Origin of the sequence: Providencia sp. M-27, assembly GCF_011077905.1 — a bacterium.
Lineage (GTDB): Bacteria > Pseudomonadota > Gammaproteobacteria > Enterobacterales > Enterobacteriaceae > Providencia > Providencia huaxiensis.
Map to the genome: position 1 here is coordinate 1 of NZ_JAALBT010000017.1, position 57,671 is coordinate 57,671.

General features: G+C 42.6%; 37 protein-coding genes and 5 pseudogenes (1 of these 42 running past the window's edge). 25 read left to right on the plus strand and 17 right to left on the minus strand.

Annotated features, from left to right (window positions below; genetic code table 11):
- Positions 1–37 precede the first annotated feature (37 nt).
- The 5 genes from G6Q48_RS18310 to G6Q48_RS18330 all read left to right on the plus strand — a co-directional run bounded on the left by G6Q48_RS18310 (position 38) and on the right by G6Q48_RS18330 (position 3,347).
- Positions 38–859 carry a DUF932 domain-containing protein gene (locus tag G6Q48_RS18310; RefSeq protein WP_163762071.1) on the plus strand — a complete coding sequence of 274 codons (822 nt, stop codon included), beginning with the start codon at positions 38–40 and terminating at the stop codon, positions 857–859.
- Positions 860–876: 17 nt separating this feature from the next.
- Positions 877–1,359 carry a JAB domain-containing protein gene (locus tag G6Q48_RS18315; protein ID WP_014656726.1) on the plus strand — a complete coding sequence of 161 codons (483 nt, stop codon included), beginning with the start codon at positions 877–879 and terminating at the stop codon, positions 1,357–1,359.
- An 8-nt stretch (positions 1,360–1,367) separates the two neighbouring features.
- Positions 1,368–1,589, plus strand: coding sequence for a DUF987 family protein (locus G6Q48_RS18320; RefSeq protein ID WP_036941096.1), 222 nt, complete (start codon positions 1,368–1,370; stop codon positions 1,587–1,589).
- A 696-nt stretch (positions 1,590–2,285) separates the two neighbouring features.
- Positions 2,286–3,014 (plus strand): hypothetical protein, encoded by a 729-nt coding sequence (locus tag G6Q48_RS18325; protein ID WP_166267882.1) that lies wholly within the window; start codon positions 2,286–2,288, stop codon positions 3,012–3,014.
- A 12-nt stretch (positions 3,015–3,026) separates the two neighbouring features.
- The gene (locus G6Q48_RS18330) at positions 3,027–3,347 is read left to right on the plus strand and encodes a hypothetical protein (RefSeq protein ID WP_164528586.1); all 321 of its coding nucleotides are present in this window, start codon (positions 3,027–3,029) and stop codon (positions 3,345–3,347) included.
- 44 nt (positions 3,348–3,391) lie between these two features.
- Here G6Q48_RS18330 and G6Q48_RS18335 read toward each other — a convergent pair whose 3' ends face one another.
- Both G6Q48_RS18335 and G6Q48_RS18340 read right to left on the minus strand, forming a co-directional pair.
- Positions 3,392–3,679, minus strand: a complete 288-nt coding sequence (locus G6Q48_RS18335; RefSeq protein ID WP_164528585.1) for a hypothetical protein — start codon at positions 3,677–3,679, stop codon at positions 3,392–3,394.
- Between the two features lie 653 nt (positions 3,680–4,332).
- Positions 4,333–4,905, minus strand: a complete 573-nt coding sequence (locus G6Q48_RS18340) for a cytochrome b/b6 domain-containing protein (protein WP_166267884.1) — start codon at positions 4,903–4,905, stop codon at positions 4,333–4,335.
- Positions 4,906–5,060: 155 nt separating this feature from the next.
- Here G6Q48_RS18340 and G6Q48_RS18345 point away from each other — a divergent pair.
- The 8 genes and pseudogenes from G6Q48_RS18345 to G6Q48_RS18380 all read left to right on the plus strand — a co-directional run.
- A pseudogene (locus G6Q48_RS18345) lies at positions 5,061–5,339 on the plus strand (tyrosine-type recombinase/integrase); the annotation flags it as partial.
- Positions 5,340–5,372: 33 nt separating this feature from the next.
- Positions 5,373–5,672, plus strand: a pseudogene (locus tag G6Q48_RS18350) (transposase); the annotation flags it as partial.
- Positions 5,673–5,895: 223 nt separating this feature from the next.
- Entirely contained in the window at positions 5,896–7,248 is a 1,353-nt protein-coding gene (locus G6Q48_RS18355) for an IS110 family transposase (protein WP_166267886.1), read from the plus strand.
- Positions 7,249–8,165, plus strand: a pseudogene (locus G6Q48_RS18360) (IS3 family transposase); the annotation flags it as partial.
- Between the two features lie 403 nt (positions 8,166–8,568).
- Complete coding sequence (locus G6Q48_RS18365; protein ID WP_166267887.1) at positions 8,569–9,153, plus strand: antirestriction protein ArdA; 585 nt, start codon at positions 8,569–8,571, stop codon at positions 9,151–9,153.
- A 436-nt stretch (positions 9,154–9,589) separates the two neighbouring features.
- Positions 9,590–10,518, plus strand: a pseudogene (locus G6Q48_RS18370) (transposase).
- Complete coding sequence (locus tag G6Q48_RS18375; RefSeq protein ID WP_237683227.1) at positions 10,515–10,811, plus strand: hypothetical protein; 297 nt, start codon at positions 10,515–10,517, stop codon at positions 10,809–10,811. The pseudogene G6Q48_RS18370 and the gene G6Q48_RS18375 overlap by 4 nt, the downstream one beginning before the upstream one ends.
- Positions 10,812–11,475: 664 nt before the next feature.
- Positions 11,476–12,717, plus strand: coding sequence for an integrase domain-containing protein (locus tag G6Q48_RS18380; protein ID WP_166267889.1), 1,242 nt, complete (start codon positions 11,476–11,478; stop codon positions 12,715–12,717).
- A 283-nt stretch (positions 12,718–13,000) separates the two neighbouring features.
- On the opposite strand, the gene G6Q48_RS18385 is transcribed toward G6Q48_RS18380, so the two are convergent.
- Positions 13,001–14,161, minus strand: coding sequence for a lysogenic conversion protein (locus G6Q48_RS18385; protein ID WP_166267891.1), 1,161 nt, complete (start codon positions 14,159–14,161; stop codon positions 13,001–13,003).
- Between the two features lie 376 nt (positions 14,162–14,537).
- Here G6Q48_RS18385 and G6Q48_RS18390 point away from each other — a divergent pair, with 376 nt between their 5' ends.
- The gene (locus G6Q48_RS18390) at positions 14,538–16,151 is read left to right on the plus strand and encodes a restriction endonuclease (RefSeq protein WP_102137487.1); all 1,614 of its coding nucleotides are present in this window, start codon (positions 14,538–14,540) and stop codon (positions 16,149–16,151) included.
- A gap of 162 nt (positions 16,152–16,313) precedes the next feature.
- Here G6Q48_RS18390 and G6Q48_RS18395 read toward each other — a convergent pair whose 3' ends face one another.
- On the minus strand, positions 16,314–17,189 hold the full coding sequence (locus tag G6Q48_RS18395; protein WP_166267894.1) for an AbaSI family restriction endonuclease: 876 nt from the start codon (positions 17,187–17,189) through the stop codon (positions 16,314–16,316).
- A 46-nt stretch (positions 17,190–17,235) separates the two neighbouring features.
- Positions 17,236–17,949 (minus strand): hypothetical protein, encoded by a 714-nt coding sequence (locus tag G6Q48_RS18400; RefSeq protein WP_166267896.1) that lies wholly within the window; start codon positions 17,947–17,949, stop codon positions 17,236–17,238.
- A 616-nt stretch (positions 17,950–18,565) separates the two neighbouring features.
- On the opposite strand from G6Q48_RS18400, the gene G6Q48_RS18405 reads away from it, so the two are divergent.
- From G6Q48_RS18405 to G6Q48_RS18415, 3 genes are all read left to right on the plus strand, one after another.
- Positions 18,566–20,206, plus strand: coding sequence for a ShlB/FhaC/HecB family hemolysin secretion/activation protein (locus G6Q48_RS18405; protein ID WP_231068397.1), 1,641 nt, complete (start codon positions 18,566–18,568; stop codon positions 20,204–20,206).
- 81 nt (positions 20,207–20,287) lie between these two features.
- The gene (locus G6Q48_RS18410) at positions 20,288–31,153 is read left to right on the plus strand and encodes a hemagglutinin repeat-containing protein (RefSeq protein WP_166267900.1); all 10,866 of its coding nucleotides are present in this window, start codon (positions 20,288–20,290) and stop codon (positions 31,151–31,153) included.
- A 2-nt stretch (positions 31,154–31,155) separates the two neighbouring features.
- A complete protein-coding gene (locus G6Q48_RS18415; protein ID WP_166267902.1) occupies positions 31,156–31,500 on the plus strand; it encodes a hypothetical protein in 345 nt (114 codons plus the stop codon).
- Between the two features lie 20 nt (positions 31,501–31,520).
- Here G6Q48_RS18415 and G6Q48_RS18420 read toward each other — a convergent pair whose 3' ends face one another.
- Positions 31,521–31,676 (minus strand): SymE family type I addiction module toxin, encoded by a 156-nt coding sequence (locus tag G6Q48_RS18420; RefSeq protein ID WP_166267904.1) that lies wholly within the window; start codon positions 31,674–31,676, stop codon positions 31,521–31,523.
- Positions 31,677–31,767: 91 nt separating this feature from the next.
- Here G6Q48_RS18420 and G6Q48_RS18425 point away from each other — a divergent pair.
- Positions 31,768–32,265 (plus strand): annotated as a pseudogene (locus G6Q48_RS18425) (hemagglutinin repeat-containing protein); the annotation flags it as partial.
- Positions 32,266–32,277: 12 nt separating this feature from the next.
- On the opposite strand, the gene G6Q48_RS18430 reads toward G6Q48_RS18425, so the two are convergent.
- From G6Q48_RS18430 to G6Q48_RS18440, 3 genes are all read right to left on the minus strand, one after another.
- The gene (locus G6Q48_RS18430) at positions 32,278–35,562 is read right to left on the minus strand and encodes a type I restriction endonuclease subunit R (protein WP_166267906.1); all 3,285 of its coding nucleotides are present in this window, start codon (positions 35,560–35,562) and stop codon (positions 32,278–32,280) included.
- A gap of 122 nt (positions 35,563–35,684) precedes the next feature.
- Positions 35,685–37,076: a restriction endonuclease subunit S gene (locus tag G6Q48_RS18435; protein WP_166267908.1), complete on the minus strand. Its 1,392-nt coding sequence runs from the start codon at positions 37,074–37,076 to the stop codon at positions 35,685–35,687.
- On the minus strand, positions 37,066–38,670 hold the full coding sequence (locus tag G6Q48_RS18440; protein ID WP_166267910.1) for a class I SAM-dependent DNA methyltransferase: 1,605 nt from the start codon (positions 38,668–38,670) through the stop codon (positions 37,066–37,068). The genes G6Q48_RS18435 and G6Q48_RS18440 overlap by 11 nt, the downstream gene beginning before the upstream one ends.
- A gap of 351 nt (positions 38,671–39,021) precedes the next feature.
- Between G6Q48_RS18440 and G6Q48_RS18445 the strand changes: the two genes are divergently transcribed.
- Positions 39,022–40,995, plus strand: coding sequence for a TonB-dependent receptor domain-containing protein (locus tag G6Q48_RS18445; protein ID WP_166267912.1), 1,974 nt, complete (start codon positions 39,022–39,024; stop codon positions 40,993–40,995).
- 14 nt (positions 40,996–41,009) lie between these two features.
- Positions 41,010–41,813, plus strand: coding sequence for a DUF4198 domain-containing protein (locus tag G6Q48_RS18450; protein ID WP_166267914.1), 804 nt, complete (start codon positions 41,010–41,012; stop codon positions 41,811–41,813).
- A gap of 220 nt (positions 41,814–42,033) precedes the next feature.
- Here the strand turns inward: G6Q48_RS18450 and G6Q48_RS18455 are convergent, their stop codons facing one another.
- The 8 genes from G6Q48_RS18455 to G6Q48_RS18490 form a co-directional block, all read right to left on the minus strand.
- Positions 42,034–43,665, minus strand: coding sequence for a sodium/sugar symporter (locus G6Q48_RS18455; RefSeq protein ID WP_166267916.1), 1,632 nt, complete (start codon positions 43,663–43,665; stop codon positions 42,034–42,036).
- 261 nt (positions 43,666–43,926) lie between these two features.
- Complete coding sequence (locus G6Q48_RS18460) at positions 43,927–44,931, minus strand: substrate-binding domain-containing protein (protein WP_166267918.1); 1,005 nt, start codon at positions 44,929–44,931, stop codon at positions 43,927–43,929.
- 153 nt (positions 44,932–45,084) lie between these two features.
- Positions 45,085–46,125, minus strand: a complete 1,041-nt coding sequence (galM, locus tag G6Q48_RS18465) for a galactose-1-epimerase (protein WP_166267920.1) — start codon at positions 46,123–46,125, stop codon at positions 45,085–45,087.
- Between the two features lie 34 nt (positions 46,126–46,159).
- Positions 46,160–47,314, minus strand: a complete 1,155-nt coding sequence (galK, locus tag G6Q48_RS18470; protein WP_166267922.1) for a galactokinase — start codon at positions 47,312–47,314, stop codon at positions 46,160–46,162.
- Positions 47,315–47,394: 80 nt separating this feature from the next.
- Positions 47,395–48,447: a UDP-glucose--hexose-1-phosphate uridylyltransferase gene (locus G6Q48_RS18475; protein WP_166267924.1), complete on the minus strand. Its 1,053-nt coding sequence runs from the start codon at positions 48,445–48,447 to the stop codon at positions 47,395–47,397.
- A gap of 12 nt (positions 48,448–48,459) precedes the next feature.
- A complete protein-coding gene (galE, locus tag G6Q48_RS18480) occupies positions 48,460–49,485 on the minus strand; it encodes a UDP-glucose 4-epimerase GalE (RefSeq protein WP_166267926.1) in 1,026 nt (341 codons plus the stop codon).
- Positions 49,486–49,795: 310 nt separating this feature from the next.
- A complete protein-coding gene (gene uhpC, locus G6Q48_RS18485; RefSeq protein WP_166267928.1) occupies positions 49,796–51,121 on the minus strand; it encodes an MFS transporter family glucose-6-phosphate receptor UhpC in 1,326 nt (441 codons plus the stop codon).
- Between the two features lie 184 nt (positions 51,122–51,305).
- Positions 51,306–51,935 (minus strand): NAD(P)H-binding protein, encoded by a 630-nt coding sequence (locus tag G6Q48_RS18490; protein ID WP_166267930.1) that lies wholly within the window; start codon positions 51,933–51,935, stop codon positions 51,306–51,308.
- 209 nt (positions 51,936–52,144) lie between these two features.
- On the opposite strand from G6Q48_RS18490, the gene hemP reads away from it, so the two are divergent.
- The 5 genes from hemP to G6Q48_RS18515 form a co-directional block, all read left to right on the plus strand.
- Positions 52,145–52,318 carry a hemin uptake protein HemP gene (gene hemP / locus G6Q48_RS22300; RefSeq protein ID WP_229597470.1) on the plus strand — a complete coding sequence of 58 codons (174 nt, stop codon included), beginning with the start codon at positions 52,145–52,147 and terminating at the stop codon, positions 52,316–52,318.
- Between the two features lie 430 nt (positions 52,319–52,748).
- Positions 52,749–54,767: a TonB-dependent hemoglobin/transferrin/lactoferrin family receptor gene (locus G6Q48_RS18500; RefSeq protein WP_166267932.1), complete on the plus strand. Its 2,019-nt coding sequence runs from the start codon at positions 52,749–52,751 to the stop codon at positions 54,765–54,767.
- A 25-nt stretch (positions 54,768–54,792) separates the two neighbouring features.
- Positions 54,793–55,842 carry a hemin-degrading factor gene (locus G6Q48_RS18505; RefSeq protein ID WP_166267934.1) on the plus strand — a complete coding sequence of 350 codons (1,050 nt, stop codon included), beginning with the start codon at positions 54,793–54,795 and terminating at the stop codon, positions 55,840–55,842.
- A 15-nt stretch (positions 55,843–55,857) separates the two neighbouring features.
- Positions 55,858–56,679: an ABC transporter substrate-binding protein gene (locus tag G6Q48_RS18510; protein ID WP_166267936.1), complete on the plus strand. Its 822-nt coding sequence runs from the start codon at positions 55,858–55,860 to the stop codon at positions 56,677–56,679.
- On the plus strand, positions 56,676–57,671 hold the 5' portion of the coding sequence (locus G6Q48_RS18515) for a FecCD family ABC transporter permease (RefSeq protein WP_102137459.1). Its footprint extends 6 nt past the window's final position; the window shows 996 of its 1,002 coding nt (coding positions 1–996); its start codon is at positions 56,676–56,678; its stop codon lies beyond the right edge, outside the window. The genes G6Q48_RS18510 and G6Q48_RS18515 overlap by 4 nt, the downstream gene beginning before the upstream one ends.

The window sequence follows — 57,671 nt, forward strand, 5'->3', positions numbered from 1 at the left end:
GAATGATTTATCAGTTTAATTATTGAGGAGAACCCCTATGTCTCGTTTAGCTTCCCGTTTTGGCAATGCTTGCTCTATTCGTCGTGACCGCCCGCTAACTACCGAAGAGCTGTATCGTACTGTACCCAGTGTTTTTGGTGAAAACAAACACGGATCCCGCAGTGAACGATATACCTATATCCCGACCATTACGTTACTGGAGAGTTTACAGAAAGAAGGTTTTCAGCCGTTCTTTGCTTGCCAAACGCGTGTACGTGATGCTAGTCGCCGAGAGCACACCAAGCATATGTTACGTCTACGTCGTGAAGGTCAAATCACCAGTCAGCAAGTGCCTGAGATTATCTTGCTCAATAGTCATGATGGCTCATCGAGTTATCAGATGTTACCGGGGATGTTCCGATTCGTTTGTCAGAATGGCTTAATTTGCGGACAAACCTTTGGTGAGGTGCGTGTACCGCACAAGGGCGATGTGGTGGAAAAAGTGATTGAAGGGGCTTATGAAGTGTTAGGGCTATTTGAACGCATGGATGAGCAACGTGATGCCATGCAGTCCCTATTATTACCGCCACCAGCCCAACACATCTTTGCTCAATCTGCTCTCACATATCGTTATGGTGAAGCGCATCAACCTGTGACCGAAGCGCAAGTATTACAGCCACGCCGTGTAGAAGATAAGAAGGACGATCTTTGGACGGTGTACCAACGTTTGCAAGAAAATTTAATTAAAGGGGGATTATCAGGCAGAAATGCGAAAGGTAAACGCGCTCGCACGCGTTCAGTGAATGGGATTGATGGTGATGTGAAGCTTAACCGAGCCTTGTGGGTGATGGCTGAAAATATGCTTCAACTAGCCTCGTAATGATGGAGATATTAACGATGGAGAGTATCAATACTTATACGAATACCTTAACACTGCTTCCTAATGAACAACGTACTATCAAACGTGCGTTGACCATACTGGATAAGTATCTGCGTGAACCGGGTATTGCTTTTACATCAACGCAAAATGTGAGGGATTGGTTACGGCTAAAAATGTCAGCATTAGAGCGTGAAGCGTTTATTGTGCTCTACTTGAATCAACAAAATCAGTTGATAAGCAGTGAAACCCTGTTTGCTGGCTCGATTAGCAGCACACAAGTTTATCCTCGTGAAGTCGTCAAACGAGCACTTCATTTTAATGCTGCTGCCGTTATCTTTGCACACAACCATCCGTCAGGCGATATCACGCCAAGCCAAGCGGATAAATCTATCACGCAACAATTAATAAAAGCATTGCAGCTAATTGAAGTACGAGTACTTGACCATCTGATCATCGGTGGTCAGCAAATCTTCTCTTTCGCTGAGCATGGCTTAGTATGAGGTGAACCATGAATATCATCCGTAAATCCGCAGCAATGAAGATCCATCAGCAACATTTAGGCTCTCGCCTTGCTCGTTATTGTGCAGGAAAGTATAAATGGGTTGGTAATAGCGAGCATTATATTGGTAAGGAGGTGCCAGATTGTCGTGGCGTGTTAGCTGTTTACGTTGAACGTCGCCAAGACAGAGATGGCCCTTATGCGTGTGTCATGTGTGTGACATTGAATTGAATTGAAAAGTTATTAGTACACAACCTCTCGATATGAGTCAACTCATTGCGGGTTCATTGCGTAACATTGATAACGTGGATGACTACATGGCAATGGGCGATCCGTTCCGTCTTCCAGCTATCTCAGTTCAATAATAAAAAATGATAACGAGATAGCAAAGTTGCCTTCACTATCTCGTTATTCTGAAGAACAAAGCGCGTAAAATATTACATTGCATCCAAAACAGACCAAGCCCGTGGGAAGGAAACCAAAATAAAATGGCATACTGGATGGCATACCGCTAAAACCTAAAAAGCAAAAACGCCATGCTAATCAATAGCATGGCGTTTAATTCGGAGGAGAGAACAATACATAGCATTCACTTCATTGATATTAAATGATTATTTTAATTCTAACTTTATAGATACCCCCAAATGTACCCCCTAATATTTTTGTCATGCCTGTTTTGAGGTGATTTTTAATCTCAATGTTAGCCCTACACTTTCCAGTAACATCATTGCATAAATATCATCAATGACTACTTCATTGCAGATAATGAAATACCATCCAGAAATAACCCTGCTTGTAATTTCCACACGACATCGTTAAATATAAAGCTAACCGATCACATGGATTTAATTGATCTAAATGACTTGACAGATCTAATTGATCTAATCATAATTAAATCATAATCACTACCACAGAAAGGTGCCATAAATGAATTTTGCTCTCGTTACAGATAAACAAAGCATCATACAAAATATAAAAATGTTTGATTCAAATCTAACAAACAGGACTTTGAATGGATTAGAAGGTCAGTTGGGTCGCTTTAAGTGTTGGTACGCATGGTATGACGAATATAGTTCAACATGGCGATTTGCCCCATCCAAGGTTATTGGGTACCGTTCGATGTCAATTGACAATTATCTTAATCATCATGCTGAGCTTGATGGGAAAGTAACAGAGCTACAGCTCTCAAAATATAGAGATGTTATCACTGATTCTCAATTTCAATTATTAGAAAGTTTGTTATATGAAAAAATAAGTCTATACCGAAAAAGACCTAGCGCAAATACAAAAATTTATATTATTAAGGATGACGAACCAATGAACAAAATAAAATATATTCCAGCTGATGTAAAAAACCTGAAATTTTATGAAGAGTATGACGGGATAACCGACAAAAAAATTTCCAATCCTATTATTTCCGATGGTAATTTGGAAATTAAATTCGATTTAACATACGATGGTAATAGTTATTCGTTAGTGTTAAAAAAAACAAATACTGATATCTATAAAGGGATTGCTATCCGTCTAGATAACAAGCTAGAAATTGATGTCTCTGCCTATGTCACCATAGATGATTATGGCATTGAAATTTATGGATTCAAATGGATTGAAGGTGGCAAGAACTATCCATTCCAAGTATCATTTGATGCAGAATAATGAGGATGCAAAATGCCCCATATTAGCATTCCCATTTCTGATGATGACAAACATAAACTATCAAAATTTAAAATAACTCCTGCTGAGTTATTACATTTAGCGATACAACAATATAATTCTGAAATTATTTACAACCCTGTCATTCAAAGTGAATTAAGCGATTATATTAGGCACAATATCAATGAAATGGCGCCTGAAGAAAAAGCAGAAATTTTTTACTCTCTTACAGGAAAGGACAGTACAAAGATAATTCAATTATTATTTAGAATTGGATACAATAAAGCTAGCTCGATTAAGCATAAATTGATAGATAAAAACCTCATAGATTATTAATCTATACCCCCTTGTTAATTAAAAGTAGATTGGCAACATATATGTTATTGCCAATCTATTCCTTTAACAATAAGTTGATAACCATTAAACCATTCATAGCGACCTGTAGCGGTTACTTTGTTTCCTTTCTGGCAGGTCATTAGTTCCAGCGCGTTAATATCGAATGCCACTATCTTTAATGGGTACGGGCTACGCTTGTCACTCTCAGCCTGAATAGTCATTGTGGCCATTACTTTACCTGTGGCTGTTTTGACTCGTTCAGGGGCTTTTATTACCATTCCTGATGTGGTGATCCTGATTGATTTTGCTTTTCTCATTTCTGGTTTATTCATCTTGATATCATCACAATATAAGCTAGTGGTTAAAATATAATGCTAGTGGCACTCTGGAAGATCGGATAATAATTCTAATTTCTAGGGGTGATCTAAACGTTAATTTATCCATGATGATACGGGATAATCCCGTATGTATCTATAAGTTATTGATTATGCTTAATTCCGTTAAATCGACGGAATCAAAATATAACTAATTGATAACGTTTAATTCTGTCACAAAACCAGATTAACGCTCATTGGTCATCGTTTCAGTGACCAATGGTAAGATGTGGTAACGCATTGTTTTTATTACTAACGGTCAATTTGATCGCCTGAAATCTTATAGTAACCTAGTGGTTAGTTTCCATTTGCTAAAGTGTGTTTTCACTGGAAACCATTGTGGAAACCTCACCGTAATCTCGCCGTTATCAGCTTAATCCTCCCCGTAACATCCCCGTCTAACCTTGCCGTTCAATCGCATTATACGAACCGTAATAGGACCGTTATTTTAGATTTGGTTATTCATATTCAGAGTAGATAAACTATTGATTTACTAGGTAACGCATATTTGCGTCACGGTAACTTATTAGCATCTACAGATTGCAACAAAATATCATTTAATGAATATGGGCGACTAATCACCCATATTGCCAATGAGGTATCAAGCAAACCTATTTATTTTTACTTTTTTTCCAAATTATAAAATGAATAATCCCTAAACCACCGTGACCATAAATATAAATCTCAATTAAAATTGTGAGTGATTTATGAATACTTCTAGCCTCTAAAGCAAGTGGAGACTGCTGTAACCATAGAAAAAACCATGCAATACCAGACAAAATAACAATTGATAAAGCACCTAACCCTAGCCCTTGAACTGTCGCGGCAAGCCCTTTAGGTGAGCTGTCTGGTAGCTTTTTAGCTAAAAGAGAGTTTATATCTTCTTTGATTTGCTTAAAATCCCCCCAGAGATAGGGATAAAAATATCTAAACCCTCTCTGGTGAAAACATAACACGACTAAAAAGAACGTTAAGAAAAAAAGCACAAAGCCTGAAACGATATGAATCCAAGTAAATAAATAAGTCTCTTCAAAAAACGGAATAACTACTGACTTAGTACCCGTCATCCAATTACTAACAATGATTTGCGATATCACTAAGAGTAGAATTAACATATGTAAAATTCTTATTCTTTTAGTCTGATAAAGACCAAAAAAATCCCAAATCGATTTAAATATGCCCACAATGCTTCACCTTTTTTATAATTATTCACACGAACACAGTTTAATTGCTTATAACTCACTTAGTTATGGCTTTAAGCCCTAACTGTAGAATATTTTATATGAAATACAGTTCACATCTACAAGTTAATTACAATTATCACTTTAAGATTGTTGTATTTATAGGCCAATACCAATTAGTTTTTCCGGGGCGTTGCAATATCAATCAACCCATGAGTGAAGTCAGTATCAATATGCTATTAAAGCGAATTGGGTATGACGGTAAAGCGACAAGGCATGGCTTTCGTCACACGATGAGTACGATCTTGCATGAAAAAGGATTTAATAGCGCATGTATTGAAACTCAATTGGCGCACAGGGATAAAAACTCCATTCGAGGAACCTATAACCATGCGCAATATTTGGAAAGAAGACGTGAAATGATGCAGTGGTATTGAAGTGGCATAGTTAATTTGGTCACTAAGTCAGAGGTGATATCATCACTTCATAAACAGACAGGTGACATTTATGGCAAAACGTATACGACGACTTTTTAGTGCTGATTTAAACTTGAAGCTGCTCAACTGGTACTTGACCAAAGCTACTCCGTAGTCGAGGCCGCCAACGCCATGAGCGTCGGTAAATCAACCATGGACAAATGGGTTCGGCAACTCAAGCTAGAACGCAAAGGGATTTCACCGAAAGCGTCCCCCATGACGCCAGAACAAGTCGAGATCCGTGAATTGAAAAAGAAAATTGCACGACTTGAAGAGCATAATGAGATATTAAAAAACTGCCTACATTTCGCGATATCCCCCATCTGACTAGAAACATAGAAAGATCTATACTCTAAATTAACCGGATAGTGGTCGTACGCCTTTTGGAGACATAAATCCCGTCAAAAAACCTGACCCAGGGAAATCTGCGGACCCGATGTTGGTGGCATAGACCCCGTTTAGGAAAGTGATTAATCCGAGTTCCCCATCCGGTATTCACAATTGAGCCGAGGTTACTATGTCAAAATTAAAACCAAAATCCCAATCACTTCCTGTCATCAATCCTAATGCGGCGGGGATTGATATCGGTGGCCGTTTTCATGTTATCGCCGTTCCTCCTGATCGCAGTGACAAATCCGTCCAAACGTTTAAAGCTTTTACTGGCGATATCCATAACATGGCACGTTGGTTAACTAAATGTAGAATAACGACCGTTGCTATGGAGTCGACCGGCGTATACTGGGTACCTGTGTATGAAATTTTGGAAGAACATGGTTTTGAGGTTGTCCTTTCCAATGCACGTGATACCCGAGCAGTACCCGGTAGGAAAACTGATGTGGGAGATGCACAATGGATCCAGCGCCTTCATGCATGTGGTTTGCTAAAAGCCAGTTTTAGGCCCGATGCTACAATAGCTGAACTTCGGACATATATGCGAGTCAGAGAACGTATGTTGGATTATGCGGCAGCGCATATTCAACATATGCAAAAAGCACTCACATTCATGAACGTTCAATTGCATATAGTCGTTTCTGATATCACAGGCGTAACGGGGATGAAGATTGTAAGAGCCATCGTTGCGGGCGAGCACGACCCAGCTATATTAGCAAAATTCAGAGATCCACGTTGTAAAGCAGACGAACAAACAATTTGTGCGGCCCTAAAAGGTAACTATCAGCCAGAACATCTATTTGCTCTACATCAGGCTGTTCTTATGTATGATGCCTATCAGTTACGAGTTGGTGAATGTGATGTACAAATTGAAGCTGTACTCGATAGGCTTTGCATAAATTCGAGCGAACCCGATGAGCCTATCCCCAAACCAAAGCACAGAGCAAAGCAGGCAAACGCAATGACATTTGATGTGCGAGAAAAGCTTTATCGTTTAATAGGGGCAGATCTCACGCAAATTCACGGCATAGGCCCTTTTCTTGCGTTACGACTGATATCTGAGTGCGGTACAGATATGAATAAATGGCCGACTGAAAAGCATTTTACCTCATGGTTAACATTATGCCCAGGCTCAAAAATTAGTGGTGGTAAGGTCATGTCTTCTCACTTCCGAAAGAGTAATAATCGAGTTGTCGCTCATCTCAGACTAGCAGCAACGACCGTTGGTCGCTCAGATACAGCCCTTGGTGCATTTTATCGAAGGCTCTCATCTAGGATTGGTAAAGCAAAAGCGGTAACTGCCACTGCAAGAAAGATAGCTATACTGTTTTACAATGCAATGAAATATGGCAAAAAGTATCAAGATCCTGGCGCTGAATATTACGAAGAGCGGTACAAAGAAAGGGTACTAAAAAATCTCAAACGCCAAGCCGAGAGAATGGGTATGACTTTACAGGCAAAAGAAGAATGTGTTTCTTAGGAAGGCTACAGCGCTGGTGATGTCGGATTCTCTGAACAATTCTCGCTGATCGAGAAACTCAGTCGGCGCTTTAGTATTAAACAACTGTGTAACGTGTTCAGTGTTCATCGCAGTAGCTATCAATATTGGCGTCATCGCTCAAAGGTACCATCAGCGGAGCAAATACGGCTTCGGGCGCTTGTTCGAGAAGCCCATGAAAGTAGTCGCGGTTCTGCTGGTGCTCGTACTATTGCTGACATTGTATCGAATACAAAACAGGTTCCTTTAACACGCTATCGCGCAACTAAGTTGATGAAATTACTCGGCTTAGTGAGTTGCCAAACGCCAAATCATCGATATAAAAAAGCGACTCAAGAGCACGTTGCAATACCAAATCATCTCGGGCGTCAATTTGCGGTCATGAAGCCAAACCAAGTTTGGTTGGGTGATATGACCTATATTTGGTCAGGTAACCGCTGGATGTATCTTGCTGTTGTAATGGATTTATTTGCTCGAAAACCCATTGGTTGGGCGATGTCATTTTCACCGGATAGCCAGCTAACAGGAAAAGCATTATCAATGGCTTTTGAATCAAGAGGTAATCCAATAAATATCCTGTTTCATTCAGATCAAGGAAGTCATTATACAAGCCGCCAATATCGCCAATTATTATGGCGTTATCAGATAAAGCAAAGTTTATCTCGGCGAGGTAATTGTTGGGATAATGCGCCGATGGAGCGATTCTTTCGAAGTTTAAAGACAGAATGGGTACCACTTTAGGCTACCGTAATTTTATAGAAGCACAGCAAGAAATAACACGATATATCATCGGGTATTATAGCCAGCTTAGACCCCATCAATATAACGGTGGCTTAACGCCCAATGAATCAGAACGATTATATTGGGAAAACTTTAAAACGGTGACCAATTTTTGTTGACCACTACATATGCTGACTACATGGATTCTTTGGAAAGCCAAAATAAAGTGATTTAAGAATAGCTTATGCCTAAAAACATAATCATGATTATAATTTTATTATAATGCATTTTAGTTTGTAACCTATAGCCCACGAAAGCAAGAGCCTCTGTCCTGATGGACAGGGGCTTTTTTCGTTTTAACCCACACAAAAATAAATCATGGTAAAAAACATAACGCATTATCGGATCTGTGAGTCTGCTCATCATCTTGATCTAAAACGTCATTAATCACGTTTTAAGTAGATTGTCTGTTTTCAGCTGATGGATATTTTATATCAACATCGTCTTCTAAAGGGAAATAGCTCCCTTTATCAAAATATCGCCATTAATTAAATCACAATACATCAATAATAGGACATGAATATGCGAATAACAGCGACGGCTTCCCCATGCCTAAAATCGGGAATGATTTCTGTTTTTATTACGAATTTAGGAAAATATAACGAAGGAGAGCTGGTTGGTGAATGGCTTGAGCTTCCAGCAACCTCAAAAGAGATAGAACACTGTTTAGCCCGTATTGGCATTGATGGTATTCACTATGAAGAGTATTTCTTGACCGACTATGAATCCTCAATTGATGGCCTTTCATCCTACATTTCAGAATATAGCCTTTTAGATGAGTTGAACGAGTTAGCCACACAATTAGCCATGTTATCGCCTGATGAAATTGACCTTTATCAGGCGGCAATTGAAATCGGTTCTTCAGCGAGTTCAATTCATGATTTAATTCATTTAGCGGATAATTTAGATTCTTTCCAGCAATTAGCGGGGGTCAATAATGAATATGACTTAGGTTATTACTGGATAGAAGAAAGTGGTTGTTATGATTTAGCACAACTTGGTCATTTATCCCATTACTTTGACTATGAACGCTACGGACATGATGTTTGTATTGAACAAGGAGGGATTTTTTACGATGGAGGATATGTTTATCATACGGGCGGGTAGATAGAACAACAGAATGAGAGTCAAACCGCTTTCATCCCATAGGACGGAGAATAATTGATGCAGTGGTATCCCAATAACATCCATAAGATAGAACATCAATCAAACTGAATAATATCATTTAGCCACCTTTACAAATATTCGTAAAGGTGGTCATTACCTAGACCTTCTTTTTTATTTAGTGTACTGATATCAAGCTATAATTTAATATCTTAAACTAAGTTTTTGGGGTAATACGCGGGGAAAAGAAGATGCCCTTGCTCTTTTAAAAGATATGACATCGTGGATAGATGTAAGAATTAGAAATAGAGATTGTCAGTTAATGGATTAACGATATGCAATGAGTTATAGTGATTTCTGGTGTACGAGGATTTAGAAGGATGACATATCCCATTGATTTATAAATATAAAGTTACCAATAAATAGAAGGTGACACGCCATGATGAATTCTACCCTCAAAGCGCTTTCACAACCAGAAAAACAGATAACACCCCTACAGAGTAAACTTCTGCGGTCGGGTGCCAGAGATTTGATCGCTCAGGCCCTTGAAGCAGAGCTTCAGGTGTTACTAGATCAGTATGCTGGCTATAGGTTACCGGATGTTCGCAAAGCACTGGTATTGGTGATATCAAGTTTAAAGAGCCCAAGGTACGTGATCAGAGTGGATCAGTAATCCGTTTCAGCAGTAACCTTTTACCGCCTTACATGCCTTACATAAAGCGAGCTAGAAGTGTAGAAGAGCTAATGCCTTGGTTGTACCTGAAGGGTGTCAGCACAGGTGATTATCAGGAAGCATTATCATCGTTGTTAGGTGCTAAGCTCGCGGTTGGTGATGGCGCACTAGGGTTTTGGAAGGTGCTGAGCAAGTCCTATCCAGATACACGCCATCAACGTTGTTGGATACAAAAGACGGCGAACATTCTGAATACGTAGCCAAAGCCAGCTCAGCCTAAGGTCAAAACAGCATTGCATGAGATTTGGATATCTGAGACTCATGATGGTGCCTACAAAGCTTTTGATCGTGCATTGGTGCGCTTTGGGTCGAAGTATTATGGTGCGATGGAACGCCTGCGCAAGGACAGAGATGAGTTGCAAGCATTCTACGATTTCCCGGCCGAATACTGGTGCCATATTCGGACGACCAATCCAATAGAGTCGACCTTTGTAACCGTTCGACTGAGAACCAAGCGTGTACGTAATTGTGGTTCACGAGAAACCACCTTAGTAATGGTTTACAAACTGTTGGAATCAGCACAAAATAAATGGAAGCAGATCAAAGGATTTAATCTACTGACGCTAGTGGTCAACAATGTAAAGTTCAAGAATGGTGAACGGGTATCGGATCAATCAGACAGGAACGCGACATGATGCCATACACCAGATTTGATAATAGCCATATGAAATTCATTACGTTAAAGGTTAATATGGATACTAAATCAGTTATAGCAAGAAAGAGGTTATTAAAATTACAAGCTCAAATTATAGCAGCAGAAAAAAATATAACTATTGATGATGCTTTTGATCTCTTATTAGGCCCTACCCCAGCCAAACCTATAAAACAAAAAATATCCAGAAATACGAAAAGACAACATGAACCATCATCGCTGCTAAAAGGCTTGATAGACAAAACATATGCAACTGATTGGAAGAAAACAAAGTGAAAAAATCATATAGTATTGCTGTTGAGCATATGGAAATATTGCCCAAAATTATAGCTACAGTAATTATCCAAAATATTGCCAATATTACGACTAAAGTAACACAGTTATACTATTCCTCAATTTATGAATATCATTTTGTCAAACAAAACAATAACTGGTACCTGTCTCAGATTTTTTTAATTGATGAATATGGCAAATATCCTAGCGTATAATGAATTAGAACAAAATGAGTATCATAATCAACAATCAACAATCAACAATCAACAATGTATGCTTATGGCACAAGACAATCTACAGAATTTTATTGGTCGTTTCCGTTTCATCAACCAATCATATTAAAATAGCAATCTACTTTTTAGTCTAGAGCAAAAAACAGTAAAATAAACTTTAGGCCCAACAATAGGCCCAAATTAAAAGTTGAATTGAATTTTATTGATTTAAAATCAATATAGTACAAGCTTAATTCAGACTCCGCCAGCCCAAATTATCTTCTAAGCACGTCCAAAGAAGACTGAAAAGCCCGCTAACTCAATGAGTTGCGGGCTTTTTTATGTCCTGCACAGTCTGATGTCACCTAATTAAATCCAATCATCTTAGGCACCTTGATAGGCACCTCGTAACCTTTGTAGTTTTTGAGGTGCCTAAAAACAATGTAACATCAAAAATGGCAAGACAAACCAAACCATTATCCGCAAAAGAGATCGATGCAGCAAAGCCAAAACAGAGTGATTATGTCCTCTATGATGGCGATGGATTAGAGCTATTGGTTAAATCCAATGGCAGCAAGCTGTGGTCATTTCGCTACATTCGACCTCTCACTAAGAAACGAGCTAAAAAGAGCCTAGGCTCTTACCCTGCCGTCAGCCTTGCTGATGCACGTAGTTACCGCCTTGAAGCAAGAACACTACTCTCTAAGCAGATAGACCCACAAGATCACCATAAAGAGCAGATCCGTAACACCTTAGAAGCTAAGGCAAATACCTTTCAACTAGTTGCTGAACGTTGGTGGGAAGTGAAGAAGTCCACCGTAACCGAAGATTACGGTAATGATATTTGGCGTTCACTTGAACGAGATGTATTTCCCGCCATAGGCGATATCAGCGTTACCGATATCAAAGCACATATATTGGTTCAAGCAATACAACCAGTTCAAGCTAGAGGTGCGCTAGAAACGGTTCGTCGCCTATGTCAGCGTATCAACGAAGTGATGATCTATGCTCAAAATACTGGCTTAATTGATGCCGTACCGAGTATCAATATTGGCAAAGCTTTTGAAAAACCCAAGAAAAAGAATATGCCAAGTATTCCCCCTGATCAGCTACCAAAGCTCATGAAGACAATGCGTACAGCTAGTATTAGCCTATCCACTCGATGCTTATTCATGTGGCAGCTGCTTACCATATCCCGCCCTGCCGAAGCCGCTGAAGCCCGTTGGGACGAAATCAACTTAGAGACTAAGGAATGGAAGATACCGGCTGCTAGAATGAAAATGAACCGTGAGCACACTGTTCCATTATCTGACGCTGCTTTAGCTATCTTAGAACTAATGAAACCACTCAGTGGTAACCGTGAGTTTATCTTTCCTAGCCGTATCAAGCCTACCCAACCAATGAATAACCAAACCGTCAATGCTGCATTAAAACGTGCCGGATTCGGTGGTGTATTGGTTTCTCACAGTCTTCGTTCAATAGCCAGTACCGCACTCAATGAACAATGCTTCCCACCTGATGTTATCGAAGCCGCCCTCGCCCACGTTGATAAAAATGAAGTTAGGCGTGCTTATAACCGCAGTGATTATCTAGAGCAAAGACGCCCTATGATGCAATGGTGGGCTGATTTTATTGAGGAAGCTGATAGAGGAAGTATTATTGAAGGTGGAATAAGAGGGATATCGCTAGTTGGGTGACTTGTGTACCAGCTCAAATTTGAGCTGGTACTAATAGTAGTACGAAGCTATACATCATCTAGATGTCAGTTCTGTGCCAGGAGCGGAACTTGCTTATGTCGCGCTCTGTTAGTTTGCTGGGAGTAGGTCATACAAGCCAAAACCATGACCTTTTTGCAAATTTTATGGCATAAGAAAAAAACAAATGGGAAATTTTCCTGAGATAGAAGTGGGGTCTAATGGGCACAAGAGCAGAAAATAAAAACCCAGTATATATGTTTTTTATTTTCTGCCTGATGATAATTTAATTTCGGGGAAACTCACCTTCACGATAATCAATGTTTACAATTATCGTCGAAATGATAGGCCCATGTTCGGAAATAACTGAGTTTAAATATTGTCCTAATTTTTTTTGTATAAACCTTTCAAATCGAACACCACATTCTTTTTTAAGATAGTCATATCGATCGACATAGTACCAGACTAAATAACCATAACTCATCTGTAAGGGGCTAAACAAACTGACATCATTGCTCATCAAACTAAGGCCTTTAATATAGTCAGGAATATATCCAGATGAATTATAAAAACGCTTTTGACGATTATAGCCTTTCATAGTTACGTCATGATAACTTTTAAGCAAGTCATCTATCATTTTTGACCATTCGCATGTCCTGTCAATATCGCCATTTTTGAATTTAACCTCTCTTCCCATTGCTTGAGATCTGAGCATTTCATCGATGACAGCATCTAAGTAATTTTTTGTCACACCGAGACTTTTACTTGACGAATTTTCTGGCCAACCGATCACGTAAGGAGCGGTGTTTTCAGGTGATTTATAGTTCCATGATTCATATTTCGGCATCATCAGATATTTGGCACAATCAGCGAGTCCCGGCTCATCGCCACCAAGTTTGTACATGCCGATTTCCTTACCAGATGCTTTAGTACCAGGATATAAGGTCAGCAGTTCTTCCCGGTTAACTGATTCAAGTAGCTTCCTTTCTTTTTCTGTTGAAGGTCCATCAGGCAATAAATTGTTTTTTTCTGAGCACTTGCCCTGTAATAAAACGGCACGGACTTTTTTAAAACCATTTTGGCTGTTAAATTCATTGAAGATAAACAAAAGGTCTGCTAGTTCGCAGTTAAGGACTTCATCTTTTCTGGCTCTATGTCTTACCTGATTCGTATTGCCATAACTCGTAGAGGAGTTGTTCACATTTTCGTACTTGCTTACGGTGAATTTTGCCTGAGGTGTCCCATCAACCCAAACTGAGTTTACGCTGACATTAATGTACAGATTGTTTTTTAAGCATTCTTTTTTAACTTCAGAAACAATGTGATCAAGAGTTTCTACAGAGTGTAGGTTTCGTAGCCCCCACCGTTCAAGTGAGGCTCTTTTTTTGTGTTTCTTGTTCAGGTAAACCTTGCTCCAGTTCTCCCAACTTAAAGGTTCTGTCATCATATTCATTCCATTCCCCGTTGATTTACACGACGCAATGTTAGTAATGCGACTATTTGGCTGCAAGTTCAACTGCTAACTTCCGCTTTTCGCTCACAGCAGACCACCCGACGCTTCAGGTGACCAGTTTTATGTCAGGAGCGAAAGTTGCTAAAATGGTTTGCCGTGACCAATAGAGCCAGAAGGCAACAAATCTGCATGTTTTGAGATATAGACTGATTAGTTTTCTTAAATGCTATAGATTGCTTTTCTTAAATATTATAGATTGGCTTGATGCTAACATAACATAAATTAAGTGTGCTTAATTAAATGGATGGTTGCTTGAGGCAATTTCACTTATTACAGATTGAACTTTCGGTTGGAGGCTGTGGGAGTTAGAATGGGACGGAGATCAGGATTTGAAGGTTTTATACGAGCTACAGGCAGAGCCGTTGCAGCAGCAGAGCGTGAGCGTAAGAGAGCAGAACGTCATTATTTAGCCGAAACTCGCCGTATAGAACGCGAAATAAAACGTGATAATGCTCAGAGACTTCGCGAGCAAAAAGAGGCTGATAAGTTAGCAAAAATAATGTATCTGGAAGAACGTCAAGATGAAGTTTCCGATCTAAACGCTGAGCTGACCGAGAATATCACTGCACTTTCTACACTTCTGGAACATACCCTCGAATTTGACGATTCAATTGATTTTTCGGTATTAAAAAAACGCCCAAAATTCGAAGACTTCAAAACACCCAAACATCTCTTACCAGACCCTGAACCTGAGATGAAAGTCGTGAACGCTCCAGCCCTATGGATGACTATTTTCCCATGGGTAAAGAACAAATATTATCGAGAATTGCAGAGTGCAGAAGAATCTTTCAATAAAAATAAGGAAGATTATTCAGTTAAACTCTTAAATCAGAAAGTTGAGCTTGACGCTTTAGTTTCTGAGTATCAGGCCCGAAAAACTGCTTATCTTGAAGAAATAAAAAGTCAACACGACGAAATTGACCAATTTGAGCAAGACTATCTCAACTGCGATCCTGACAGCGTGTTGACTTATTGTGAAATGGTATTGACACGGTCGGAATATCCAGAGAAGGGCTTTCCCCAAACCTTTAGATTGGCCTATTTACCTGATAGCAAAGAGTTGGTAGTTGAATACAACTTACCTGAAATTGCAGTAGTTCCACGCGAGTTAGAATACCGATATATCAAATCAAGAGATGCTATTGATGCTAAGGCGCGAAAGATTAGCGAGATCAAAGAACTCTATCAGAATATAATCGCCGCGATCACACTCCGTACAATGCATGAGCTTTTCGAAGCTGACAAGGCATCTGCTTTAACGTCAGTTTTGTTTAACGGTGTAATCGAAACTATCGATCCTACAAGCGGACATGACACCAAAGTCACATTAGTATCTGCCCGTGCTCACAAGGACGATTTCATGCAAATAAAACTGGGAAGGGTCGAAAAGAGCGCATGCCTTAGAAGTTTAGGCGCACAAGTTTCAGGGCGGCCAGATGAGCTTCAAGCTGTAAAACCTATTATCGAGTTCAACATGGTTGATAAACGCTTTATTGAACAAGGCGACGCTTTATCTGCCCTCGAAACACGACCAAACCTTATGGAACTTTCACCATCAGAATTTGAGGTATTAGTATCAAATCTTTTCACTCAAATGGGACTGGACACCAAACTCACTAGAGGTACAAAAGATGGGGGTGTTGATGCAGTGGCATTTGACACTCGTCCGATCCTCGGAGGCAAAGTGGTAATTCAGGCTAAAAGATATAAAGACACCGTTGGCGTCAGCTCTGTTAGAGATCTTTATGGGACAATGATGAATGAAGGGGCTAACAAAGGAATTTTGGTGTGTACAAGTCAATACGGTAAAGATGCATATCGTTTCTGCGAAGACAAACCAATCGAACTGATTGATGGCGGCGGACTTCTTTACCTCCTAAAAGAGCATGCTGGAGTATCAGCACGTATCAATCCCAACTTTTAATTACCGTTCCAGACTTGGGCTAATGCTTGTAGCGAATATTCACGAATAGAAATTCAGCACGAGCTTTTTAGTCGAGTAATTCAAGTATTTTAACAGCCATAATTAAATCTCAACGCCACAAGAGATTTAATTATGGCTAAGCTACAAAATGCAAAACTACTTTTATGTTGTATAAACCTTGATGCGTGTATCTACCCGCTTGAAAACATTAACACCTTCAGATGATTGTTGCTCATCTTGAGTGAAAATACCAAGAAATCGATATAGTGTCCGGTTCAGCTCATCACGAGAGTGAGCCATTACGATACGATAACGCCACGTTTCCCTATAGTTGCGTGTTGGATTAAGACTTTTTTCCGTTATCAGGTCACCATCAGTAGAAAATGAATTGTCCCACTCCCCCGCCTTATACAACCGTGGAAACCAAACCATTACATCTCCGTCCAAACCGATTGCTTTTACAACAGTCTCAGGTACCCGCCAGCTACCTGATTGGTGGTGTCCTTTATCCCCATAACCAAAGCACTGCAAAGCATCCTTGTGATATCGGAATACTGCGTAAGGACCCACTTCAATAACGCCTTCGTCAATATGCTTTTGAGAGGTATAACGGCTGTCATAGTCCCAAGGACGAAATAAGCCTTGGGCTTCCTGTTGGGCTTTTCTATCCCTAACAAGAAGGATGAATTCGTCAACGAGATGATTAATCTTGTCCAGTGTCGTGTTATTAGCTGGAATTCGTTTTTCAATAAATCCAGTCGCTTCCATGATGTCCAAACGGCGGATTCCGTCAGCCATTTTAGCTTCATCGCTATCATGGTGCGCCTCGTCTATTTCAAGATACAACTTTAGCTGTGGAAAAAGCAGGTCTGCGAGATAAATTTTTCCAGAGTGCCCTTCCTTTCGAATACACTGCTGGCAAACGAACTCAAGGTCAGGGTCATTCAACCTGTGAAAAATGCGATTGATAATGTAGTGTTCCCAGCGCTTATGAGAGATTTTTGATAGTGCCCGAAGAATATAGTCATCTTTACTCATGTTAATACCATTTAAAAACAAATAAATAACCAGACAAAAGACTTAACTAAGACGCCTGTATTCGCAAGCGTAGTATCAAAATAGTAAATATATCATCACCATAATACTTAGCACTGTAAATAGCGACGGGATGCTCAATTCCATCCCCTTTTTTATACAAAATAGGATATCGACTTTCATCATAAAAAAAATTATTCCATTTGATTTTTTTGCCATTAAATTCGATAACGACAAGTTCAGATAACAGCTTTTTATCTGAACTCTCTTCTATTCTTTCCCAAATTTTTGCTATGCCCGCTGCTGAGTTAAAATAATTAGAAAGCCTTCTCTCAGATGCCTTATACTCTCGACTCTTACGCTCCCGAATTTCACTATCATATTCATCTTCATACGCTTTTTTTGCTCGTTTGAAATCTGATTCAGCCTCTAACAATACATTCATCCGAAATATGAATGTGCCTTGTTCTGAAAGAAAAATATCTTTGGTATCTTCAATATTTGTAGACTTTGCAACCAATACTTCTACCGCCCTTCTAACATTATTTTTGCATGATGCAGAATGTTCTTGATTAGGACCTAAGCGTAAATATGGCGATATCGTTCTACCTAAACGCACAAAAGAATCCACCCAAGTCACATTCGCATCGCAATACTCGCAAATAAGCCCATCTTTACTGTCTTTTGTAATCGCAGAAATAGAAACCAATTGATCATCGTTTTTAGATTGTCTAGCAAAAAACATTTTTAAACCTTTCGCCATACCATCTCCCCCAATCTGTTTATCGCTATAAGGTGAAAATAACCTTATCATCACACGTATACAGCAACAAAAATTAGATAAAAACAATGAATTAATTATCTATGTCACGATAAAATGGAGTTTATTGTAAAATAATAAGTATTATTGTGTATGTCGAATAGTAAACACCCTACACTCATTAAATTTAAATTCTGTATAAATCGAAAATCCAGTTCCAATCACTAATAAATACCCATCACGGAATTAAAAGCTGATATTAAATTTTATTTACCAAAAAATGCGATTTCATCTTATTGTCCTTCTTGTCAATTTATGTAAATGTTAACAGTAAATTTAACTTAAGATAACGTTCTCAATGAAATTTAGCGACTCCCTAAATTCCGCACTTTAAACTCACGCTTAATCAGCGTCACAACGGATTTGTGGATGTATTAGCAAGGATGCCCTGAACCGATATTTCATCACTGGCACTGCCTTAATTCATTGGGTTAGATAACTACATGTATTGATTTATGAATTAGGCAAAAATATGCAGGAAAAAGCATTACCCTCCGCGCGTGGTCACGTTGGTGAGCAACACCGTTCATTAAAATGGAGTTTGCTAAGCTTATGTTTTATGTCAGCCCCCTTATTGGCTGACCCCGTCAACCAAGCACTCTCTATCGATGCCCGTGAACAGCAACGCCAGCAAGAACGTGAACGTATGCTACAACAGCAGAACAACCCCGTTGTGGATACACGTATTCAACAGCCTGATTTGTCACTGCCGGATTATCCGCAAAATGAGCAACCCTGCTTTACCATTTCCACTATTCGCCTTGATGGTGAATCCGCCGCCGATTTTCAATGGGCGTTAAAGGCCGTTAACGACGCCAAAGGCCAGTGCTTGGGTAGCCAAGGGATTTTGTTGGTCCTCAATAAAGTCCAAAATGCCATTTTAGAGAAAGGGTATGTGACTACCCGCGTGATGGCTCAGGAACAAGACTTGAATCAAGGTGAATTAGTCCTCACGCTCCAGCCGGGGCGCATTAACACCATTCGTTTTGATGAAGGCACCTCATGGCGTGGTCGCTTGTGGAATGCCGTTCCTGCTTCCTCGGGCGATATTTTGAATCTGCGTGATATTGAGCAAGGGCTGGAAAACTTTAAACGCGTACCGAATGTCACTGCCGATATTCGTATCGAACCCGGCCCAATTGATGGCACCAGTGACTTAGTGGTCAGTTGGCAAGAAAAACGCCCTGTGCGATTAAGCTTGGGTTTGGATGATAGTGGCTCAAAAAGCACGGGGCGATATTTAGGCTCTGCGACACTCGCCATTGATGCCCCGTTTGCCCAAAATGACATGTTTTACGCCAACATCAGCAAAGACTTGTTTGATAAAGGCCCTTTTGGTAACCGTTCTTATACCCTGAACTACTTTATTCCCGTTGGCAATTGGGGCTTTGCAGCCAATTACAATGAATATAATTATCACCAAAATATTCCCAATGCCAACGAAGTGCTGCGTTATAGCGGCAAGAGTGATACAGCACAATTTACCGTGTCACGGTTGCTGTTTCGCGATCAAACCCATAAAACCACGCTTAACTTACGTACCTACCGAAAAACGGCCAGTAACGCGGTCAATGACATTGATATTGAGCAGCAACGTCGCCGTACTGCTGGCTGGGAAGTCGGTATTAATCAGCGCAGCTTCTTAGGCAATGCCACACTCGATGCCAATGTCAACTGGCGTCGCGGTACAGGTGCGTATGGAGCTCGCCGTGCGCCAGAAGAAGATACCCACAGCGGCAGTGCCCGCGTGGGGATTTTGCTCGGAGACATCAGTTTCAATCAACCCTTCACGTTGGGTGAACAACCTTGGCGTTTGAATACCGCTTTACGCGGTCAATGGACTCAGCACGCCCTAACACCGCAAGAGCGCATGTCTATTGGTGGACGTTATACCGTCCGTGGTTTTGACGGTGAGCAAGTGCTGTCAGGAGAAAAAGGCCTGTTATGGCGCAACGAACTGGCGTGGAATGCCTTTTCTCAAGGGCAAGAGCTGTATTTAGCCGCTGACTACGGGCGTGTTGAAGGCCAGAGCACTAAATACCTTGTGGGGCATCAACTCGCGGGTACCGCATTAGGGCTGCGCGGCTCAATTTCATCACGTTTAAGCTACGACCTGTTTGTCGGCGTGCCGTTATATAAGCCGAAAAAATTCGATACATCAGGGGCGACAGCAGGCTTTAGCCTCAACCTTGAAATTTAATCGCATTTCATTGATTTGATAATCGATAGACATTTTCAGTTTTACCCGTGTCTGCACTGTTTTTTTTGAAGGAACTCCATTATGAACAAGCATTGTTATCGTTTAATTTTCAGCCGCACTCACGGGGAATTACGTGTTGTATCCGAGCTAGCTAAAAGCTGTAGTACCGAATCAGGCCAAACGCGCGGTTCAAATGGCGGCCGCCTGTGGGTCACTCTGCACCGCACCTCGCTGCTGCTGTGGTTAGCCTTGTGGGGTGGCTCAGCCATGGCGAGCAGCATTATTGCCGATAACAATGCCCCTAAAAACCAGCGTCCTGATGTGATCAACACGCAAAATGGTATTCCACAAGTCAATATTGCGGCACCGAATGGTTCGGGCATATCCCATAACCAATATAAACAATTTGATGTCGATAACCGTGGCGCCATTCTCAATAACTCGGCGGTGATGACTTCAACACAAACCGCGGGGATGATCCAAGGCAACCCGAACCTTGACCCAAACAAAGCCCCTGCGCGCGTTATTCTGAATGAAGTCAACAGTAATAACCCTAGCCAAATTAAAGGCTTCCTCGAAGTGGCTGGCGGTAAAGCACAAGTGATTGTCGCCAACCCATCGGGAATTATTTGTAATGGCTGCGGCACCATCAACGCTGGGCGCATGACCCTCACCACAGGTAAACCACAATTTAATCAAGATGGTAGCCTCGCGGGGTATCAAGTCGAGCGTGGTGTTATTCGTGTTGAAGGCGGTGGCTTGAATGCCGATAGCCGCCACGATACCCAATATGTGGATTTGCTCGCCCGCGCCGTTGAAATCAACTCCGGCGTGTGGGCGAAAGAAAAAATCGCGGTTGTCGCGGGTAAAAATAAGGTTGATACGCAAAATAACCCCACCCCGATAGAGAGCCAAACCCCACAACCTGAGTTTGCTATCGACATGGGGCAAATGGGCGGCATGTACAGCGGTTATATCCACATGGTAGGCACCGAAAAAGGCGTGGGCGTGCGTAACCAAGGCGGGCACATCCAAGCGGATAAAACCTTAACAGTCAGCAGCAACGGTAAGCTGATTTGGGGCAGTGCATCGCAGCAAGCCACCACCCAAGCCGGCAGTGATATTACCCTGACCGCTAAAGACGCCATCGACCACCAAGGTAAATTGCACAGCGGCGGCACCTTAAACATTGAAAGCCAAACAGGCTCAGTGAGCAATACCGGCACACTGGCTGCGCTAAAAGATGTCAATATCAATGCGAAAGGCGATATCCGCAGCCAAGGCAACGTGCTCGCAGGCAGTGATAACAAAAGCAATATTATTAAAGATGCTAATATCACCTTAAACAGCGACGGTAAAATTAATACCCGAGGCACACTTTTAAGTAAACAAAACGTCACAGTAGCAGGCCAGTCACTGGATTTAAGCCAAACACAAGTCGCCGCCTCGGCGTTGGCACTCACCGCCAAACAAGGGGATATCGCCCTCACCCAAGGCAAAATTGACGCCAACAACGTCAAACTCAACAGCGCACGCGATATTCATACCGAGCAAGTGCAAGTCAAAGCCGCGCAATGGAACGTCAGCGCTAACAACTTGTTTAACCAGAAAGGCACATGGGTACAAACAGGGCAAAATGAGAGCCAATTTGCCCTCACAGGACAACTGAATAACCAAGGCGGCGCGATTGAAGCCAATCGCCTCAAGTTCAATGCCGACTCATTGAACAACCAAGCGGGCCGGCTGGTTGCGTTAGGCAATACCAAACAAGATTGGCTGGTGAAAAATAGCGTTAGAAACCAGCAAGGTGAAATCGGGGCGAATGGCGATTTAAGCCTAACAGCGAATGCGATTGATAACCAATCGGGCACCATTAAAAGCCAAACCACACTGGTATTGAATGCCAAAGAGCAGATTGATAATCGCGCGGGTAACCTTGTCGCAGGGAATGCCGTCAACCTGCAAGCAGGCAAATCGCTGAATAACGCATCCGGTACTATCAACAGCCAAAAAGTGACTATCACCACGGACAATCTCAATAATGCACTGGGTAAACTGATTAGCCAGACGACCCTCGATATTGTCGCTCGCCAACAGATGAATAACGCCAACGGATTTATTGGCTCAGGTGATAAATTAACCTTAACCGTTCAAGATGTGGTTAACAACCAACAAGGTACGGTGCAAAGCGATACTCAACTAACCATTGACGCACAGCACGTTGATAACCAAACAGGGAAAATACTGTCTGGGGAGCAACTTACTCTTAATGCAACGACTGGCCTTGATAACCAAAGCGGAACACTTTACAGCAAAGATATTACGCTGAATGCAAACAAGATTAACAACCAGCAAGGGCAAGTCGTTGGTGAAAATAGCGTTGATATCACTGCAAAAAATGCGTTAGACAACACCAAAGGTAAAGTGATTGCCAATGAGACATTAACCGCGTCTATCGGTCAACAACTCGCCAACCATGTAGGTTTACTGCAAGGGGGTAAGCAGGTTGCCATCACTACCAAAGCACTGGATAACCGTGACGGGCAAGTGCTATCAGGTAAAGCCTTGGATATCACAACCAGCGCGCAAATTGATAATGCCAAAGGCGAAATCAGCAGCCAGAACGTCAACATCAATACCGCCCAACTGGATAACCAAACGGGTAAAGTGATTGCGACCCAAAATCTCGACCTTATCAGTCAGAGCGATGTGAATAATCAGTCTGGCTTATTAGAAGCAGGCAATCAATTAACCCTCGATACCCAAGGGGATATCAACAACCAAAAAGGCACGCTGCAAGCAGGAAAACAGACGAACCTCAACGCAGAGAATATTGATAACACCCAAGGCCAGTTATTGTCGGGTAGCCAGCTCATCGTAAACACGCAAAATGACCTCAATAACCGCCAAGGCAAAGTCAGCGCTGGCAAAACATTGCAGTGGCAAGGTAATCACTTCAATAATACCGCGGGCTTGCTACAAAGTGGTGGCACATTAACGTTAACCGGTAACCAACTGAGTAATCAGCAAAAAGGCCAAATTCTCAGCCAAGATGCACTATCGTTCACCCTCAGTGGCGATTTTAATAACCAAGCGGGTATTTTGACCAGCCAAGGTGATACCGCAATTAGCGCTAATCTTGTCAATAACGCGCAAGGGGCACTCAATGCCCTTGGGCGCTTAGATATTCAAGTGGCACAGCTGATTGATAACCGCGATGGGCGACTCTTCAGCCAGCAAGCGCAAACACTCAACGCACATAATATTCTCAACCAACAGGGTTGGATGGGCAGCTTAGATTCATGGCAGGCTACGACTCAGTCATTGAATAACCAAAACGGTGAAATCCAAAGCCAGAAAAATGTTGAACTCACGGCAAACGCCCTGGAAAACCAGCAAGGCACATTGCAAGCGGGTGGCTCTGCATCACTCTTGGTTGCCAACGAAATCAATAATACCCAAGGCAAAATCAGTGCCAGTCAAAACCTCACCGCCACAGGGCAGTCCGTCAGAAACCTGCAGGGACAATTACTCTCCGGTGGCACATTGCAGCTCAGCGCGTCGAGTGTCGATAACTCGCAAGGCGGCTTACTGTATAGCCAAAAACAACTGTTGTTATCCATTGAAAATGCGCTGAATAATCGTCACGGCAAGCTGCAAAGTGGTGAAAACCTCACGTTAACCAGCCAAGCGTTAGACAATACATCTGGCAGAATAGAAAGCCAGCAAACCCTGAATATCACCAGTACCACGCTGATTGATAACACATCAGGGTCAATCCTCAGTAATCAAAACCAACAACTGGAAACAAAAACCTTTAAAAACCAGCAAGGGACGGTGAGTAGCCTCGGAAAGCTTGCGTTGAATACAACAGAGCTTGATAACACCCAAGGTACCCTCATTAGCCAACTCGCGGGCACCTACAACATCGCGCAGCTCAATAACACACAAGGGAAAATTCACAGCGGTGATACCTTGACGTTAACGGCTGCCGATATCCAAAACCAACAAGGGCAACTGGTTTCCACCAACGCACTGAAACTGATTGCGCTCACCTTGGATAATCGACACAACGGTATTCTCAGCAGTCAAGGTAGCCTCAGCCTGTTACTCAATGCCTTAGATAACCGTGAAAATGGACTGGTTCATGGCAGTAAAGAAACCACGCTGACCGTTAAAAATATCGAAAATACCCAAGGCCGGCTGCAAAGTAATGAAAACTTGACGTTTTCAGGGGTGAACACTCTCAATAACCAATCAGGTCAGGTGTTAGCCAATGGGGATATTGCGCTGAATACCGATGCCGCTTCCACCTCGGCTCAGCTTGCCCTCTCAAACCAACAAGGTACCCTGCAAAGTGGTTCGTCACTTGCCATCAGTACCCAGTCCATAAATAATCAGGGCGGGACAATCAAAAGTCAGAAAACGCTTTCGCTGACCGCGGCGCAGGACTACACGCACCGCGCAGGTGATACCCTCACTAGCAACCAATCGGTCACACTGAATATCACGGGTACTTTGACTAACCTCACTGACTGGTTATTACCGGGTGACTTTACCCTGTCGAGCCTAAACTTCACAAACCAAGGCTCATTGGTCAGTAAAAACCTCGCTATCACAACAGGTAAACTAAATAACCTGAATCGGTTAGAAGCCGATAAGATGGCGCTCGACGTCGACGCTTTAAACAATAGCGCGACATTGATGGGGGATGAGATCCGCGTTAAAGCTAAGACCCTTGATAATCAGGGGAAAAAGGCCGTCATTGCCGCAGCAAAACACATTGACCTACAAACAGAAAAAACACTCACCAACCGCGACCAAGCGCTGATTTACAGTGGCGATACCCTCACACTCACCAGTGATGACTTAATTGAAAATAACGCCAGTTTTATTGAAGCGGAAGGCGCTGTTTCCATTACCGCACGTCAATTGAATAACTTACGTGAAGGGTTAGATATTCAGCTCGAGGCTGAAGTCGAAAATTATAAAAAGCAACTGTATAACTTTTACTGGCGTTCATTTGAAACTCAGGCCCATAAAAACCCAACTGCGATGGCACCGACCACGCAGCAATTGACCTTTCAAAACGATCAGGCCGCGTTGGATAACAAGTATGGCACCATCTTAGACATTGATGCCAAAAATAAACGCGCACAAATGAAGGTGAAACAGCAGGATGGTCAAGTCACTACCCTGTGGGTCAATTATTTGGCGCTCACCCCCAATAGCGATGGCAGTTATGCCATGACCTTCTATGAGTCGCGTGGCATACCAGGACGTATCAAAACCCCTCCAACGCCTTACCATGGTGCGGTATGGCGTGTGCACAACCAATATCGCTATGAAGTATGGGATCCCAACCAACACATTGATGTGGCAACTGCAACCGGCATTGATGATTTCAGCTGGATACGCAATCGTTCGGTCACAGGCTCTGTCACCCGTGACAAATTGATCTCCGAAGGAATTGGCGCGCGCATTTTGTCGGGCGGCAATATGACGCTCAATATCACGGATTTACTCAAAAATGATGCCAGCACCATTACCTCAACCGGTGATTTGGATATTAAAGGTAAAGGGCACATTGAGAATACTGGCTATTCCGTGAATGAACGCCGTAAAGAATTTTATTCCGACCATTATGATGTCAGTAAAAGCCACTGGTATCCACAGTCCAGTAGTGACAAAACCACGGCACTCACCACCATCGATGGCATTATTTCGGGTAATGGCAATGTCACCATCACCAGTGCCAATATCACCAATACCACCGTCAATGCCGCGCAAATCACCACGCTAGAAGCGGCGATGAATGCCGCCAAAGCGGAACGTGCTGAATGGGAACGTAATCCACTGGCATTTGATATTGATGGCGTGAATAAACAAGACCTCAATACCACCATCAATGAACAGGGAAAATCAGAGCTCAATCAAGCAGAGGGCACTTCGCCAATCGACCGCCCTCTGCTCCCTGCCGAATTGGCGTTAACCGAAAAACAGCACATCGGCGATGTGGCAACCTCTATCCCAGATAATGGCTTATTCCGTCCGAACTTAACCCCAGACAGCCCATTCTTAGTGGTCACCGACCCGCGCTTTACCGACAGAAATAAGTTTATCAGCAGCGACTACCTACTTGAGCGGGTTGGCTACTCCCCTGCCGATGTGCATAAGCGTTTAGGGGATGGTTTCTATGAACAACGTCTCGTCCGCGAGCAGGTGCTGAAACTTACTGGTCGCCCTTCTCTGCGTGAAGAAGATGCCATGGCACAGTATCAATACCTGATGAATAATGGTGTTAAAGTCGCGGAAGAGTTCAACTTACGTCCCGGTGTTGCTTTGACCCCGGCACAAATCGCTGCCCTGCAACAGGACATCGTGTGGCTAGTCAGCGAGACCATCAACACCCCACAAGGCCCACAAACGGTCTGGGTTCCGAAAGTCTATTTAGCTAACACGACACTTAGCCTGACACAGCAAGGGGCGATGATCAGCGGTAAGACGCTAAACTTATCCGCTGACAGCATCGATAATGCAGGGAACTTATTAGCTGAAAAAGGCCTTGAGGTCGATGCGAAACAATTTATGCACCGTGATGGGGATATCAAAGCGGATACTATCAATATCCAAGCCGATAGCCTCACGTTAAGCACCAACTTACAAGATGCACTGCGTCAAGCGACAATGAGCGCCACCGATATCACCTTAAGTGGGCATGACGTTCAACTACAAGGCGCGAAACTGGATGCAACAGGCGATATCAAGCTCAATGCACGTGACAATTTATCCATTACCGCAGTGAAAAGCACCCATACTGGCAGTATTGATGTGATTGCGGGGGCAATGGGTGAACGCGGTAATGAAGGCATGGATGCGACTGGTAGCCTCGCGCATATCAGCGGCGAATGGCAACTCGCACAAAGCAGTGAACTCAGCGCTGGTGGCAATCTCAGCCTCAATGCCGGAAAAGATGTCACCGTCAAAGGCAGCCAAGCGCAAGCTGGCGGCACATTAGATGTCAACGCGGGTGGCGATATCAATATCCTATCGGATAAAACCACCAATAAAAGCCAACTCGATGCACAAGGCAACGGTTCTTCCGTCAGCAACACCCGTGAAGAAGACCGTTTGGTGCTCAGTACGCTCAGTGGCGACAAAGGCGTTTCATTGAACGCAGGTAACAACTTGGTGGCAGAAGGCGCCCAAGTCGATAGCCAAGCAGGTAAAATCAGCGTCTCAGCGAAAGATGTGACTATCACGGCAGCAACTCAAGACACCCACGCGCTAGACCAAGAGCAAACGCGCAATGGCAGCAGCAAAGGCTCCCGAGTCGATGAAACCTCATCCCATGAGGTGGTCGGCAGCACCTTCAGCGGGCAAAACGACATCGAAATCACGGCGCGTGATAAAGACATCACCGTCACGGGTAGCACCATCCACAGTGAAAAAGGCGAAATCACCCTTGATGCAAAACAGAATGTGACACTCAATACCGCCACGGAAGAAAATAAAAAATATGTTGAAGAGCAGCGTAGCAGTAAAGGCTTCTTAAGCGCCAGCAGTGAGCACACCATCCAAAACGATGAAACCACGCGAGAAAAAGGCAGCTTGCTCAGTGGCGAAAAAGTCACCATTACCGCAGGGAACGACCTGACCGTTAAAGGCTCTTCCGTGGTTGCAGAGAATGATGTCAGCTTAACCGCTGGCAACAATGTGGATATCACCGCTGCGACCGAAACCGACTCACATTATCTGCTCGAAGAGAAGAAAAAAAGCGGCCTAATGAGTAGCGGTGGCATTGGCTTTAGTGTCGGTAAACAATCCTCCCGCCATGAAGTAGATGAAAAAGGCACCACTCAAAGCCAAAGTGTCAGCACCATTGGCAGCACACAAGGCAATGTCAACATCACCGCCGGCAACAAACTGCATGTGGGAGGAGCTGACCTGATTGCCCAAAAAGACTTAAACCTCACGGGCGACAGCGTCCAAATCGACCCGGGCTATGATGAACGGACTCGCACTGAGACATTTGAAACAAAGCAAAGTGGGTTTGGTATTTCTCTCTCTGGCAGTGCAGGCAGCGCCCTCAATACCGCCGTCAGCACTGCACAGCAAGCTCGCAAAGAAAGTGACGGTCGTTTAAGTGCCCTGCAAAACACCAAAGCGGTATTATCGGGTGTTCAAGCCCAGCAAGCCGTTGAATTAGATGGCCTTAAAACTGAGGCCGCCAATAACTATAATGCGGCAAACAACCTCAAGCCAGGTGATAAAGGCTACCAAAAAGGCGCGACCAATACGGTTGGCGTCAGCGTGTCTTACGGCAGCCAATCGTCGAAAAGTGAAACCCACACCGACAGCCGCCAGTCCCAAGGCAGCACCTTAAACGCAGGCCAAAACCTGTCGATTACCGCAACAGGTAAAAACAAAGATACCAACCCCGACAGCGGTAATATCACGGTCGTCGGCAGTGAGCTCAAAGCAGGCAAAGACTTATCACTGTCTGCCACGCAAGATATCAACCTCGTTTCTGCCCAAAATACCGAGCAGACAAACAGCAAAAATAGCAGCAAAGGTAGCAGTGTCGGGGTTGGTGTGGGCGTTGGTGAAGGTGGCTATGGAGTCAATATCTCAGCCTCCGTCAACCAAGGCAAAGGCCATGAAAAAGGCAATGGCCTCACCCACACGGAAACTACATTGGATGCAGGCAACAAACTCACCTTAAATAGTGGACAAGACACCACCCTCAAAGGGGCACAAGTCTGTGGTGAGCAAGTCACTGTCAATGTCGGGCGTGACCTCACCTTACAAAGTGAGCAAGACAGTGACCGCTATGATGCGAAACAGCAAGAGGTCAGCATCGGTGGCGGTTACACGATAGGTGGCACGCCAAACATCAATATCAGTGCCAGCAAAGACAAGATACACAGCAACTACGACAGTGTGAAAGAACAAACCGGTATCTTTGCAGGCAAAGGCGGCTTTGATGTCAATGTCAAAGAGCACACCCAGCTTGATGGTGCGGTGATTGCCTCAACAGCGGATAAAGACAAAAATCGCCTTGATACAGGTACGTTGGGCTGGAAAGATATCGACAACAAAGCCGACTTTACCGCCGAGCACACGGGCGGTTCGATTGGCACCGGTGGCCCAATTGGCAGCCAGCTGGTGACCAATGCCGCGGGCGGGTTACTCTCTAACGCCAATAACAGCGGCCATGCGGAAGGCACCACGCAATCAGCGGTCAGTGAAGGCTCCGTGATTGTTCGCGATGAAGACAAGCAAAAACAGGATGTTAACGAGCTCAATCGCGATACCGAGCACGCCAATGACGGCAGCATCAACCCGATATTCGATAAAGAGAAAGAACAAAACCGCTTAAAACAATCCCAGTTGATTGGCGAAATCGGCAATCAGACCATGGATATCATCCGTACCGAAGGCGATATTGCAGGTCTGAAAGCGCAGAAAGACCCCGATGCGCTAGCCATCGCCAAAAAACAACTGGAATTAGAGGGGAAAACACTCACTGATGACGCGATTAAACAGCAAGCTTACAACAACGCCATGGCACAGTACGGCACGGGCAGCGACTTCCAAAAAGCCGCCCAAGCCGTCACTGGCTTGCTACAAGGGCTTGCGGGTGATAATTTAGCAGGTGCATTGGCAAATGCCTCTTCTCCTTACTTAGCAACGTTGATAAAACAGCAGGTTGGCGAAGATAATAAAGCCGCGAATGCCATGGCACATGCTGTGTTAGGCGCCGTCGTCGCTGAGCTAAATAACCAATCCGCCGCTGCGGGTGGATTAGGTGCTGGTGGCGGTGAGCTATCGGCTCATGTTATCTTGAACACCCTCTTCCCGGGCAAAGAAATTTGGGAACTGAGTGAAAGTGAGAAACAGCAAGTCAGTGCACTGAGTCAGCTGGCTTCAGGATTAGCGGGTGGACTGACTACCGGTGATGTGGCTGGGGCAATTACCGGCTCGCAAGCTGGGAAGAATGCGGTTGAGAATAACTCAATGGCGGGTGATGACTTAAGAAAATCCTACAAAGACAGTGCTAAGTGGTGGAAAGATCAAGCGCGAGAAACATTTGGTGAAGGCAATACTTCAACTGCGATTAATAGTGTTATAGGCGCATTGGAAGATGCTGGAGACTTGGCTATTGCAGGCGGTGACTATGTTTTTGATGGTGCAGCAGCAGTAACCGCTTGTGCTACGATGAGTAGTTATTGCCAGAAAGCTCTTGATGATCTAGCAGGTAAACATCAAGGAGTAGCAGATGTTGCGGTATCGTTAGTAAATGGTGATAGCTGGAATGCAATCCAAGACCTTGCAAAACGCGCTGGAGAAGGCGATCAACTAGCAGCCGAGCAGCTCGGCTCCATGATGGCCGGAGTATTTATACCGGGCAAAAAAGTTCCTACACCAGTGACTACAACTGGAAAACTCATCAAAAATGCAGATGGGTTTTTAGAAATAAAAGTCAGTACAACGCCTTTAGAAGGATATGGGCGACTTGATACGAAAGATGTTTTAGGCAACGGAAAAAAGAATCCAGCAGAGGCGGCGGCAGCTGCAAGATTGGAAACTTCATTAGGGCAAATGGATAGGCTACCAGAGGGAGCTGTTGGTACAGCAAATGCAGATTTTATTATCACAACTGGGCCAAATAAAGGTAAAACAGTTGATTTAATGTATACAACAAAAAACCTAAAGCAAGCTGAAATAGATGGAATTAACAAATTCTATGAAAAAAACATGACGGTTTCGAAAGAAGCAGGGAAGCTGCCCCCAGGCCAAGATCAAATCATTAAACATTTAAATAAGGCCGATATAGTTCCGGTTGATTTCAGTGTATTAACACCTAAGAATCAACAAATATTTATGAATTATGTCAAAACACTTCCAAAATCACAACAGGACAAAATTATCATATTGAGGTAAGTATGGGATCATATATTGGTATTGGGTATAGTAAAAATAGTGCCGATAATTTAAGCATTGTTTTAAATAGAAGTGCATCAGGAGCTTTAGAAGTATTATTTGATAAAGCATTAAATGAAAAATACCCCGCTATTTATGAAACAGTAATGGAAGTTTATGTTCTTGATCAAATGAATTTTTACGATCTGGAAAAAAAAGATTTCAACATCGCAATAAAGGCAATTCGTAATTATTTAACAGAAATGAGAGAGCCGACAGAAAATCAATTATTTCAAAAACTAGTATGGAACAACGAAATTGAGCCTTTAATAAAACAAGATAAGCGTTACGAAGATCCCAATGTCTAGTTGGGATCTCCTTAGTTGCCTCACTCCCCCTCACTCAGCCGGATAATCAACTGTCCGGCTTGGCGAGTGAGGGTATAGTGACTGCCTACCTCAAACCCCAACTCATTCAGCCACTTACCGCTTAAGGTCAGTTGCGGGCTGGGGGTGGGTTTACCGCGGTTGGGGGCGTAACCCACTGTATATTTTCTGGTTTTACCCCTCCCTTCTTCTTTAGCTGTCTAACTTTTTGCCTTACAACTACGCACTAATGCCAATCGTCGAAAAGCAAAAGGCGGCTTTGATGTCAACGTCAAAGAGCATACTCAGCTTGATGGCGCGGTGATTGCCTCAACGGCGGATAAAGACAAAAATCGCCTTGATACCGGTACGTTGGGCTGGAAAGATATCGACAACAAAGCCGACTTTACCGCCGAGCACACGGGCGGTTCGATTGGCACAGGTGGCCCAATTGGCAGCCAGCTGGTGACCAATGCCGCGGGCGGGTTACTCTCTAACGCCAATAACAGCGGCCATGCGGAAGGCACCACGCAATCAGCGGTCAGTGAAGGCTCCGTGATTGTTCGCGATGAAAACAAGCAAAAACAGGATGTTAACGAGCTCAATCGCGATACCGAGCACGCCAATGACGGCAGCATCAATCCGATATTTGATAAAGAGAAAGAACAAAACCGCTTAAAACAATCCCAGTTGATTGGCGAAATCGGCAATCAGACCATGGATATCATCCACACTGAAGGCGATATTGCAGGTCTGAAAGCGCAGAAAACCCCAGATGCGCTAGCGGTCGCCAAACACCAACTGATATTTCTTAAAGTTCTCGGCTTGTTCCAGCACACTTTTATATACCTCGTCATTGGCCACTGGTGGGAAGCCATAACGGTGCAATAATAAAATCAGGTCAACTTTCAGCTTCGCTTTAATATCGTCCCGGTTGCTCCAATCAGGGTATTGCGTGCTGTCATCGACAATCAGCTTCATATCTTTAGCAAGCGCCAACATTTTGGCGTCATCGTAGGTAAAATCGTATTTCTGGCACATGTGCTGTAAAATATCGAGGAAAGCTTTTTCTTCCATATCGATACCAATGCCTTTAAATGACATCATTTCGGCTTTGATGTCACAAATCATCGTCGCCATTTGTTCAGTGAAATCGTCGAACTCTTCACCATTGAGCACATCATTCTCTTTGCGTTGGTTATATTGCTCGACTAAAGCTTGAAAACGCTTGGAAAAGTTGATCCCTTGGAGTTGATTGACCTTTTGAAAATCACTAATGGCTTTTTGTAGCATCTTTTGCAGCAGCTGCATTTTGGTATTCGGCAACTTGATCTTATTGATACGAGCCATGTATTCATCATCAAAAATATCAATGGTCTCCGCTTTGTCATCACCCAACGTGAAAATCTCTTCCACACCTTCGGATTTAAGGGCCTCGGCTATCATCTCTCGCACTTTTTGGTTCATTTGCGCTGTATCCGGTGCGTCCCCTTTCGTTAATTTGTAAACGATGGAGCGTACCGCGAGATAAAAATGAATGTGTTCCCGTTCATCTTGAGTAATATCTTCACTGCCCACACAGACATCATAAGCGGCTTTCAACCGCTTCACTAACCCCATAAAACGCAGTTCAACTTTCTTGGTTTGCAGGATAAATTCAGCCGCTCGATTAAGGCAGTCTAGCTGTCGTGTTGGCGAACCTGAAAAGTAATCATCGCTATCAAATTTATGGAATACTTGCGCCAATAAGTTCAAGTGATTACGCACTTCAACGATAGATTGCTGAATATCTTCGAAATTAGACTTATCCGCTTTCGAATACATGGCCAACGCCATATTCATGCGACTTTTAATACCAATATAATCAACCACTAACCCCTTTTCTTTCTCTTCAAAACGGCGATTCACGCGGGAAATGGTTTGAATAAGATTATGCTTTTGTAATGGCTTATCGATGTAAATAGTATCCAGCTCTGGCACGTCAAAACCGGTCAGCCACATATCAACCACAATGGCTATTTTGAAGTTGGATTTCGGGTTCTTAAATTGTTTATCTAACTCTCTGCGGTAATCTTTCGTTCCCAGCAAATTGTACATGGCCTCATGGTCATCTTTTCCTCGAGTCATCACCATATTGACCATCGGCAGGCGCATCAATTCGCTTTTCTCTTGCTCAGTGAGTTCAGCCCCCTCTATTGCCAGTTTCGCCTCAAACCACTCTGGCCGTTGTAACTTCAGGCTCTGATAAAATGCATAGGCAATATCACGGCTAGCGCAAACCACCATCGCTTTGCCTTTGATAGTCGAGCCTTCTTCAACACGTTTTTCATAATGTTGTGCAAAATCCTTCGCTAGCGCATCAATACGGTCAGGATCCCCTAAAATGGAGTTCATGTTCGCTGTGGCTTTTTTGCTTTCTTCTATCTGATATTCGCTGGTGCCTTGCGCTTCACACTCTTGGTAATAGCGTTCGATTTCTTCTAATTTGCTGTTATCAAGGGCGATTTTAGCGGCACGCCCTTCGTACACAATGCGCACGGTAATTTCATCATTCACCGATTCGGTCATGGTGTAGCTATCGATAGTTTCACCGAATACATCTAAGGTGGCGTCGATAGGCGTTCCCGTAAAACCAACGTAAGTGGCATTCGGCAGTGAATCATGCAGATATTTAGCAAAACCATAGGTCTTTTTAACCGTGCCGTCTTCTTGGTTAATACTGATTTTTTGGTCGAGGTTAATTTGGCTGCGGTGAGCTTCATCAGAGATACAGATAATATTACTGCGCTCAGAAAGCAGTTGAATATCTTCTGTGAATTTATGAATGGTGGTGAGGAATACCCCGCCACTGGCACGCCCTGCTAACTTGTCGCGTAGATCTTGTCGGCTGGTGACCGGTACAATAATTTCATCGCCAATAAAGGCTTTTGCATTGCAAAATTGTTTTGCCAGTTGTTCATCAAGATCGGTGCGGTCGGTGATTAAAATAATGGTTGGGCTAGCGAAATCGACGCTTTTCATCAATAAGCGCGCTAAAAATTGCATGGTGTAGCTTTTACCACAACCAGTCGCACCAAAGTAGGTGCCCCCTTTACCGCTACCCCCGATGTTTTCACCGCCCGTGTTTATCTGCTTACGCTCTTTTTCGATGTTGTAAAACAGCTTACGAGCCGCATAATACTGAGGATAACGGCAACAAACCTTAACTGGGGTCTTGCTGGTATCAGGAAAGAAAATAAAGTTTTTCAATACATCCAATAAACGAACGGGATGAAATAGCCCTTCGATCAAGGTATATAGGCCATTGATGCCTTGTTTTTCCGTTGATTCGTTACCGCTGATTTTGCGCCATGCGTAGTAGAATTCATAAGGGGCAAATAGGTTACCCATTTTGTTATTCACGCCATCACTAAGAATACACAAGGCGTTATAAACAAATAGCTTAGGAATATCTCGGCTATAACGAACGCAAAGCTGTGTCCATGCGTCAAATAGGGTTGCTTCTTCACCTCGCACCGCTGATTTAAATTCGAAGACCACCAGCGGTAAACCATTAACGTATAAAATTGCATCAGGGATACGCAGTTGGACTCCCCCATCACGGGCTTGCCCTTCTATTTCGAGCTGGTTAACTAACCGATAGCGGTTATTATCTGCCTCCGATACGATATCTTCCCCGGCAAATAATTTAACCAATTGAGCAGGCAATGTTTGGGTATCGATCAGTTCGATATACAGGTCTTTTTGCTTGCGGTCTTCGCGTTTGAGTAAAAAACCATTACTGAGCCAATGGCAAAAAGTTTTATTACTTTGGTAGAGGTCGCTGGCTGGCAAAGATTGTAATTGCAGAACAATCGTGGTGATTTCACTTTCAGTGATGCCATCAGCTTGATATTGGTTAGCAAGGTACTGACGGTCCACTATCAACACTTCGCTATTGTCTTTGCGTGGAATTGTGTTGCCGACATAATGCGGATAGCAGGTTTTTCCTGCATTGTTTGCATGTTGTCCTAGCAGTTCAATAATTGCCTGTTCCAATTTGGCTTCGGTGAAGATATGGCTCATGTCAGTGGCTTCTTGTCTGTTTTATAAATTGTTTTTTATCGCGTTTTTTAATTAAGCTAGTTTAATTGATTAGATAACAAAAACCGCTGCACAATAAGAAAAATGTGAAGCGGTCGAATAAATTAGATAAGTGTTTCTTCTGGAATGTCTATTTTGATATCGTCTAAAGACAGCTCGCCGGAGATCAGTTTAGGGAGGAGCGTGTCACGGAGTTTTGTTAACGTGTTGTTCTCTCTCATTCCGACAACTATTTTTCTTAAAAAATCATCACTCTGTTTTTTATAAGCTTCTAATACACTTGAATTAGGTAAAATAATATTGAATTTATCTATATCTTTTTTTCCTAAATGAGCAACTGTTGTTCCAACCTGAGCCATTTCTTCTATAGCTAAAAGAGGAGAAAGAGAATATTTAACAAAAAGATTACTGATGTTAGTACCTTTGGGTTTTGCAAGAAATAATCGTTGATTTAAATAAGCATCATCCCCAGACCAAATAGTCGCTCTAAACTCTGCATCCATTCCAACAATGATATCCCCAGCTATTATTTGTGTTTTCTTTGGATGCAGTTCTACACTAAATACTTGTGGCGTGCCTGTTTTTAAATCTCGAATACGAATAATTGGTTTTCCTTCACCTAAATCATTAAAAAGATTTGACTTAAATGGAGCACCAAAAATGATATCCATACTTTCATAAATTGAAGAATAGTACCAACTCTTTGGCACCCATCCCCCAAGTCCAAACGCAGACTCTGTACATTCTTCAAAAGCATCAGGAAATAACTGACGAATATCCTCTGGTAACGGCTTAAGATCATCACTTTCACGTGCAGCTTTACGCAATTCAACCCGACGCAGTAATTCTTCTGAAAAGGCTAAATCCTGCTCAAAAAAACCGGCATCTAGTGCGTTATCGATAACAGGATCAAAATCTACAAACCAGGATTTAAATAGCGTTTGCGCCATTTGCTCGAGAGTTTGATTGATTTGACTATTGAGCTTTAATTTATCATCCAGAGTCTTAAGTACATGAATAATCTGAGCTTGCTTATCTCTAGAGGGTAGCGGTATTTCCAGTTTTTTAGCTGAACTGACGTTAAAGTGTTGCTGCACAGCCCCTACAATATGAGCATTTACTTGCCCATGGGCCATTGCATTCATGAAATACGATAAATAATGTGGGCATAGTAGCTCGTTATTAACCCGAGCAATTACTATATCTGAGCAATTAGCTTCACGAAGGTCATTTGGTATAACGCATGTAGTTCCTGGTTTCCCCGTTCTCACAATTGCAACATCGCCCGGTTTAAGAGCAGACTTAGAAAGTTTTTTATGAAACTCAGATGATACATACTTCATGTCATCCCATTTTACATCATATTCATCAATATTTTTTGAACGTAAAAATGGAATACCACTTTCGATATATTCATTCGTCATCGTACCAACAAAACCAACCGTTATCTCATGACAAAGTTCACCAAGTAACCTCGTTTCAAATTTACTCCCCATACCCCAGCGCCTCCATATTTTTACGGATAGCTTTGTCAAGCTCTGCCGCTTCATCCATCTGGCGATAAAGAGTTTGGGTTAGTTCCTGCATCTTGGTTTCAAACGACACACCGTCATCTTCAACTTCCGCAGCACCGACATAGCGCCCCGGTGTGAGTACAAAATCATTGGCCTTGATATCGTCAAAGGAGGCAACTTTGCAAAAACCGGCTTGGTCTTGATACTGCTCAATACTGATTTCATTGGCTGCAACACGACGTTTCAGTTCACTTTCGCTACTGCGCCATGCATGGAAAGTATCAGCGATAGTGGCGATATCCTCACCTGTAAGTTCTTTTTGGGTACGGCTGATCATGGTGCCGAGGTTACGGGCATCGATAAACAAGGTTTCCCCTTGGCGGTCACGATAACCATATTTGGCGCTCGCGTGTTTACTTTTACTGATAAACCACAAACAAACGGGGATTTGCGTGGTAAAAAAGAGCTGACCGGGCAAAGCTATCATGCACTCAATACGGTCATCTTCGATGAGTTTTTGGCGAATTTCGCCCTCACCACTGGTATTCGAGCTCATCGAACCATTGGCTAACACAAAGCCCGCAACCCCATCTTCACTGAGCTTAGATAACATATGCAAAATCCACGCATAGTTAGCGTTTCCCGTCGGTGGGGTACGGAACCCCGCAAAACGTGGGTCGTTGGTCAGCTCGGCTTCATTACGCCAATCTTTTAAGTTAAACGGCGGGTTCGCCATAATAAAGTCGGCTTTTAAGTCAGGGTGTTGGTCTGCGAAAAAGGTATCCGCTGGGCGTTCCCCTAAATTGCCCGTCAGCCCCCTCACCGCCAAGTTCATTTTCGCCAGTTTATAGGTGGTGCTGGTCAGCTCCTGCCCATAAATCGCAATATCTTTGCTTTTCCCTTGGTGGCTTTCCACAAATTTCAACGACTGCACAAACATACCGCCTGAGCCGCAGCACGGGTCATACACTTTGCCTTGGTAAGGCTCTAACATTTCAGCAAGTAGGGTTACTACCGATTTTGGGGTATAGAACTCGCCCCCGCCTTTACCTTCGCTCGCAGCAAAGCGCCCTAAAAAATACTCATAAACACGGCCGACGAGATCTTCTTCCCCTACCCCACACTCCGTGGCAAGGGTATCGATGTTTTCAATGCTGTCGATAAGTGAGGCGAGCCTTTTCGGTTCAAGCCCTTGACGAGAAAAATAGTTATCCGGCAATGCGCCTGTCAGTGATGCGTTGCTTTTTTCAATGGTGGATAACGCAGTATCAATAATCACCGCGATATCATCTTGTTTCGCACGCTCTTGCACATAAGACCAGCGGGACTGTTGCGGCAAAAAGAAAACGTTATCTTGTTGATAGAAAACATCCATATCAACAAAGGCTTCCTGACCATTTTTGATTAATTCGCTACGTTTGGCTTCGAATTTGTCACTAATAAATTTCAGGAACACCAAACTGAGTACCACATGCTTATACTCAGAGGATTCAACGCTACCACGCAGTTGATTAGCGGTATCCCAAAGGGTTTCTTCAAAGCCTTTGGTTGGTTTTTTCGCGGGTGATTTTGCCATGTCGATAGATTCTCTTTTCTTATCAGTTATTATCGGAGAGCACTGAGTTAGTGTTGATTGTTTTTACGCCAGCTGCCGATAATGTATACAAAATAGGTATGAAGAAGATTATCTCATAAAATCAGGTGGGTTTGGGCGGCTACCGCTGAAATTCTTTTTGAAACATTCGCTTTAATGTCCAATGTGATCTTACCCATAATTAGCTGATACACAACAAAATTAGAGAATTAGCGTGGTATCGGCAGCAAAATCCAAAATAATAATTTCAAAATAATTAGAGAGAAAAACTTGAAGTTATATTGTTATGTTATAACATAACTTTCACGTATCGGATCTATATTGGGTTTATTAATGAGAACAACAGCATTAGCAACTTTTTTTATTTTATTTCTAGGGAACCATAATTCGAGTTTTGCCGTTTCTACTGCAAAAGACTCAACAATTACTGTCACAGCAACAGGTATAGAAACGGAACAATTTGAAGCACCTTCCATCGTTAATGTAGTACACAACAATACGGCATTAACTTATACCTCAATGACTGCAGGGGGACTGTTAAAAGGGATCGCGGGGCTCAGTGAAGTTGGCGTAGGTCGTACTAATGGGCAAACATTTAACTTACGGGGTTATAACAAAAATGGGGTTTTAGTTCTGGTTGATGGCGTGAAACAGGACACTGGAATGGATAAGGGAAGTGCGACATTTGTCGACCCATTTTTAATCCAAAAAGTTGAGGTTGTCAGGGGACCTATGTCAAGTTTGTATGGTAGCGGTGGACTTGGGGGAGTCATTGATTATCGTACTGTAAATGCAAAAGATTTTCTGAATGGTAACGAAAAATATGGCTTTCGCGTATTTACCGCAGGGGCAACAGGGGACCATAGCTATGGGACAGGTGTGATGGCATATGGGCGAACAGCACAATTTGATGGTTTGCTTTCGCTGAGTCAACGCCAGCGAGGTAATATTTATCAAGGAGATGGATACTCAGCACCAAATGATGAGGGAAATAATAGTTTGTTTGCCAAAGGTGAATATGCGATTGACGAAAACCAAAGTATAAGCGGCAGCATCAAACACTATAGTAGTAAATCAAAAGAACCCGGAAACCCAACAGTCACTAGTCCTAGTGTTGATAATTCAGAATACTATCACCGCAATATTACTCAGCGTGATATACAAATGAATTATCATTTTAACCCTACTTATTCAGGCTTAATTGATTTGAATACACGGCTTTATTCTTCTGAAGTGGATGTTCATTCAACACCTGCGGGACAAAAAAGTAAACACCGCAATAGCACAAGTTATGGAACAAAAATAACGAATACGAGTGTGATCCAATCGCCATTATTTGGTCAACAAATTATTGTAGGTGGCGAATTTTATCATCAAAAGCACCAACCTTCAGGTGCTGAAACCGTCTACCCTGATGGGAAAATCAATTTTTACTCAGGGCTAATCCAAGATGAGATTACATTACGTGATTTACCAATGACTTTTATCATTGGTACTCGTTATGACCATTATCAAAGTAGCAATTCAAAATATGGTGATTTAACTGCTAGCAACTACTCGCCAAAAGCCGCAATTGTATTAAATCCAACCGATTGGCTGATGCTATTTGGTTCCGCATCCTCAGCCTTTCGGGCGCCCACAATGGAAGAAATGTATCGTGATGGATTACATTTTTATTCACGAGGGAAACCTAATTATTGGGTACCAAATCCAAACTTAAAGCCTGAAACTAATAATTCACAAGAGATTGGGGTAGGCCTGACATTTGATTCTATTTTCTCTGATGGAGATAACATCGAACTGAAAGGCAGCTACTTTAATACCCATGCGAAAAATTATATAGCAACGCATGTCGATAGAAAAAAGGGAATTACCTATGCAAATAATGTCGCGTTAGCAAAAATTTGGGGATGGGATATCCAATCAAGTTATGAACATCGTGATTTCAAATTAGGCCTATCCTATAACCATACTGAAGGAATTGATGCAAATAATCGTGAATGGTTAGGAAATTTAAGTCCTGATACGGTGGTCACTTCTCTAGAAATACCCACATCACTCAGTGGAGTATCCGTCGGTTGGCGAGGCACTTTTGTCGCCCCAGCTCGCCATGTGAAAACAGGCACAGACACTCAAGCAGGCTATGTTTTAAATACATTTTCTGTGGATTATCAACCTCTCGAAAATCTAAAAGGCGTAACAGCTGCGTTAGTTTTAGATAATGCATTAAATAAGCAAGCGAATTCAATTCAAGGTGCTCCTATTGCGGGCCGCTCTGTTAATGTTTTTGTTAGTTACCAATGGTAAATAGGAATACTGAAATGAAAAACCAATTAATTACGATTAGTTTATCCACATTGTTGATGACATCTATAGCGTCCGCTCATGATGTTTGGCTCACAGCTAAGCCAATAAGCGACCGTATTATTGCTGAGATTGGCTATGGCCATGATTTCCCGTCGAAAGGACGTTTACCTAATCGACAGGATTACTTTGTATTACCGCAAATAACGACAGAACAAGGAAGTGAACCATTAGAAAGTACAGGAGCAGATTATGTTTATGAATATAAGCAAAATCTAAAGAATGCCGATAATTTCATTATATCAACAAATATGAAACCGATGTTTTGGTCTAGAACTAAGAAGGGGTGGCGGCCATTAAATAAGCAACAAGCAGAACAAGCGAGCTATTGCCAGTTTAGCGTTAAATTCGCTAAAACGATAGTGAGTGACGGTAATATCAAATTAGATAGTTATATCTTTAAACCAATAGGACAAGAATTAGAAATAGTTCCAATTAATAATATTTTTTCTAAAAATGAGCAGGTAGATTTATTTCAGGTTTTTTACCGTGGTAAGCCACTTAGTTATAGTCAAGTTGAAATAGATTCTGCTGAGTATATTAAAAATAGTCATAACCATAGTCATACCGCTAATAACGAATCAAAGCACCCACCACATACAGCGGAGTATTCAGTGACGAGTAATAATAATGGCATTATTTCCGTTAAACATTTACCTGCCGGTGAATGGATGTTGTTAACTAAGTATAAGCAACCATTTGAAAATAGTGAGCAATGTGATGAAAGTGTGGCGGTAGCAACGTTGTCATTTAAACGTTAATCGCAATCTTTTTACTGCTCTGAAAGCTTTCTTATAGATAAAATTGAATTATAGGTGAGATAGCTTTTTCTCGTGGGGTTCGGGGCAATAGATAGCTAGTCTGATTTCAGTGTTTATGATAAGCCATTATTGCGCTTAACAAACGCAAAAAAATAAGGCGGGAATTACCTTTCCCGCCTTATGCTATCATTTTACTTATCAGCTTGTTCGATGTATTTCGTTACCAGAACAGTGCATATAGAACACACAAGATAACCATAATTGCGTATGACGCAATATTGAAACCTTTCGACGTTTTAAACGTTTCGGACGTTAGGATAATTGCCCCCTCACAGTCATCTTCTTTTGCCGTTGTCAGGCTAATTAAGCCAATCACAACCGCAGTAAAGAAGAAGGTGTACATCATTTGGTCTAGGAATGGCATACCTAACGGCATCAGTTTTAAGAATAATGCAAACGGAATTGAGAGCAGCACACCGATGATCGCCCCTTTCGCATTGGTTTTCTTCCAAAACAAACCTAATAAGAATACGGCTAAGATACCTGGGCTAACTAACCCCGTATATTCCTGAATATATTGGAAAGCTTGTCCAATGTTACCCAGTAATGGGGCGATAAAGCATGCAACGATTAACGCAACGACTGCACTAATCCGCCCGACATTCACTAATTTATGATCCGCGGTTGATGGAGCAATGTATTCTTTGTAGATATCCATGGTGAAAATAGTTGCCACTGAGTTCAACATGGAAGCTAAAGAAGAGACGATAGCCGCAGCTAATGCCGCAAACACGACCCCTTTAGCGCCTACTGGTAAGAACTGAGTTAACCATGGGTAAGCTTTGTCCGCTTGAGCCAGTGTTGGTATATGTTCTTGTGCCATCGTTCCTAATCCCGCCAGTAATGCAGGGTCAGAAACAATCACAAATGCCGCAATACCCGGTACGACAACAAGGATTGGGACAATGAGTTTAAGAAATGCGGCAAAAACCAAGCCTTTTTGCGCTTCATTAATAGACTTAGCGGCTAATGCGCGTTGAATAATATATTGGTTAAAGCCCCAGTAATATAAATTGGCAACCCATAAACCACCAATTAACACTGCAATACCGGGTAAATTACTAAACTGTGGGTTGTCTTGGCTTAAAATCATTTCAAAATGCGCGGGTGCTTCACTTGCCATACGGCTCATACCTGCGAATAACCCCGCATCACCGCCAATATAGCTTACCGCCATTATTGTGGTTAAAAAGCCGCCTAAAATTAAGAAGAAAACTTGTACAACATCCGTCCACGCAACCGCAGACAGCCCGCCATAAAGAGAGTAAATCACTGCAAATAATGCTAAGCCGAAAATAGCATAATGCATTGGGATACCTAGGATTGTTTGTAGTGCTAACGACCCTAAATAAAGAACCGAAGTTAAGTTAACAAAGATAAATAATGCCAGCCAGAACACGGCTAAGATCGTTTTTAACGTTTTATTGAAACGTTTTTCAACAAACTCTGGAATAGTAAAAATGCCTTTATCAATAAACACTGGCATAAAGTATTTTGCGACAATAATCAGTGTTAGTGCTGCCATCCATTCATAGGACGCGATAGCCAAACCTATTGAAAAGCCAGAGCCCGACATACCAATAAACTGCTCTGCTGAGATATTTGCCGCAATCAATGAAGAACCAATTGCCCACCAAGGTAATGTTTTTCCTGCTAGAAAATAGTCTTTTGTACCTTTCTTTTGCCCTTTTTTATCTCGAGAAACCCAAAGACCAACACTAATAATGACAAGCACATACAGAATGAATATTCCGTAATCTAATGTGCTTAACCCAACCCCTTCAGTTTGCATAGTCAAATTCCTTCGCCAAGTGATAACAAAGCAAGTGTAAACGTTACCACAAAATATCACCGTTAAATGAATCACATATTTTCACAATATCATCTAAAATATTAACTTAGTAAGCTAAATAGCCGGAATCAATACAAAAAATCACCGAGAAGTAGAGAGAAAGTGGCGAGAACAAACCTGTTTTATAATAAATTCGTGAAGTTCATCAAATACAAATGAAAACGTTTACATTTTTTCGTCATTCTATGGACTATAAAATAATTAGGCGTGCAAAGGCCTAACTGAATTACGTTGAACCAATGTCGGAGAATAAATCAAACTTTCACCTGTCGTTTTTTCCCCTCTTGCTAAAGAGAGCGCTAGTTGAGTGGCTTTTTCTGCCATCATTTGGATAGGATAACGAATAGTTGTCAAGCGTGGATGGATATAGCGGGCAATCAACACATCATCAAAACCAATGACTGAGACCTGTTCTGGTGAGTGAATTTCATTTTCATCTAATACCGCGATGGCTCCCGCAGCCATAAAGTCGTTGTAACCCACGACCGCTGTGATTTCGAGTGATTTTATCAGCAAGTTAGTCATCGCTTGCTCCCCGCCTTCTCCATAAGGCGTACCATATTCAATATAACTATCAGACAGTTGAATACCATTATTTTTTAACGCATCTCGATAACCCTGTAAACGCTGCACGGCATCCTCAATTTGGTGATTTGAAGAAATGTACGCAATTTTAGTATGTCCATGTCGAATGAGATGTTCTGTTGCTAAATAGGCGCCCTTGTAGTTATTTAATGAAATACAACGGGTTGCAATTTCATCAATATGGCGGTTTATTAGTACCATACTTGGGACTTCTTTCGCATATTGCAGCAGTTCTGCATCATCAAGGGCTTTCGAGTGGATCACCAAAGCATCACAGCGGTTGTTGATCAATAGCTCAATAGATTGGCGCTCTTCCTTGGCATTGTGGTAACCATTACAAATCAGAATATGTTTACCGTTTTTATGCGCTACGCCATCAACGGCTTTGACCATAACGCCAAAAAAAGGGTCGGAAACATCGTTAACTAACACCCCAATGGTATTTGAACTTTGGTTCACAAGAGCACGAGCAGCGGCATTGGGGCGATAACCCAGCTTATTCATTGCACTCTTTACTGAGACAATAGAAGCTTGACTCGCCTTCGGTGATTGGTTAATCACTCGAGAAACAGTTGCAACCGAAACACCTGCTTCTTTTGCCACATCTTTGATTGTCGCCATCGTATACCTCTACAATTAGGATGGCTTATTAAACAATGCGCTAGAATTAAAAACAATGGCATAACGCATATTAAAATTATTTAAATTAAAATAATGGGTTTATGGTGCAAAAAAGAAAACACCGCTTAAATGCGGTGTTAATGATATATAGATTTAGAAAATAAATTGATAACAGGTTTCACTGCAATAAATTTGATTAGGCAGTGAAATTGGGCTGTATCGCTCTCCCCATTCGGGGTGATTAACGGCATCGGGTGGAAACTGCGTTTCAAATGCCACACCGGAAAAAGGCGTATACAATTTGGTTTTACCTGCCACTGAAACCAAATAATTCCCTGTATAAAGCTGCATGGTGGGCATCGTTGTAAAAATATTCATCTTTACGTCTCCCTCAGGAGCGCTCAACGATGCCACTGATTTGCGCCCATCGATACAGGCTGAATCAAGCACAAAAGTGTGGTCATAGCCCCCAGCCGCAACTTGGTCACTATCTTGTAGAAAATCACGACCAATGAGTTTGCTTTGGCGAAAATCAAAATAACTCCCCGTAACATCACGCCAATCTCCACTCGGGATCCCTGCTTTATCTGTAGGTAAATAATAATCGCCGTGTATAGTAAGAGCGTGATCTAACACCGTTTTTTCGCTACCTTCCCCCGCCAAATTAAAGTAAGTGTGGTTGGTTAAGTTTACAGGACAGGCCTTCGTGGTTTGGTGTTTATAACGGATAATCACTTGATTTTCATCCGTTAATTCATAACTCACCTCAACCTTTAATTCCCCGGGGAAACCTTGGTCACCATCCGGTGAGGTGAGTGAAAAAATAACCTGTTGAGCACTCAGTTGCGAAACCGCCCAAATCCGATAACTAAAATTATCTTTCCCACCATGTAAGCAATGCGCTCCTTGATTGGCTGATACTGAATAATTTTCACCGTGAATGGAAAAACGTGCATTTGCGATACGGTTAGCCACACGCCCTACTGTTGCGCCCAAGTACACGTCCTGCTCTGTGTGTTTATCCACATTCGGTGAGCCTAAAACGACATCCCGTTTTCCACTCGCTAGCGGCAAAATGCAACTCATCCAACTTGCCCCTAGACTTGTCAGGGTAATTTCCATTCCATTTTTATTGGTCAACGCGATGACTTTGGGTGTACCTAATGTCGGGTCTTTCTCTTGAGTAAACGGCATTTTATCTCAACTTTTTCAATATATTAGTTTAGTTTTAACGCACCACACTCGCGCCTGAACTTGGTTGGCAAACATAAATATCGGCTTGCAAACCTGTCGCTTTCTGATATTGCGCTTCTACTGCGTCAATCACAGGCTGCACACATTGTTGCTGCATTAATGCCACCACACAACCACCAAAGCCTCCGCCTGTCATTCGCACCCCACCTTGAGCACCTAAAACGGACTTAACGATATCCACTAAAGTATCAATTTCTTGAACTGTAATTTCAAAATCATCACGCATAGAAATATGTGATTGCGCCATTAGCTCGCTTAGCTGCAATAAGTCATTCTGTGTCAATGCTTTTGCTGCCGCCAAAGTACGTTCGTTTTCACTGATCACGTGTTTAGCTCGCTTGGCAACGATAGGGGATAATTGATGTTGCTTCTGCAAAAACTCATCAAAAGTGACATCGCGTAACGCTTTCACCCCAAACAAATTAGCGGCTTCTTCGCATTGTTGGCGACGCGTATTGTATTCACTTCCAACCAAGCCGCGTTGTTTATTTGAATTAATTATCATCACAACTAAGTCATCAGGTATGGAAATAGGAAATAGTGCCAAACTGCGGCAATCAATCAATAGAGCATGGCCTTCATCACCACACGCTGAAATAAGTTGGTCCATAATGCCGCAGTTACAACCGACAAATTGGTTCTCAGCTTGTTGGCCATTAAGTGCGATATCTTGTTGACTAATATCTAATTGATACAATGTTTTCAGTGTTTGCCCAATCACGACTTCGAGTGAGGCAGAAGAACTTAAACCAGCCCCCTGTGGTACATTTCCACTCACAGCAATATCGCAACCGTTAAATGAAAACCCGCGTTGTAACAAAAACTTCACGACACCGCGAATATAGTTTGCCCACATTTTTTCAGGCAAAAATGCAATTTCGCTATCCAAACTGAATTCATCGCACTCATTATGGTAGTCAGCTGCAACGACTCGGATTATACGGTCATCACGTTTTGACGCTGCGGTCATCGTTTGGTATTCAATGGCACAAGGCAAAACAAAACCATCATTGTAGTCCGTATGTTCACCGATAATATTCACGCGCCCTGGGGCTTGAACATAAACTTCAGGTTGATAGCCAAAGGTTTTTTCAAACGACGTGGCAACAATTTGCTTTAACGTTTCCATTTTTAATTATCCTTAATGCATAATTTGCTTAACCCAGCAAACAGCTAAGTTAATTGTAATTTGATAAATTATTTAGCGGTTTAGCTTTGCTTATAATGGCAGTAACTCACATCACGCAAACGTTGTGCGGCTTGTTCTGGTGTGAGGTCTCGCTGGGTTTCCGCTAACATTTCATACCCCACCATGAATTTTTTTACTGTCGCTGAGCGCAATAATGGTGGATAAAACAAGGCATGTAATTGCCAATGTTCAATGCCTTGGCTTTCATTCATAAAAGGCGCAAAGTGCCATCCCATTGAATATGGGAAAGAACAGTGAAATAGATTATCGTAACGGCTTGTGAGTTTTTTTAGCGCAACAGCAAGGTCTGCGCGAATGGCTTCACTCATTTCATCCATACGGCGAATGTGTCGTTTCGGTAATAGCATGGTTTCAAATGGCCAAGCCGCCCAATAAGGGACAAGTGCAATCCACTCTTCAGTTTCGACAACAATCCGTGAGCCATCTTGTTGTTCAGCTTTAATGTAATCAATCAATAAATTACGGCCATGGCGTTGGTAATATTGCGCAAGAAAATGGTCCTTGCGTGCAATTTCATTTGGTAAAAAATCACTCGCCCAAATTTGTCCATGAGGATGAGGTTGAGAGCACCCCATTATTTCCCCTTTATTTTCAAAAACCTGAACCCAAGCATAATGCTCACTTAACTCAGCGATTTGTTGCTGCCATGTTTCGACAACGCCTTCAATTTCAGATACAGACAGCTCTGGCAGTGTTTTACTGTGGTCAGGTGAAAAACAGATCACCCGGCTAACGCCACTCACCGATTGTGATTGAAATAACTCAGATGAGTTATCAGGTTGGGCGCAGGGTTGTGCTAATAACGCACCATGGTCATTTTGGAAGACATAAGTCCCTTGGTAGTTAGGATTCACTTCCCCAGAAACCCGTGTATTACCAGGGCAAAGGAAGCAATGCTCATCATATTGAGGTAAATTCTCTATTGATGGCTTTTCATCTTTACCACTCCACGGCCGTTTTGCTCGATGAGGAGACACCAACACCCACTGCCCCGTTAATGGGTTATAGCGACGATGAGGGCAATCAGAAGGGTTAAATGGCATTGTATTCATATTATTTATCTCCTAAACCTCATAACCATTGGGATTTTTTGATTGCCAACGCCAGCTGTCAGCCGCCATATCCTCTAAGGTTCGCTCCGCTTGCCATCCGAGTTCGCGGTACGCTTTTTCCGGTGTGGACCAGTATTCTGCGATATCCCCAGCACGACGGGGTTCAATCACATAAGGGATGGCTTTTCCAACTGCTTTTTCAAATGCATGTAACATTTGCAAAACACTGGTGCCGTTACCCGTGCCTAGATTGTAGCAATGTAATCCAGCTTGATTTCCAACCCCTTGCAGGGCGGCAACATGGCCATCTGCTAAATCCATGACATGAATGTAATCACGAACCCCCGTTCCATCTACCGTAGGGTAATCGTTTCCATAAATCACCAGTTTTTCTCTTTTTCCCACCGCAACTTGGGTAATATAAGGCGTTAAGTTATTTGGGATCCCTTGCGGGTCTTCTCCCATCAAACCCGATGGATGGGCACCAACAGGGTTAAAGTAGCGTAATAATGTTAATGACCATGACGGGTCTGAGTGAAATACATCAGATAAACAACGCTCAACCATGTATTTACTCGTGCCGTAAGGGCTTTGTGTATTACCCGTTGGAAACGTTTCAGTGATAGGTAAACAACTGGGTTCGCCATATACCGTGGCTGACGAACTAAAAATCAAACTTTTCACGTTCGCTTTTTGCATACAGCGCATTAATACCAATGTTCCATTAAAATTAACATCATAGTATTTAAGGGGGTTTTCTACTGATTCTCCAACCGCTTTTAGCCCTGCAAAATGAATAACTGAATGAAATTGATGAGAAGAAAAAACAGATGCTAGTTGTTGCTCGTTGCGGACATCACATTGATAAAACACCGGACGTACACCGGTTAATGCCTCAATACGATTAAGCACTTCTCGCTTTGCATTACACAAATTATCAATAATAACTGGCGATAGCCCAGCCTTTATTAATTGAACACAAGTATGACTACCGATATATCCAAGCCCGCCTGTAACGAGTATTTCAACCTGTTGCATCTCTTTTCCCCCAATACAGCCTAAATTACATTCTGTCTTCCAACGTGTCATTGCTACGGAGTATAACAACGAGTTGGGATAAGATTCTGTGATCAATCTCGACTTAGTGTAAACGTTTACACAAAATTATAAAGTTCAGTGTGTCGCGACAGTCGTCGAACCATTTAGTTGGAAGAGAACTTTTTATTATTCACAAGATGAATATGAGAGGCTTTATGATTTATACGGTTCATTAGCGCAGATTCAGGGGTAACCTTCGAAAGTAAAAAGCCCACATTTGTGGGCTCTGTCATTCATAAATCACGCTGTACTAGCCTTCTACACTGACTTTTTTCTTCGTCATTATCATTGCAATAATTAACATTAAAATTAAGAAAATGGATAAGACTAATAGCAAGGAATAGAAGCCATTCCATTGGTATTTTTCAATGACGATTGACAATGGATACCCCGCGATTGATGCCCCTATATACGCAAACAAGCTAACAAACCCTGTTGATGCTCCTGCGGCATTTTTATGCGAGTTTTCAGCGGCTGCCATCGCAATCAAGAATTGAGGACCAAAAATGAAGAACCCTGTCATAAAGAATAAGAAAGAAAATACATATTCGTTATCAACAGGAACAATCCATAAACAGAATGACGTGATAATAATTCCGAGCGCATAAATAACATTCATTTGCGCACGGTTTCCTTTAAAGATTAAATCGGAGCCCCATCCTGCAACAATTGCACCAAAGAAACCGCCAATTTCAAACATCATGACGACAGCATTGGCCGACAATAAATTAAAACCGTGCTCTTCAATTAAATACAGGTTTGCCCAGTCATTTATCCCTGTTCTGACGATGTAAATCACTGCATATGATATAGCAAGAACCCATAACACTTTATTTTTAAAGATATATTCGTTCAATATTTTGCCTAAAGGTAAACCTGCCCCTTTGGCTTCATATTTTAATTCTTCAAGGTCATTTCGCCATTCACCAACCGTCGGCAAGCCCATTGTCCGAGGCCTATCACGTAATAAAATACATAATCCAATACCAATCACAATGGCAATAATTCCCGGTATGATCATCCCATAGCGCCAACCAAGGGCTAATGCGACACCGCCCGATAGAATTGGAATTATCGCGCCACCAATATTATGTGATGTATTCCAAATGGCCCACCAGAGCCCACGTTCATTACGTGAATACCATGTATTAAGTATTTTTGCACAAGGCGGCCAACCCCAACCTTGGAAAAATGCATTTACCATCCACAACACGATAAACATACTGATTGAGGAGGTTAGCCCGAACAGGATGTTTACAACCCCTGTCGCTATCAAGCCAACCCCCATAAAATAACGTGGATTTGAACGGTCACCAATGATGCCAGAAAGGAATTTAGATGCCCCATAAGTCAGGTAAAATGCGGTTCCAACCATCCCTATATCGGCCTTTGTAATACCTAAATCAGTTAGCATTTCAGGCATAACAAAATTGAAGCTTTTGCGTGTGAAATAAAAAACGGCATAGCCAATATAACTGACAATCATTAAGTGTAATCGCCAGTATTTATATTTAGCGTCGATTTCAGATTTCGACATTGTTACTGGTATATCTGGTTGTTCTTTAAATATTGACATATTCAACCCCGGCTAAAAGTACAAGCAGGCAAAAATATGACAATAATTTAGTGGCAACAATAAGTAAAAACACCTAATTGTTACATTTTTATTACAGTTTTATTACAAAACGTTACCTTCATCAAAAAATGAATATTTTTATCTATTCCCTATAACACTCAAAAGAAAAATGAACTACCCAGTGTTATATAAGCTGTTTAGATGAAATAACATGAACCCCTTTAGTGGGGCTCACTGCGGATTCAAATAATGCCTTCGCAATATGTGTTGCAGGGCTAACTTGGCAACTGGCAGGCAATACAGATGATAGAAAAGAAATAATTCGTATCACAACAACTTCCCCCAAACGCGTATGTTCACGCTCACCACCAATCACATTCGGCCGAACCAAAGTTAAAGAATCAAAACCCAGTGACATTAAATCTTGTTCAAGCTGCCCTTTGACTCGGCTATAGAAAAATGGTGACTTCGCATTTGACCCCAACGCAGAAGTCAATACAAATGTTGGGCAACGCCATTTTTTGGCCAGCTGCGCACAGGTTAAAGGATAGGTGTAGTCTACTTGGCGAAATGCCGCCTTCGAGCCCGCCGCTTTGAGGGTTGAGCCCAGCGCACAAATCACAGCATCGACTTCCCATAATGCAGCCTCGTCAGGCAAATGATTAAAATCAACAATAGGTGCTTGTAATTTCTCATGTTCTACTAATGCATGTCGTGTTGGCGCTATCACCTGAGTCACACGAGAGTCTGCCAGAGCCAATGATAAAACATGGCTGCCCACAAGGCCTGTCGCACCTAAAAGTAATATTTTCATTTTATTCACCCATGCAATGAATGGAGAAATTCAATTATAGCCTTGTCAGTGGGGTTCCACTAGATTAATGCTGTTTTTTCGTACTAACTTAGTTTTTTGTGGCTCTTTTGTTGTTTGATTGTGAAAATTGCTTGATATTAGCAATCATTCTAAAGATAATCATTCTCAATATCATTTCGATTATCAACAAACTTAGTATGGTAAATAATATGACAGCCCCAGTTGCAGAAAATACCGTCGAAACGGCAAAACACACCGTAAAAACTGACGTGATAGAAAGCCAACAATTATTGGGCCCTGCCGGTAAGGTCTCAATTCAACATAATGGCGAGCTTTATCAATTGAGACAAACACGTACCGGTAAATTGATCTTAACTAAGTAAGCCATACCCAAAGTAAGTCGCACCAAAACTTAATTCGCAAGCCACCTAGAGCAGTTATCCAGGCAGCCAGCTTAATCTAAACATAGGAAAAGGTTTCTTATGGAGTTTAAACTGACGTCTGTATTCCACATTTGTACCGCTAAATATCGAATTAGCAAGGATAGCCACTCGATACTTTACTATCGCACAGCGGTCGCTTTCATGTGCAAAACCCTAAATAGTCCTGCTGAACACAAACCAGTAGTCTGCTATTACCTCAGCTTTATACTTTCATTATGTGTTTACTCCTCTTGCTATGTTCAGACACTACTTACATGCAATTTTTCCTGTGTCATACCGAATTCAGGTCCTCCAGACCAACGCATCGTCATCAATTAATACGAATTCACTCTGCTTAATACAGATAAAAACTATATGGAGTATCACAATTATGTCCCCTGTTTTGCGAATGTCAGTCCTGACCAGCGCCATCTTAGGCGTGATAGCAAGTGCTCAAGCACAAACGACAGAGCCAACACCCAAAAAAAACCATCATGATGTGATGACCGTTTATGCGACAGGTAGCGAACGAGACAGCTTCGAAACCCCGATGATGGTCACGGTGATCAAAAATAATTCACCTGAAACGCAAACGGCCAGCACCGTCAATGACATTTTACGCAAAGTTCCCGGAATTGGCGTCACGGGAACTAGCCGAGCGAATGGACAAGATATTTATATGCGCGGGTTTGATCGACGCGGCATTTTGACTTTAGTTGATGGTATTCGCCAAGGCACAGATACAGGCCATGTCAATGGCACCTTTATCGACCCCGCACTGATTAAGCAAGTTGAAATCATCCGTGGCCCTTCAGCTTTGCTTTATGGCAGTGGTGCTATGGGCGGTGTGATTGCTTGGGAAACTGTTGATGCCAAAGACTTATTACGTGAAGGCCAAGACCACGGTTTCCGTGTCTTTACCGAAGCTGCTACCGGCGATCATAGCTTCGGTTTCGGTGGTAGCGCATTTGGACGTAGTGATAACCTTGATGGGTTATTCAGCTTTGTCACCAAAGAAACCGGTAATGTCCGCATGAGTAATGGCGATGACATGAAAAACAAAGAAACCATCGGTAACCTGCTCGCGAAAGGTACATGGCAAATCGATGATGCACAAAAATTATCAGGCCAAATGCGCTACTATAACAACGATGCCTATGAGCCGAAAAACCCACAACAAATCACCAGTGCCAGTAAAAACTTAAAAGTGAACCGCACCACCCGCCAACGTGATGCGCAAGCTACTTACAACTTAAAACCGTCTTCGCAAGATTGGCTTAACCTGACAGTAACGCCCTATTATTCTGAGGTCAATATTACGGCTAAAGGCCAAGGCACTCCTTACGAGGGCCGGACACAGAAAACTTATGGGATGAAGGTTGATAACAAAACCAATTTCTATGATTTCCCTCTCGCTGCCCACAACTTAACGTATGGCAGTGAAGCTTATCAGCAAAAACAGACCCCTTATGCCAACACAACCCAGTTCCCTGATGCAGAAATCACCTTTGCATCCGGCTTCTTACAAGATGAAATCACCTTAAAAGATTTACCGGTTTCATTTATTGTCGGCACGCGCTATGACCATTACAAATCGAAAGCCAAAGGCAATGACGAAACCAAAGAAGGCAAATGGTCATCTAAAGGGGCGGTCAGTATTACACCAACAGATTGGTCAATGTTGTTTGCATCGTACTCTGAAGCCTTCCGTGCACCAACTATGATGGAGATGTACAACGATGAGGTTCATTTCCCAATAGGCCCCATCTTTAATAAATGGCGTCCAAATCCAAACTTAAAACCAGAGAGCACCCGTACTGCGGAATATGGGTTTGGCTTGCGTTTCAATGACTTATTAATGGAAAGGGACAACCTGCAATTTAAAGCCAGTTACTTTGATACCAAAGCCAAAGACTATATCAATACCTATGTCACACCGGAGCCTGATTTTAGAAATCCAGAAAATAATTACACCACATCAATTAACACAAAACGCGCCAAAATTTGGGGCGTAGATGCATCTTTGGATTATAAAACAGACTATTTCAGATGGAACTTAGCCTATAACCGTACCACGGGAAAAAACGAATATAACGGTGAATCAATCACTTCCATCAAACCAGAGTCATTTACCAGTAACCTCTCTATTCCTGTTGCCAATAGCGGTTTTTCAGTGGGCTGGTTAAGCGAGTTTACACGCCATACCGACTTCAATAAAGCCACTAAAGCCACCCCTCAAGCGGGCTATGCCGTACATGACTTCTACGTCAGCTACCAAGGTGACGGGCAGCTCAAAGGGTTAGGAACCAGTGTCGTATTAGGCAATGCTTTTGATAAAGAATACTACTCATCACAAGGCATTCCTCAAGATGGACGTAATGCCAAGCTGCTTGTCAGCTTCCAATGGTAATTCACACAATATTAAGGAGATAAACGTGAATTCAGCACTTTACGAGCGTTACCAACAAGCAAAAGCAGATAACAAAGCCAAATACGCTCGCGATCTCGCCGCTTATTTAAATGTATCTGAAGCTCAGCTGCTGCATAGTCGTGTTGGCCACGACAAAGCGGTTCGTTTAAACGTCGATGCCCCCACTTTATTGACAGAATTAGCCACTGTTGGAAAAGTGAAAGCGATTACCCGTAACGAGTACGTGGTTCATGAGCAAGTTGGCCGTTATGACAATGCGACATTTAGCCCCCATGGCGGTTTGATTTTAAACCCTCGTGCCCTTGATTTACGGATGTTTTTCAGCCATTGGGACGCTATCTTTGCTTTGACAGAAGACAGCAAGCACGGTGAACGTCATAGTGTCCAATTCTTTGATAAACAAGGTGATGCACTACATAAAGTTTACACCACCGATGAAACGGACATGGCGGCATGGCAAGCACTGATTGAAAAATACGCTACGCCAGACAATGCCGAGTTAACCCACGAACCTGCGGCTGCATTTACTAATCAGCCCGTCAGCGAAGAACTGAAACAACAGTTAGAGCAAGAGTGGCGCAACATGACGGACGTTCACCAGTTCTTTGTTCTGCTCAAGAAAAACAACCTCAGCCGCCAGCAAGTTTTCGCTGCGGTTAGCGATGATTTAGCGTGGAAAGTGCCTAATGATTCCTTCAATCAGCTGATTAACACGGCGTTCAAAGATCAAAACGAAATTATGATTTTTGTGGGCAACCGCGGATGTGTGCAAATTTTTACTGGTGAAATCAAAAAAATCATGCCATATCAAAGTGAAGGTTCAGACTTAAAGTGGCTAAATATTTTCAACCCTGATTTCACCTTGCACATGATTGAAAATGGGATTGCCGAATGCTGGGTTACACGTAAACCAACACAAGATGGCCATGTAACTAGCCTTGAAGTCTTCGATAACCAAGGAAATCAAATCGCACAAATGTATGGGCAGCGTACGGAAGGGACTCCAGAGCAAGAGCAATGGCGCCAACAAGTCACCGCATTACCCCGCATTTAAAATAGGTAACTTATTATGAAACAATGGCTTCTAATCTTATCAACGCTGTTTATCTCTTTTGGTTCTTATGCAGCAGAACGTATCGTCACCTTAGGGGGTGATGTGACGGAAATTGTGTATGAACTCGGAGCACAGGAACAGCTCGTTGCCCGTGACAGCACCAGCCTTCACCCAGAGCAAGCCACCAAGCTCCCTGATGTAGGCTATATGCGTATGCTTAACGCAGAAGGCGTGCTGTCAATGCGCCCGACTTTAGTACTTGCGAGTGAGTTAGCCAAACCCTCAATGGCTCTCTCGCAAATCGAAAAAAGTGGCGTAAAAATTATTAAGGTGACAGGGAAACCCAGTTTAGAAGCCATTCCAGAAAAAATTACCACCATCGCTAACGTGGTCGGTAAAACAGAGCAAGGAAAGCAATTAGTTAATCAATTTAACCAACAGCTCAGCCAAGTAAATACAACTCTTATCGATAAAAAAGTCCTGTTCATTATGAGCCACGGTGGTGTTATGCCTTTAGCGGCAGGACGGCACACAGCGGCAGACAGCGTGATTAACGCAGTCGGTGCAAAAAATGCCATGAGCAGCTTCGACAGCTATCGTCCTCTATCCCAAGAAGGTTTGCTATCAAGCCAACCCGATTTAATCATTTTCACCAAAGAAGGGGTTAAATCATTAGGAGGAATAGAAAAAGTGTGGAAATTACAAGGAATGTCAATGACCCCCGCTGGGAAAAATAAAGCGCTTCTGGTTGTTGATGATGTCGGCATGCTCACCTTCAGTTTAGGTACGCCTGAAGTCATGAAACAACTACGTGAGGCATTAGAAAAATCCCAATGAGTCGCTTTAAAAACCCATTTTTGGTGATTATCGTTTTATTGTTCGCACTTGGTGGTTTAGTTCTCATCGCGTCGAATGCAGGCGCAATGAACTTTTCATTAAAAGCACTGTGGCAGGCATCTGCCACAGACTCGGATTGGCAGATATGGCTGAATATCCGCCTTCCTCGTGTGTTAATTGCCATTTTAGTCGGCCTTGCTTTGGCGGTGTCTGGTGCCATTATGCAAGGGTTATTTCGTAATCCTCTCGCAGATCCGAGCTTACTCGGTATCAGCAGCGGTGCAGCCCTATCCGTTGCTGCATTTATTGTTTTCTCGGTTTCATTACCTACCGTGATGCAAGGGTATGGCCATGTTGCTGCCGCTTTTATTGGTAGCCTAGCCGTTTCTTTTATTATTTTTAGCTTAAATCGCTCATCAAATGGCAACCTCGCAAAGTTACTTCTCGCAGGCATCGCTATCAATGCACTGTGCATGTCATTCATTGGCGTTCTTAGCTATATCAGCAATGACCAACAACTAAGAACATTCAGCTTATGGATGATGGGCACACTCGGTAATGTTGACTGGACGTCATTGACCATTGCAGCTTCAGTGATTCTGCCTATTTGTGCTATCTGTCTAATGCAGGGCGCTAAACTCAATATTCTGCAATTAGGCGATGAAGATGCACATTACCTTGGGCTTAATGTTGAACGAACCAAATTTATTTTATTATTCCTCAGTGCCATGTTAGTCGGTTGTGCTGTTGCTATGAGCGGCGTTATTGGTTTTGTTGGCCTCGTGGTTCCGCACCTCATTCGCATGACGCTCGGGCCTGATCATCGTTGGCTCATTCCAGGTTCAGCTATCGTCGGTGCGGGGTTATTACTCATTGCCGATACTGTCGCGAGGACTGCGGTTGCACCTGCTGAAATTCCTGTTGGTTTACTGACAGGTTTGATTGGTGGCCCCTACTTCTTATGGCTTATTTTACGCCAGCCTGCAGGGAGG

Coding starts and splice junctions, on each gene's coding strand:
- G6Q48_RS18500 (WP_166267932.1), top strand. CDS start 52,749: ATGTCCCCTGTTTTGCGAATGTCAGTCCTGACCAGCGCCATCTTAGGC.
- G6Q48_RS18355 (WP_166267886.1), top strand. CDS start 5,896: ATGTCAAAATTAAAACCAAAATCCCAATCACTTCCTGTCATCAATCCT.
- galM (WP_166267920.1), bottom strand. CDS start 46,125: ATGCCGTTTACTCAAGAGAAAGACCCGACATTAGGTACACCCAAAGTC.
- hemP (WP_229597470.1), top strand. CDS start 52,145: ATGACAGCCCCAGTTGCAGAAAATACCGTCGAAACGGCAAAACACACC.
- G6Q48_RS18395 (WP_166267894.1), bottom strand. CDS start 17,189: ATGAGTAAAGATGACTATATTCTTCGGGCACTATCAAAAATCTCTCAT.
- G6Q48_RS18400 (WP_166267896.1), bottom strand. CDS start 17,949: ATGGCGAAAGGTTTAAAAATGTTTTTTGCTAGACAATCTAAAAACGAT.
- G6Q48_RS18390 (WP_102137487.1), top strand. CDS start 14,538: ATGGGACGGAGATCAGGATTTGAAGGTTTTATACGAGCTACAGGCAGA.
- G6Q48_RS18325 (WP_166267882.1), top strand. CDS start 2,286: ATGAATTTTGCTCTCGTTACAGATAAACAAAGCATCATACAAAATATA.
- G6Q48_RS18380 (WP_166267889.1), top strand. CDS start 11,476: ATGGCAAGACAAACCAAACCATTATCCGCAAAAGAGATCGATGCAGCA.
- G6Q48_RS18335 (WP_164528585.1), bottom strand. CDS start 3,679: ATGAATAAACCAGAAATGAGAAAAGCAAAATCAATCAGGATCACCACA.
- G6Q48_RS18365 (WP_166267887.1), top strand. CDS start 8,569: ATGCGAATAACAGCGACGGCTTCCCCATGCCTAAAATCGGGAATGATT.
- G6Q48_RS18490 (WP_166267930.1), bottom strand. CDS start 51,935: ATGAAAATATTACTTTTAGGTGCGACAGGCCTTGTGGGCAGCCATGTT.
- G6Q48_RS18375 (WP_237683227.1), top strand. CDS start 10,515: ATGATGCCATACACCAGATTTGATAATAGCCATATGAAATTCATTACG.
- G6Q48_RS18385 (WP_166267891.1), bottom strand. CDS start 14,161: ATGATGACAGAACCTTTAAGTTGGGAGAACTGGAGCAAGGTTTACCTG.
- G6Q48_RS18455 (WP_166267916.1), bottom strand. CDS start 43,665: ATGCAAACTGAAGGGGTTGGGTTAAGCACATTAGATTACGGAATATTC.
- G6Q48_RS18330 (WP_164528586.1), top strand. CDS start 3,027: ATGCCCCATATTAGCATTCCCATTTCTGATGATGACAAACATAAACTA.
- G6Q48_RS18475 (WP_166267924.1), bottom strand. CDS start 48,447: ATGAATACAATGCCATTTAACCCTTCTGATTGCCCTCATCGTCGCTAT.
- G6Q48_RS18405 (WP_231068397.1), top strand. CDS start 18,566: ATGTCAGCCCCCTTATTGGCTGACCCCGTCAACCAAGCACTCTCTATC.
- G6Q48_RS18460 (WP_166267918.1), bottom strand. CDS start 44,931: ATGGCGACAATCAAAGATGTGGCAAAAGAAGCAGGTGTTTCGGTTGCA.
- uhpC (WP_166267928.1), bottom strand. CDS start 51,121: ATGTCAATATTTAAAGAACAACCAGATATACCAGTAACAATGTCGAAA.
- galE (WP_166267926.1), bottom strand. CDS start 49,485: ATGCAACAGGTTGAAATACTCGTTACAGGCGGGCTTGGATATATCGGT.
- G6Q48_RS18510 (WP_166267936.1), top strand. CDS start 55,858: ATGAAACAATGGCTTCTAATCTTATCAACGCTGTTTATCTCTTTTGGT.
- galK (WP_166267922.1), bottom strand. CDS start 47,314: ATGGAAACGTTAAAGCAAATTGTTGCCACGTCGTTTGAAAAAACCTTT.
- G6Q48_RS18315 (WP_014656726.1), top strand. CDS start 877: ATGGAGAGTATCAATACTTATACGAATACCTTAACACTGCTTCCTAAT.
- G6Q48_RS18320 (WP_036941096.1), top strand. CDS start 1,368: ATGAATATCATCCGTAAATCCGCAGCAATGAAGATCCATCAGCAACAT.
- G6Q48_RS18440 (WP_166267910.1), bottom strand. CDS start 38,670: ATGGCAAAATCACCCGCGAAAAAACCAACCAAAGGCTTTGAAGAAACC.
- G6Q48_RS18435 (WP_166267908.1), bottom strand. CDS start 37,076: ATGGGGAGTAAATTTGAAACGAGGTTACTTGGTGAACTTTGTCATGAG.
- G6Q48_RS18450 (WP_166267914.1), top strand. CDS start 41,010: ATGAAAAACCAATTAATTACGATTAGTTTATCCACATTGTTGATGACA.
- G6Q48_RS18445 (WP_166267912.1), top strand. CDS start 39,022: ATGAGAACAACAGCATTAGCAACTTTTTTTATTTTATTTCTAGGGAAC.
- G6Q48_RS18430 (WP_166267906.1), bottom strand. CDS start 35,562: ATGAGCCATATCTTCACCGAAGCCAAATTGGAACAGGCAATTATTGAA.
- G6Q48_RS18415 (WP_166267902.1), top strand. CDS start 31,156: ATGGGATCATATATTGGTATTGGGTATAGTAAAAATAGTGCCGATAAT.
- G6Q48_RS18310 (WP_163762071.1), top strand. CDS start 38: ATGTCTCGTTTAGCTTCCCGTTTTGGCAATGCTTGCTCTATTCGTCGT.
- G6Q48_RS18410 (WP_166267900.1), top strand. CDS start 20,288: ATGAACAAGCATTGTTATCGTTTAATTTTCAGCCGCACTCACGGGGAA.